The sequence below is a fragment of the Pantoea sp. USHLN256 genome, from assembly GCF_037149875.1.
GTDB lineage: Bacteria > Pseudomonadota > Gammaproteobacteria > Enterobacterales > Enterobacteriaceae > Pantoea > Pantoea nemavictus.
On sequence record NZ_JBBCQO010000004.1, the window covers coordinates 402,888 to 460,558 of the forward strand.

At 55.9% G+C, this 57,671-nt stretch carries 52 protein-coding genes and 2 pseudogenes (1 of these 54 only partly in view); 23 read left to right on the forward strand and 31 right to left on the reverse strand.

All coding sequences use genetic code 11. From position 1 onward, the window contains the following. Nucleotides 1-452 precede the first annotated feature (452 nt). The 3 genes and pseudogenes from WFL93_RS13595 to WFL93_RS13605 all read left to right on the forward strand — a co-directional run. Nucleotides 453-740, forward strand: a pseudogene (locus WFL93_RS13595) (helix-turn-helix domain-containing protein); the annotation flags it as partial. A gap of 344 nt (nt 741-1,084) precedes the next feature. Further along, complete coding sequence (locus WFL93_RS13600; RefSeq protein WP_049853489.1) at nt 1,085-1,567, forward strand: MarR family winged helix-turn-helix transcriptional regulator; 483 nt, start codon at nt 1,085-1,087, stop codon at nt 1,565-1,567. Between the two features lie 88 nt (nt 1,568-1,655). Next, nucleotides 1,656-1,856: a hypothetical protein gene (locus WFL93_RS13605; protein WP_007888372.1), complete on the forward strand. Its 201-nt coding sequence runs from the start codon at nt 1,656-1,658 to the stop codon at nt 1,854-1,856. Between the two features lie 125 nt (nt 1,857-1,981). On the opposite strand, the gene WFL93_RS13610 is transcribed toward WFL93_RS13605, so the two are convergent. From WFL93_RS13610 to WFL93_RS13620, 3 genes and pseudogenes are all read right to left on the reverse strand, one after another. Then, nucleotides 1,982-2,263: a hypothetical protein gene (locus tag WFL93_RS13610; protein WP_049853491.1), complete on the reverse strand. Its 282-nt coding sequence runs from the start codon at nt 2,261-2,263 to the stop codon at nt 1,982-1,984. A gap of 170 nt (nt 2,264-2,433) precedes the next feature. Then, a pseudogene (locus WFL93_RS13615) lies at nt 2,434-3,333 on the reverse strand (nucleotidyl transferase AbiEii/AbiGii toxin family protein). Then, nucleotides 3,330-4,100 (reverse strand): type IV toxin-antitoxin system AbiEi family antitoxin, encoded by a 771-nt coding sequence (locus WFL93_RS13620; protein WP_336778352.1) that lies wholly within the window; start codon nt 4,098-4,100, stop codon nt 3,330-3,332. The pseudogene WFL93_RS13615 and the gene WFL93_RS13620 overlap by 4 nt, the downstream one beginning before the upstream one ends. A 245-nt stretch (nt 4,101-4,345) precedes the next feature. On the opposite strand from WFL93_RS13620, the gene WFL93_RS13625 reads away from it, so the two are divergent. Next, nucleotides 4,346-5,005, forward strand: coding sequence for a DUF1345 domain-containing protein (locus tag WFL93_RS13625; RefSeq protein WP_049853494.1), 660 nt, complete (start codon nt 4,346-4,348; stop codon nt 5,003-5,005). Nucleotides 5,006-5,023: 18 nt separating this feature from the next. Here WFL93_RS13625 and WFL93_RS13630 read toward each other — a convergent pair whose 3' ends face one another. After that, entirely contained in the window at nt 5,024-5,332 is a 309-nt protein-coding gene (locus WFL93_RS13630) for a hypothetical protein (RefSeq protein ID WP_336778353.1), read from the reverse strand. 136 nt (nt 5,333-5,468) lie between these two features. Between WFL93_RS13630 and WFL93_RS13635 the strand changes: the two genes are divergently transcribed. The 3 genes from WFL93_RS13635 (at nt 5,469) to WFL93_RS13645 (ending at nt 7,993) form a co-directional block, all read left to right on the forward strand. Beyond that, nucleotides 5,469-5,750 (forward strand): VF530 family protein, encoded by a 282-nt coding sequence (locus WFL93_RS13635; protein WP_336778354.1) that lies wholly within the window; start codon nt 5,469-5,471, stop codon nt 5,748-5,750. Nucleotides 5,751-6,039: 289 nt separating this feature from the next. After that, nucleotides 6,040-7,470 carry a purine-cytosine permease family protein gene (locus tag WFL93_RS13640; protein ID WP_336778355.1) on the forward strand — a complete coding sequence of 477 codons (1,431 nt, stop codon included), beginning with the start codon at nt 6,040-6,042 and terminating at the stop codon, nt 7,468-7,470. A gap of 118 nt (nt 7,471-7,588) precedes the next feature. Next, nucleotides 7,589-7,993 carry a cupin domain-containing protein gene (locus tag WFL93_RS13645; RefSeq protein ID WP_049853497.1) on the forward strand — a complete coding sequence of 135 codons (405 nt, stop codon included), beginning with the start codon at nt 7,589-7,591 and terminating at the stop codon, nt 7,991-7,993. Nucleotides 7,994-8,049: 56 nt separating this feature from the next. Here WFL93_RS13645 and WFL93_RS13650 read toward each other — a convergent pair whose 3' ends face one another. The 5 genes from WFL93_RS13650 to WFL93_RS13670 all read right to left on the reverse strand — a co-directional run bounded on the left by WFL93_RS13650 (nt 8,050) and on the right by WFL93_RS13670 (nt 13,526). Further along, nucleotides 8,050-9,168: a lactonase family protein gene (locus WFL93_RS13650; RefSeq protein ID WP_336778356.1), complete on the reverse strand. Its 1,119-nt coding sequence runs from the start codon at nt 9,166-9,168 to the stop codon at nt 8,050-8,052. 9 nt (nt 9,169-9,177) lie between these two features. Beyond that, nucleotides 9,178-10,521, reverse strand: coding sequence for an enolase C-terminal domain-like protein (locus WFL93_RS13655; protein WP_336778357.1), 1,344 nt, complete (start codon nt 10,519-10,521; stop codon nt 9,178-9,180). Further along, nucleotides 10,499-11,851, reverse strand: a complete 1,353-nt coding sequence (locus WFL93_RS13660; protein WP_180823606.1) for an MFS transporter — start codon at nt 11,849-11,851, stop codon at nt 10,499-10,501. Before WFL93_RS13660 ends, WFL93_RS13655 begins: the two co-directional genes overlap by 23 nt. A gap of 198 nt (nt 11,852-12,049) precedes the next feature. Continuing rightward, nucleotides 12,050-13,285, reverse strand: coding sequence for a type II toxin-antitoxin system HipA family toxin (locus WFL93_RS13665; protein WP_336778358.1), 1,236 nt, complete (start codon nt 13,283-13,285; stop codon nt 12,050-12,052). Next, complete coding sequence (locus tag WFL93_RS13670) at nt 13,275-13,526, reverse strand: helix-turn-helix domain-containing protein (RefSeq protein ID WP_336778359.1); 252 nt, start codon at nt 13,524-13,526, stop codon at nt 13,275-13,277. Before WFL93_RS13670 ends, WFL93_RS13665 begins: the two co-directional genes overlap by 11 nt. Before the next feature lie 147 nt (nt 13,527-13,673). Here WFL93_RS13670 and WFL93_RS13675 point away from each other — a divergent pair, with 147 nt between their 5' ends. Then, the gene (locus WFL93_RS13675; RefSeq protein WP_336778360.1) at nt 13,674-14,702 is read left to right on the forward strand and encodes an NADP-dependent oxidoreductase; all 1,029 of its coding nucleotides are present in this window, start codon (nt 13,674-13,676) and stop codon (nt 14,700-14,702) included. A 235-nt stretch (nt 14,703-14,937) separates the two neighbouring features. Here the strand turns inward: WFL93_RS13675 and WFL93_RS13680 are convergent, their stop codons facing one another. From WFL93_RS13680 to WFL93_RS13715, 8 genes are all read right to left on the reverse strand, one after another. After that, nucleotides 14,938-16,305 (reverse strand): LLM class flavin-dependent oxidoreductase, encoded by a 1,368-nt coding sequence (locus tag WFL93_RS13680; protein WP_336778361.1) that lies wholly within the window; start codon nt 16,303-16,305, stop codon nt 14,938-14,940. Nucleotides 16,306-16,317: 12 nt separating this feature from the next. Continuing rightward, nucleotides 16,318-17,304: an ABC transporter permease gene (locus WFL93_RS13685; RefSeq protein WP_336778362.1), complete on the reverse strand. Its 987-nt coding sequence runs from the start codon at nt 17,302-17,304 to the stop codon at nt 16,318-16,320. Continuing rightward, a complete protein-coding gene (locus tag WFL93_RS13690; protein WP_336778363.1) occupies nt 17,297-18,310 on the reverse strand; it encodes an ABC transporter permease in 1,014 nt (337 codons plus the stop codon). Before WFL93_RS13690 ends, WFL93_RS13685 begins: the two co-directional genes overlap by 8 nt. Beyond that, nucleotides 18,307-19,830: a sugar ABC transporter ATP-binding protein gene (locus tag WFL93_RS13695; RefSeq protein WP_336778364.1), complete on the reverse strand. Its 1,524-nt coding sequence runs from the start codon at nt 19,828-19,830 to the stop codon at nt 18,307-18,309. Before WFL93_RS13695 ends, WFL93_RS13690 begins: the two co-directional genes overlap by 4 nt. Beyond that, nucleotides 19,820-20,797, reverse strand: coding sequence for a sugar ABC transporter substrate-binding protein (locus tag WFL93_RS13700; RefSeq protein ID WP_049853505.1), 978 nt, complete (start codon nt 20,795-20,797; stop codon nt 19,820-19,822). The genes WFL93_RS13695 and WFL93_RS13700 overlap by 11 nt, the downstream gene beginning before the upstream one ends. A gap of 158 nt (nt 20,798-20,955) precedes the next feature. Then, nucleotides 20,956-22,671: an ABC transporter ATP-binding protein gene (locus WFL93_RS13705; RefSeq protein WP_336778388.1), complete on the reverse strand. Its 1,716-nt coding sequence runs from the start codon at nt 22,669-22,671 to the stop codon at nt 20,956-20,958. Then, nucleotides 22,671-23,543 carry an ABC transporter permease gene (locus tag WFL93_RS13710; RefSeq protein ID WP_336778365.1) on the reverse strand — a complete coding sequence of 291 codons (873 nt, stop codon included), beginning with the start codon at nt 23,541-23,543 and terminating at the stop codon, nt 22,671-22,673. The genes WFL93_RS13705 and WFL93_RS13710 overlap by 1 nt, the downstream gene beginning before the upstream one ends. Beyond that, nucleotides 23,544-24,533: an ABC transporter permease gene (locus tag WFL93_RS13715; protein ID WP_152929157.1), complete on the reverse strand. Its 990-nt coding sequence runs from the start codon at nt 24,531-24,533 to the stop codon at nt 23,544-23,546. It abuts the gene before it with no gap. Between the two features lie 227 nt (nt 24,534-24,760). On the opposite strand from WFL93_RS13715, the gene WFL93_RS13720 reads away from it, so the two are divergent. The 5 genes from WFL93_RS13720 to WFL93_RS13740 all read left to right on the forward strand — a co-directional run bounded on the left by WFL93_RS13720 (nt 24,761) and on the right by WFL93_RS13740 (nt 31,939). Further along, a complete protein-coding gene (locus tag WFL93_RS13720; protein WP_336778366.1) occupies nt 24,761-26,863 on the forward strand; it encodes a hydantoinase/oxoprolinase family protein in 2,103 nt (700 codons plus the stop codon). Continuing rightward, entirely contained in the window at nt 26,853-28,526 is a 1,674-nt protein-coding gene (locus WFL93_RS13725; RefSeq protein WP_049853509.1) for a hydantoinase B/oxoprolinase family protein, read from the forward strand. The genes WFL93_RS13720 and WFL93_RS13725 overlap by 11 nt, the downstream gene beginning before the upstream one ends. 4 nt (nt 28,527-28,530) lie before the next feature. Then, nucleotides 28,531-30,117, forward strand: coding sequence for an ABC transporter substrate-binding protein (locus WFL93_RS13730; RefSeq protein ID WP_336778367.1), 1,587 nt, complete (start codon nt 28,531-28,533; stop codon nt 30,115-30,117). A gap of 175 nt (nt 30,118-30,292) precedes the next feature. Next, entirely contained in the window at nt 30,293-31,057 is a 765-nt protein-coding gene (locus WFL93_RS13735) for a hypothetical protein (RefSeq protein ID WP_336778368.1), read from the forward strand. Between the two features lie 141 nt (nt 31,058-31,198). Next, nucleotides 31,199-31,939 carry a nitroreductase family protein gene (locus WFL93_RS13740; protein ID WP_007888344.1) on the forward strand — a complete coding sequence of 247 codons (741 nt, stop codon included), beginning with the start codon at nt 31,199-31,201 and terminating at the stop codon, nt 31,937-31,939. Nucleotides 31,940-31,977: 38 nt separating this feature from the next. On the opposite strand, the gene rluF is transcribed toward WFL93_RS13740, so the two are convergent. Further along, nucleotides 31,978-32,859, reverse strand: a complete 882-nt coding sequence (gene rluF / locus WFL93_RS13745; protein ID WP_336778369.1) for a 23S rRNA pseudouridine(2604) synthase RluF — start codon at nt 32,857-32,859, stop codon at nt 31,978-31,980. A 179-nt stretch (nt 32,860-33,038) separates the two neighbouring features. Between rluF and WFL93_RS13750 the strand changes: the two genes are divergently transcribed. Next, nucleotides 33,039-33,764: an HPP family protein gene (locus WFL93_RS13750; RefSeq protein WP_336778370.1), complete on the forward strand. Its 726-nt coding sequence runs from the start codon at nt 33,039-33,041 to the stop codon at nt 33,762-33,764. Nucleotides 33,765-33,842: 78 nt separating this feature from the next. Here WFL93_RS13750 and WFL93_RS13755 read toward each other — a convergent pair whose 3' ends face one another. The 6 genes from WFL93_RS13755 to WFL93_RS13780 all read right to left on the reverse strand — a co-directional run bounded on the left by WFL93_RS13755 (nt 33,843) and on the right by WFL93_RS13780 (nt 39,726). After that, a complete protein-coding gene (locus WFL93_RS13755; RefSeq protein WP_336778371.1) occupies nt 33,843-34,751 on the reverse strand; it encodes a metallophosphoesterase in 909 nt (302 codons plus the stop codon). Nucleotides 34,752-34,763: 12 nt separating this feature from the next. Beyond that, nucleotides 34,764-35,582 (reverse strand): carbohydrate ABC transporter permease, encoded by an 819-nt coding sequence (locus WFL93_RS13760; protein WP_336778372.1) that lies wholly within the window; start codon nt 35,580-35,582, stop codon nt 34,764-34,766. Beyond that, nucleotides 35,579-36,490: a carbohydrate ABC transporter permease gene (locus tag WFL93_RS13765; RefSeq protein WP_336778373.1), complete on the reverse strand. Its 912-nt coding sequence runs from the start codon at nt 36,488-36,490 to the stop codon at nt 35,579-35,581. Before WFL93_RS13765 ends, WFL93_RS13760 begins: the two co-directional genes overlap by 4 nt. A gap of 2 nt (nt 36,491-36,492) precedes the next feature. Beyond that, entirely contained in the window at nt 36,493-37,770 is a 1,278-nt protein-coding gene (locus tag WFL93_RS13770; protein ID WP_180823594.1) for an ABC transporter substrate-binding protein, read from the reverse strand. A gap of 27 nt (nt 37,771-37,797) precedes the next feature. Next, on the reverse strand, nt 37,798-38,898 hold the full coding sequence (locus tag WFL93_RS13775) for an ABC transporter ATP-binding protein (protein ID WP_336778374.1): 1,101 nt from the start codon (nt 38,896-38,898) through the stop codon (nt 37,798-37,800). Between the two features lie 165 nt (nt 38,899-39,063). Continuing rightward, nucleotides 39,064-39,726 (reverse strand): GntR family transcriptional regulator, encoded by a 663-nt coding sequence (locus tag WFL93_RS13780; protein ID WP_007888336.1) that lies wholly within the window; start codon nt 39,724-39,726, stop codon nt 39,064-39,066. A 168-nt stretch (nt 39,727-39,894) separates the two neighbouring features. On the opposite strand from WFL93_RS13780, the gene WFL93_RS13785 reads away from it, so the two are divergent. Genes WFL93_RS13785 through WFL93_RS13815 form a run of 7 tightly spaced genes read left to right on the forward strand, consistent with a single transcriptional unit; the run spans nt 39,895 to nt 47,348 of the window. Beyond that, nucleotides 39,895-41,385: an ABC transporter substrate-binding protein gene (locus WFL93_RS13785; RefSeq protein ID WP_007888335.1), complete on the forward strand. Its 1,491-nt coding sequence runs from the start codon at nt 39,895-39,897 to the stop codon at nt 41,383-41,385. After that, a complete protein-coding gene (locus WFL93_RS13790; RefSeq protein WP_007888334.1) occupies nt 41,382-42,242 on the forward strand; it encodes an ABC transporter permease in 861 nt (286 codons plus the stop codon). The genes WFL93_RS13785 and WFL93_RS13790 overlap by 4 nt, the downstream gene beginning before the upstream one ends. Nucleotide 42,243: 1 nt before the next feature. Beyond that, complete coding sequence (locus WFL93_RS13795) at nt 42,244-43,158, forward strand: ABC transporter permease (protein WP_336778375.1); 915 nt, start codon at nt 42,244-42,246, stop codon at nt 43,156-43,158. Further along, complete coding sequence (locus WFL93_RS13800) at nt 43,155-44,555, forward strand: M20 family metallopeptidase (RefSeq protein ID WP_336778376.1); 1,401 nt, start codon at nt 43,155-43,157, stop codon at nt 44,553-44,555. The genes WFL93_RS13795 and WFL93_RS13800 overlap by 4 nt, the downstream gene beginning before the upstream one ends. 3 nt (nt 44,556-44,558) lie before the next feature. Beyond that, nucleotides 44,559-45,557, forward strand: coding sequence for a 1-aminocyclopropane-1-carboxylate deaminase/D-cysteine desulfhydrase (locus WFL93_RS13805; RefSeq protein ID WP_336778377.1), 999 nt, complete (start codon nt 44,559-44,561; stop codon nt 45,555-45,557). Beyond that, complete coding sequence (locus WFL93_RS13810; RefSeq protein ID WP_007888329.1) at nt 45,557-46,540, forward strand: ornithine cyclodeaminase; 984 nt, start codon at nt 45,557-45,559, stop codon at nt 46,538-46,540. Before WFL93_RS13805 ends, WFL93_RS13810 begins: the two co-directional genes overlap by 1 nt. Beyond that, nucleotides 46,530-47,348 carry a rhodanese-like domain-containing protein gene (locus WFL93_RS13815; protein WP_336778378.1) on the forward strand — a complete coding sequence of 273 codons (819 nt, stop codon included), beginning with the start codon at nt 46,530-46,532 and terminating at the stop codon, nt 47,346-47,348. Before WFL93_RS13810 ends, WFL93_RS13815 begins: the two co-directional genes overlap by 11 nt. On the opposite strand, the gene WFL93_RS13820 is transcribed toward WFL93_RS13815, so the two are convergent. The 7 genes from WFL93_RS13820 to WFL93_RS13850 all read right to left on the reverse strand — a co-directional run bounded on the left by WFL93_RS13820 (nt 47,334) and on the right by WFL93_RS13850 (nt 55,803). After that, on the reverse strand, nt 47,334-48,941 hold the full coding sequence (locus WFL93_RS13820) for a dipeptide ABC transporter ATP-binding protein (protein WP_180823586.1): 1,608 nt from the start codon (nt 48,939-48,941) through the stop codon (nt 47,334-47,336). The two genes, WFL93_RS13815 and WFL93_RS13820, sit on opposite strands and share 15 nt — an antisense overlap. Before the next feature lie 161 nt (nt 48,942-49,102). Continuing rightward, entirely contained in the window at nt 49,103-50,068 is a 966-nt protein-coding gene (locus tag WFL93_RS13825) for a sugar-binding transcriptional regulator (protein ID WP_007888326.1), read from the reverse strand. A gap of 205 nt (nt 50,069-50,273) precedes the next feature. Continuing rightward, nucleotides 50,274-51,131 (reverse strand): phosphogluconate dehydrogenase C-terminal domain-containing protein, encoded by an 858-nt coding sequence (locus tag WFL93_RS13830; protein WP_336778379.1) that lies wholly within the window; start codon nt 51,129-51,131, stop codon nt 50,274-50,276. A gap of 4 nt (nt 51,132-51,135) precedes the next feature. After that, nucleotides 51,136-51,945 (reverse strand): sugar phosphate isomerase/epimerase family protein, encoded by an 810-nt coding sequence (locus WFL93_RS13835; protein WP_336778380.1) that lies wholly within the window; start codon nt 51,943-51,945, stop codon nt 51,136-51,138. Next, nucleotides 51,945-52,718, reverse strand: coding sequence for a triose-phosphate isomerase family protein (locus WFL93_RS13840; protein WP_007888323.1), 774 nt, complete (start codon nt 52,716-52,718; stop codon nt 51,945-51,947). The genes WFL93_RS13835 and WFL93_RS13840 overlap by 1 nt, the downstream gene beginning before the upstream one ends. 3 nt (nt 52,719-52,721) lie before the next feature. Then, nucleotides 52,722-54,467 (reverse strand): dihydroxyacetone kinase family protein, encoded by a 1,746-nt coding sequence (locus WFL93_RS13845; protein WP_336778381.1) that lies wholly within the window; start codon nt 54,465-54,467, stop codon nt 52,722-52,724. Between the two features lies 1 nt (nt 54,468). Then, nucleotides 54,469-55,803 carry an MFS transporter gene (locus WFL93_RS13850; protein ID WP_336778382.1) on the reverse strand — a complete coding sequence of 445 codons (1,335 nt, stop codon included), beginning with the start codon at nt 55,801-55,803 and terminating at the stop codon, nt 54,469-54,471. Between the two features lie 447 nt (nt 55,804-56,250). Between WFL93_RS13850 and WFL93_RS13855 the strand changes: the two genes are divergently transcribed. Together WFL93_RS13855 and tkt are read left to right on the forward strand one after the other, a co-directional pair. Continuing rightward, on the forward strand, nt 56,251-56,709 hold the full coding sequence (locus WFL93_RS13855; protein WP_008104031.1) for an RpiB/LacA/LacB family sugar-phosphate isomerase: 459 nt from the start codon (nt 56,251-56,253) through the stop codon (nt 56,707-56,709). 29 nt (nt 56,710-56,738) lie between these two features. Beyond that, on the forward strand, nt 56,739-57,671 hold part of the coding region annotated (gene tkt, locus WFL93_RS13860; protein ID WP_336778383.1) for a transketolase (this coding region is incomplete at its 3' end). Its footprint extends 630 nt past the window's final position; 933 of 1,563 annotated nt are visible.

A 57,671-nucleotide genomic window follows, 5' to 3' on the forward strand; every position in this document is an offset into this window, starting at 1 on the left:
TGCCTTTAAACATCCCCGGTTATTTTGATTACCCAAAATCCAGACTAAAAATACAAACACGCCAAATCCAACGAGATTGGCGAAGCAGGGCGCGCATCGCTGGCCGAGATTAGACGAGCGTTAACTTCTTTGTCATAAATAACACGCCAAAAATTCTGAATTGTCCTTTACCCAGCGATGGTTCGGCGTATGAAGAGTAAACACTTATCGAGCCGAATTTATTCAATCTATTTTTCAGGGCGGCGAAAGTTGGCAGGCGTCGTTAAGGGCAGGAGATAAGGTTTGTTGGGCCTGAGTGCGCATTGGCATATCTCATTTAACATAATCATGATTATGCGCACTTAGATTGTAGGTGCTATTTGATAATGTCACTTTTTAGCTAGTTCATAATGTCACCCAGATACGGCGCGTTTACTACCTTTTCTGGCAGATCTCTGCTGATGCTGGTGACCATGTCGAACAAAGAACTTCACCGTCTTTCCGTGATTCAGGCTGTTATCGAAAAACGCCTGCGTCGTTGTGATGCTGCTTCACAGTTACAGCTTACTGAACGTCAGGTTCAGTGGCTTATGAACCGCTATCGCGAGTCCGGCGCTGCCGGGCTGACGAATGCGCGTCGCGATAAACCTGGCACGCACCGGATTGCTGATGCATTGCGCTGCCAGATACTGACGCTGCTACGCGAAAATTACGTCGGTTTCGCGCCCACACTTGCCGCAAAAACGCTCCAGCCGCGTCACGGTTTTACACCGTTCCGTTTGAGACATTATGCCGCCACCAGACTCTGAACGTGGCACGCTCAACGCCATCCGGATTTTTCAGCCGGACATCCTCTCAGTCAGGCAACATGAAATTGAAGCAAACCATGTTAAATAGCTGATTAATAACCCTAATCCACGCCAAAAGCCCCATCCAATTTAAATTGACTTCAATCTAATTTATGTCAATATACTTGTCGCCAACAGGAAGGCTTTTATCGTCTTTTTTCCTTTGTGCCTGTCGTAAAAAGAGTGATACGTAATCAGAGTGCTGGGGATCTTCGTGGTTTCTACGGGAGCTGCCCCGGTCGAGAATTAGTGGTGATATGAAAGAGTTAAACGATGAAGTGTGCTGTACAGGCCCAGAAAATGAAGCACCGGTTACCGTCGATCAGTTTCTGTGCTTTGCACTTTATTCCGCATCCCTTGCGATGACTAAACTTTATCAATCAAGACTAAAGCCCCTTGGCCTGACATATCCCCAATATCTGGTGATGCTCGCACTGTGGGAAAAAGATAATGTCACGGTTTCAGATTTAGGCGCACGCGTTCAGCTCGATTCAGGAACACTCAGCCAATTGTTAAAACGGCTTGAGCAGAGCGGCGTGATCTGCAGAACGCGAGATGTGGGACGCGATGAGCGCAGAGTACTGATTTCTGTTACCGCGCAGGGTCAACAATTGAAAATTGAGGCTGCCGGCGTTCCCGCCGACATGGTGTCAGTGATGGATACACCTTATGAGGAACTGGCGGATTTGACCGTGAGAGTTGCCGAGTTGCGTAAAAAACTTATTAGGGCACTCCCCTGACGGGCTTTGAGCATAGGGAAGTCATTCATTCACCTAACTATTTTGGAACAGGCTGTAATTTTATCAGCTAATGAACTCAGGAGTTTTTATGTCATTTGATAAATCAGAAAATATGGATGACATTCATGCGGTAATTGGTCATGCAGTCTCATGCTTGCTTAAATCCGATCAACCTTTGCAAATTGACCTGATCACCGCGCTTTTGAAACAACATGAAGAACAAGCGCCGATTCAGCTCAAAAGAGGTTATGTTGACGCCATGGGCAAAATCGCGGAAAAGATGAGCTAATAAAAGGCGTTGAGCAATGCGTCGATACCTCACGAGGTGTGCCCTTTGCCCTATTCCTGCTGTTCACTGAATTGGTATTACAATTAACAAAAGCGTTGGCATATTAGTTAAAGCAGAGCCTTAAATCAGTGCTTTTTATCATCCCGAGCATAGTTTTGATGACTAAACGTAGCATCTCCGAAATCCCGCTCAATACTCAACTTGTTTGTCCTGACGCTATGGCTTCTTATCTCCGTCAACGCGTATTGACAGGCCGCCTTCTTGTAACTTTCTTCTTCTGTTTCCGCCATAAACTCGAGTTTTGCAATGAGTGCCACAGGCGATATCGCAATGCCATCTTCTAAAAGCGCCAGAAGAGCCTCGCCAATCATTCTGTCTTTCATCAGTTCATCGTAACTTCTATTCATCAAGATCTCTGTATTGTCACTGTTTCCCAGGCATGAGCGCGTTAGCAATGGTGTTGTTCTGTCTCGCAAAATCAACATGCGTTGGTCAGGTTAAGAGAAAAATATTGTTTTGTAAAACTGAATCCGTTGCGACGTGCGGCGGTTGCAGCCTGGTGCAGGAAATACGCTATTTACAGCCTGAATGCCACTTCCAGTTTATCGATATGAGCCTGCCATTCTGCCGGTTTTTTCTTCTGGAAAGTTTCCAGGTTAAACAGTTTCCATTTCACTGATGGGAAATCCTGGAAGTTATAAAGCGTCCAGTCAGGTTCCAAGCGATTGAAACGCAGAAGAAATGATTTGTCTTCAGGTGTCAGACTCTTGCGTATTATCCTGATGAGCTCGTCTCTCGTATGTTCATAATCTACATAGCTAAATGGAATATTACTCATGCCTATAAACTGGTTTTCAAAGGCACTGCGTTGATCCTGCAAATGAGGATCCAACATTTCATGCATTGGTCGCGTGCTGCTGGCCAAGCCATAAATAAGACCGCGTTTTATCTCATCATTGAAGCCTTCGCTTTCAAGCATCAGTTTTACGTCAAATAAATCGCGCGGATGCTGTCTATCGAGTGCCGCACAGAGCTTACCGCCGTAAAGCTGGGATTTTGATACCACCCGGATCGAACAGAAAGCGTCAAATGTCTCCTGTGCCAGTTCGCACAATGGCATTTTCACTGGCTCGGCGATCAGCCCCCTGCCAACCATGTTGACCTCAAGTTTGATCAGCACATCATTTTCTGTCACCTGCAATTTGCAGACATCTGCCCGGTGCTGAACTTGTATGCTGCCTTTCAGTACCTGAATGTTTCTCTGTACGCGTTGCAATGCCTGATTTATACCTGCCAGACTTTCAGCACGTTCGACAATAGGTACTTAGGTAAGGTCGATATCAACCGAAAGCCTTGGCATGTCACGGTAGAACAAATTGATCGCGGTGCCGCCATGCATCGCAAAGCACGCTTCTTTAGCGACTTCCGGCAGCACATCCAGCAGCAGCTGGACTTGTTTTCTGTAGGTATCCTTCATTGGCCTGACTCCAGTTCCCTTGGAATGGTTATCTGATATTTATTACTCAAACTACCGCCTGGAACGATGACTCTTTTACCACTTCCCAGGTTAATATTTTCGGTTTTTAGAAAACTGAACCAGTCATGACCGGCTTTCTCTGCCATGTAGAGGAAGAGCCTTTTTACTTTTATCGACGTGCAGCTTTCAAGCAGCTTTTGCACGGTGAGTGGCCGCAAATTATTTAAGCCCTCCATCAGCTCGAAGACTTCCATCAACGGCTGGTGATCGGGTGCCAGATAAAGGCATTCCATAATGGCTCGAGCCGGGCTCGATACCTTTACTTTGAATGACTTATGCTCCATCTCAATCAGTCCGAGGCTCGGAGGTAGAAAACCCGACGACTTGCAGTCTATTTGCATACTCCAGTCATAACTCTCATACCATTTGGGCAGCTTCTCCCCAGGCGGACCGAAAAGCATCACGCGATTTTCATTCAGGCCCAGATAATGTGATTTGCCCTGGAGAGCAAGTGCCGTTTTGGCAGCAGGATGGATTGCCATTCCCAGCTGTGACTGTAGAGCATAGAGTCCGCCAAGGTAGTCAACTCTGTCGCCCTTGCGTATCACCGCGCCCGTTCCAATTGACTGAAACCACTGGCTTTTACGGTACTGCTTCTGCAACTCCAGGCTGTATCCCTGCTCTATCAGCCACGCGGAGGTAAGCACCACTCCAGCAGGAATGGTGCTCAACAGATGGTTTAATTTTGATGGTTTTAGGGTAGTCATAATGCTTTTATAGATTATTTTTCAAACCATAGCAAACTTTTGGTTTGAAAATATAATTATTAAGGTATTAAAGGTACCCTTTAGAAAATTTATTTAAACTATTCATTGGGAATTGGTTTGTGGTAAGGCTAGGTTTGGCATATAGCGCTGGAGCGCCGTCATTCATTTAAATCTCGCCCGCCACTCCCTAAGGTGCGCCTTCAGCTACAGTTAACATCATCAACCATTTCAGAACGATGACCTGCATGAGCGCTTCATTAACCACTCACCTGTTCGCCCGTTTGCGGCTACTGATTTCAATTATTGCTGGCGTCATTTGTTATTACGCACTTCCGGCGCAGTTAGGCGTGATGCAGCGCATGTTAATTGGCTGGAATGCTTTGGCGTGGTTATATCTGTTTTTTATCTGGTTTCGCATGTTGCGCACCGAGGGGAAAGATATTCAGCGCATTGCCAAAATACAGGACCAAAGCGCCGCTTTGGTGTTAGGCATGGTGATTTTTGCTTGTATGATCAGTATCGTCGCGATTCTGAGTGAGCTTTCATCTCTGCACACTCTCACGGGAACGCCGCGCGCGCTGCATTTACTGCTGACGGCGATGACGCTGATTGTGTCGTGGGCATTACTGCCCAGTTCCTTTGCAATGCACTATGCCCACCATCACTATCTGCACCGCAGCAAAGACGTCACGCCGATGATCTTCCCGGAAAAGCCTGACGATCCCGACTACTGGGATTTTATCTACTTCGCCTTCACCATCGCCGTCGCGTCGCAAACAGCGGATGTTGCCACCGGCACCACGGAAATGCGTAAAATTACGCTGTTGCAATCGGTCATCTCGTTTATCTTCAATCTGGCGATATTGGGGTTATCGGTAAACGTGGGTGCCGGATTGCTGAGTTGAGCCAGCAACAGCAGCGGATTAACGGCGACCTTTAATCACTGACGCTTTCCAGTTGAAATCGCTGACTTCGCTCTCTTTCAACGATTCCGGTTTCTTGCGGCGGGTCGGCGTTTTTTTGGCTTTTTCCGCGATGGCTTTCTCTTTTGCCAGTTTCGTGGTCATAACCTGTTGCCGGGCTTCTGCCGTGAACTCTTTCTCTTTTTTGGCGTCCGGCTCTTTGCCGGTGCGCTGGCGATACTTGTCTACCAATCCGCGCATCACCTCTTCTACCGCCACGCGTTCATTGAGATTGAATTGATCGATGGAAATCATTTTCTTGTCGTTCATAGCGTATCGTCCATTAGTGAATTCGCAGCCACAAGTGTACAGCATTGAGGTGGAATTACCGGCAATGAAGATCGCCCCATTGCCGCTAGCCTGGCTTTCTTGTAACCTTCCCCGTCACCATTTTTAAGGAATTTCTATGAACGATCATCGCTCTAAAGACCCGTTGCACGGCGTAACGCTTGAGATGCAAATCAATGCGCTGGTCGCTCATTATGGCTGGGCTGCACTGGCTAAGCTGATTAATATCAACTGCTTTAAAAGCGATCCCAGTGTTAAATCAAGCCTGAAATTTTTGCGCCGCACGCCGTGGGCACGCGCTGAAGTGGAAGCGCTGTACCTGGATTCACTGGACGATTTCGCCGCTAATAAAAGCGATGATGCCGAACCCAATCCCTGGACGATGGGTCGCGCCAAGTAATTTCAGGCGACAATCCCGCCAACGCTACGTGAAATCTTAGTAATAATCCCCCTGCGCTTTTTCCAGAATTCACGTAGCAGCGTCATTAAACTCACGCACTTTCCCTGCGCGTAATACCACGCAAAACTTCATAACCTTGCCCGCGTCATCACATTTTCCAATGGCTGAGCATATTGTAAGTTTCCATTCTGCATGCCAGTATCGATACATGTATATACATGTATCACCAAGAGATCTCACATCCTACTAACAATAATTCGCCACTCTTAGACGCTTCAGCGAGGAAACTATGTCAGCCGAATCACCTGCAGCAGATTACGCGGGCGCGGATAAACAGCGCCTGTCAGAAACGCGGTCCATTGATTACATTCCACCAGGCGAACGTCACGGCCATCCGTTCAGCCAGTTCACCCTGTGGTTTGGCGGTAACTTGCAAATCACCGCCATTGTGACGGGCGCGCTGGCCGTGGTGTTGGGCGGCGATGTGGTGTGGTCGATTATTGGTTTACTGGTTGGGCAGATTGTCGGTGCAGCGATCATGTCACTGCACGCCATCCAGGGGCCGCGCCTGGGATTACCGCAAATGATCACCAGCCGCATGCAGTTTGGCGTTTATGGTGCGGTGATTCCGTTAGTGCTGGTTTGTATTATGTACGTCGGATTTTCTGCCAGCGGCACGGTGCTGGCCGGCCAGGCGCTGGCTAAACTGATCAATACCAGCAATGCGGCTGGCATGATGCTGTTCAGTGCCATCATTGTGGTGATTGCGGTGCTGGGGTATCGCGTCATTCATAAGCTCGGTAAAGTGGCCAGCGTGATTGGCGTCCTCGCCTTTATTTATCTGTTCATCACGCTACTCTCCAGTCATGACTTATCAGCGGTATGGCAAAACCAGCATTTCACTGTCGCCAATTTCTTACTGGCCGTATCGCTCTCCTCCTCATGGCAGATTGCATTTTGCCCGTACGTCTCTGACTATTCGCGCTATTTACCCGAAAATGTCTCAGCGAAGCAACTGTTCAGCAGCGTGTTCTTCGGCACGGTTTTAGGCACTCAGGCTTCAATGACCTTAGGTGTGATCGTCGCAGCCATTGCGGGTAAGGCTTTTTCAGGGAATGAAGTCGGCTATATCGTCAGTTTAGGCAGCAGCGCGACCATGGCGATGGTGATCTATTTCGCGATCTGTTTTGGCAAGATCACCTTTACTACCCTGAACGCCTACGGCAGCTTTATGTCGCTCACCACCATCGTCTCAGGATTTCGGCAGAAAACCTCGCTCAGCCGCGCGGGTCGTATCCTGTTTGTGGTACTGATGGTGACGATCTCTTGCGTCATTGCGTTGATTAGCGAACCGGCATTTCTTAAATCTTTTACCCATTTCCTGCTGTTTTTGCTGGCCTTTTTCGTACCGTGGAGCGCGATTAGCCTGACGGATTTCTATTTGATCACCAAAGGAAAGGTCGATGTCCCGGCGCTTTCTCAGCCGCACGGTCGCTACGGCCGCTGGAACTGGGCGGGCATTATTGTCTACTTCTGCGGCGTGCTGGTACAGCTGCCGTTTATTGATAACCCGCTGCATCACGGATCATTAACCTGGATCTTCGCGGGGAATGATGTGTCATGGATTATTGGCTGGTTTGTTACTGCACTGCTGTGGCTCATCGCCAGCAAGTTCGATCGTCGCGGCCGACTGATGCAATCTGTTTACCCCAATCAGTGACGTTGTCACCGAAATTGCATTAATGAATGGCGCTCACAAGTGTATTCTGCTGTGAGCGCATTATCATTCCATCGCCCCGCCGCTACACTTTATCCACGCTGCATTTATGGAGAAAAAGATGAACGAGCAATTTGACGGCAATGGTATTTTCCCGAAAGGGCCAAAAAACGACGCATTGGCACAGTATTTTACCGGTACCAGCTATCTAAACATGCTGACAACCGAAGGCGTCACGATCGGTAATGTGGTGTTTGAACCGGGTTGCCGTAACAACTGGCATATCCATCATGGGGGTGGCCAGATCTTGCTGGTGACCGGCGGACGCGGTTGGTATCAGGCCTGGAACCAACCGGCGCGTCAGTTAGTGGCTGGCGACGTGGTTAACATTCCTGCTGGATTGAAGCACTGGCATGGCGCCGCAGCGGACAGCTGGTTCGCCCACATTGCCATCGCGGTGCCGGCCGAAGGCGCCTCTAACGAGTGGCTGGAACCTGTCTCTGACGAGCATTATCAGCAGCTTTGATGGGTTAATGATGCGAACCTGGTCGCCATCAATGCCGACCAGGTTGGCATGAACGGCTATTTGTAACTGACTATCGTCACCCAATTCGCATCGCGTCCGGCAGGTGCTTCGCTCACTCGCTTCAGCGCCCCACTTTCTGCATCAATTTCATAGCTACCGATGACCTTACTCTTCTCGCCGCTGGCAATTAACCAGCGTCCATCAGCGGTGATGGCCATGCTGCGCGGCTGCTTCTCCACTTGCCAGCTAGCAATCAGCGTCAGTTTGCCATCGGCGCTATTGACCCGATAGCCGGTAATGGTGCTGCTGGTTCGCTCGCTAACATAGAGAAAACGTCCGTCCGGCGTCAGGCCAATATCGGCCGACCAGATGCGTGGCGTGGTGTCGCTATAACCCGGCGGACGCTCACGGCCATGTTCGAGTTTATATTGCGCGGCGACGGCATTCGGCGTCTCCGCCACTTTTACCAGCTCTCCGCTGGCTTCGCGGCGGAATTGCGTGATAATGCCGCCCATCTCGCCGATGTTGTAAAGATAGCGATTGTCAGGTGAAAGCACTGAATGGCGCGGACCATTTTCCGCAGCCGTTTTGACGTAACCGTTACCCAACGCAGTTAATTCACCCTGCGCGCTTAGCGTTAGCTGCAGCACGCGATCGGTGCCGAGATTGCCGACATAAGCAGAATTGCCGCTCGCATCCACAATCACTGAATGTGCCGCATGGCCGGTTTTGAAGCTGCCAACCGGCGGCGCAATCACCTTGCCATCGCTGTTAAGCTTATAAACATGCACCACGTCACCGTCGTAAGAGGCGCCGAGCAAAAAGCGGCCCTGTTTATCCGTGCTGATATAAGGATAACTGGCTGCAGCGGTGACGGCGCTGGTTTGGCTCAGATCGCCGGTTTTACTGTCGATGTTCCAGCTCACCAGTTGCAAAGGCTTGCTGCGGATCGCCGCATAAAGGTGTCGATGATCGGCACTCAACGCCATCGGCATCACTTTGCCGCCGGCATGGGTACGACCCAGTAATTGCAGCGCACCGGTTTGCTCATTGAGCGCGTAGCGGGCGATGGTGCCGTCATCCGCTTCCGAAACATAAACAAAGATTTGTGCCAGTAAAGGCGCACTCGCCATCATTGACGCTATTAGCGTCACCGTAGGTAATAAGGTCTTCATCCTGCTCCTTTAGCGTACCAATGACGGACGTTTGGCGTCGTAGCGCCAGTTATCAATCAAAAACTGCATACCCAGCGCATCGTTACGATTCTTGTCCGGCAACGCCTGATAAAGCGCGTGCGCCTGTTCGAGGCGCTCCATATCCAGCTCAATGCCCAAGCCTGGCCCAGGCGGTAATTCCAGATAACCATCGCGGATTTGCGGCGGTTGGCGCGTCAGCTGCTGGCCATCCTGCCATATCCAGTGCGTATCGAAAGCCGTCTGACGATCGCCCGGCGCGGCGGCACCCAGATGCGCCACCATCGCCAGCGAAATATCAAAGTGATTATTGGAGTGACAGCCGGTGGTCAGCCCCCATTCGTTGCACAGCTGTGCCACTACGTTGGCGTTACGCATCGTCCAGAAGTGCGGATCGGCCAGCGGAATATCAATAGCATTAAGCTGTAGCGCGTGATGCAGCTGGCGCCAGTCGTTGGCGATCATGTTGGTGGCGACCGGCACGCCGGTGGCGCGGCGAAACTCAGCCAGCGTTTCCCGCCCGGAATAGCCCTGTTCCGCGCCGCAAGGATCTTCCAGATATGGCACTTTACCCGCCAGCTGTTTGCCAAAGCGGATCGCGTCCTCTAATGACCAGCTGGCATTGGGATCCACCGTCACGCGCGCATCGGGAAAGCGTGCCAACAGCGCTTCTACCGTTTCAACTTCCACTTCACCGGCCTGCACGCCGCCTTTTAGTTTGAAGTCGCGGAAGCCGTATTGCTCAACCGCGGCTTCGGCTAAACGCACCAGCGCTGCGCTATCCATCGCCGCTTGATGACGCAGGCGGAACCAGCCCTCTTGCTCATCGTCTCCCGCGCGATAATTCATCGTGGTGCGCTTGCGATCGGCGATGTAGAACAAATACCCCAGCACCGGAATGCGATCGCGCTGTTTGCCGCTGGCGAGCAGATCCGCCACCGGCAGATTAAACAGTTTGCCTTGCAGATCGAGCAGCGCCGCTTCTATCGCTGCGGCAGCATTATAGAACTTCTCCGGATTCATCTGCGGGATATGGATATCGTTGGTATGCGAGGTTTGTTGCAGACGCGCTTCACTGCTGAATAGCTGGCTCAGCGTGGCATTGAGGCGCAGCAGCGAACTGCCCTCAATCAGCGGACGGAACTGCTCCAGCAGTTGCAAGGTCGACGCATGACACGGCGTTTCGCCCACGCCGGTATGCCCGGCAGAATCGGTCAATATCACGATAATGCGCGTGAAGTAGCAATTATGGGCGCCGCCGATGTTCAGTAGCATGCTGTCGTAACCGGCAACCGGCACGATGCGCATCGATTTAATGACTGGACTGTCTAACATGGTTTCTCTCCGTGTGACCGAATGCGGGGGGAACGGGTTTGCGACGCAGCAGCAGCCACAGGCCGGTAATCACTGACACGCTGGTCAGGGCGTAGAGGCCGCCGGTGGTGCTGCCGGTGTGCATTTCCAGGTAGCCGAATACCGTGGGCGCAAAGAAGCCGCCGAGGTTGCCAATCGAATTGATGAGCGCAATGCCGGGTGCGGCAATCGACGCGGGCAATTCACTTTGCGGCATCGGCCAGAAGAAGGCCGCGCTCACCTTGGAACCAATGCAAGCCACAATCATCGCCACAAAACCAAACCACGGCGTGCCAAGCGTAGCCATAAAGGTGCCGCATGCGGCAATCAGCATGGCGATGCCGAGCCCTCTATCTAGCTTATCGCGATAGCGATCGGTGGCTTTACCCAGCAGAAACAGCGCAACGATGGCGAACAGCCAGGGAATGGCGGTCAGCAGCCCGGTTTCGAAACTGTTGAAGCCCTGAATGCGTTGAATGATTTGCGGCAACCAGAACACCAGTGTGTAACCGGTCATGGTCATCGTGAAGAAGATCAGGCAGTAGGTGAGCAAACTGCGGTCGGCGATCAATCCCCAGCGACCGTGGCTAACAGCATGCTCTTCGCGGGCATCATCCTCAAGCGCCAACTGCTGCGCCAGCGCCTGTTTTTCCGCTTCGCTGAGCCATTTTGCCCCTTGCGGTTTTGATACCAGCACAAAGGCGGCCAGCAAACCGATCACTATCGATCCGCCGCCTTCCATAAACATTACCCATTTCCAACCGGCGATCCCGCCGACATCATGCATCATCAGGATCGCGCCGGTAAGCGGACCGGAAAACAGAAAGGCGCTGGCCGTGGCGCTCAGCACCATCGCCGTGGCGCGGCCTCGCCAGGCGTTGGGCACCCATTGACGAAAATAGAACAGCACGCCGGGAAAGAAGCCGGCTTCCGCCACGCCCAGCAGAAAACGCAGCAGATAGAAATGCAGCGGCGTACTAACGAAACCGGTCAGCACCACCACCATGCCCCATGTAATCATGATGCGCGTCAGCCACACGCGTGCGCCGAGCTTCTTCAGCATCATATTGCTCGGCACTTCAAACAGCGCATAGCCGATGAAGAACAGCCCGGCACCTAAGCCGAAAGCCGCAGCACTGATGCCCGCATCGGTTTGCAGTTCAGCTTTCACAAAACCGATATTGGCGCGGTCGATCTGGTTAACGATCAGCATCAGCGCCAGCATCGGAATGATGCGGCGGAAAAACTTGCCGATGGCGGAGGCGATAAGCGCCTGATGATCGGGGGATAATGGATATTGTTGTTGTGTCATGCGTCACCTGTAGGGATTAAAACACCGTATAGGTATACGCAGCAGAGTTAACGCACGGGTATGGTATATTGCCCGAGACCGCTTAGGCAAATGCCCTATGACTGTTAAAATTCATAGGGTTATGTTAATTTCCAACGTAAAGTTTTGTCGCGCTTTGTGCGCTGGCTCACTTCGATTTCTTCACTTGAAATCTGCCTGTCAAAGCAAGGAATCCGTTTTGCGCCTTTTGGCGCGCTTTACATCGGTTTTCAAAAACAGATTATTAGTCGCTACGCTACGTGTCAGCGAATGACCGATAGCTTCCTTCATCTCCGGAAAATCGGAGTATATTTCATTCTTATTCAGGTCTTCATTAATGACATCTGCAAACTGTTCCATCACTAATGCAGGTTTGATAATCTTTAATTCTCGGCCAAATTTAAGCAGACTATCTCTATCGGGAAACTTTTTGCTTTTATTTAACTTTAAAGCCAACTCTCTATCGGTAGTTGGATATATATTTGTATTAACCACATCATATAATGGCGATAATTTTACCGTGCTATTTTCCGTTGCCGAATATAATAATGAGAAGTTTTTTAGATGCGCATCCCCATTTCCCACCATGCAACTAAACAATACATAACGCCAGTAAAGCTCTACTTGAGACTGGTCTCGGGTGAATAAAGTGACGATTTTAGCCCCGGTCTCATACGAACCACTATATTTATGATCCGACGTTTTTCCAGAGAGCACGCAAAAATCTTCCATCGCTATGCGTGTATCATTTTGAATATCAAAGCGCTCCATAATAAACAGCTCTTTGCTATCAGATAGCCAAAAATCAGCTACGGGCAATCCACATGCCTTCGCTAACGACATACAGATAAACTCATTTTCTGCAAGGCGCGGATACTCCTCATCCCCCGTTTTGGCTATCAAATTTGGATAAAGAACGGTGCCGCGATTTTCTGTACTGATCATAACTTTCGGTTGAACACCCGATATCGAGGTTTGCAATAAATACTTATTCAGTAGATATTGAAACGCACTCTCCTTATGATCCCAATGAAGCAAGTCATCTAATTTTTCCGGCGCAGGACGTGGTAAAGCGATATCACTTTTGTAGGACAACGCACCTATACCGGTATCCTGCTGTAAAGCCAGGAACAGCATGTCGCTAACATTACCTACATAACGGCGTAAACGCTCCGCAATATGATAACGTACGTAGCCTTCTGGAATATTCATTTCAAAAATATTAAATAAACGACTACCATTATAACTCAAGCGATTTGCGGGTTGCATGGTCATCGAAGCGGCACGAGCAACAGAACTCGCGTAGCTAAAATTATAACTACCATGTTCATGCAGCAATCTGCCACTTAATTCTCCACCGTTATATACGTCAATATGACGAATCGGGCGAGAAAGCTGGCTAAAGTCAGTCATCATCGAATAGCGTCTCCAATTCATCCATCTGCGGTAATCCAGCGGACTGTACAGCCAGCATGAGTTCAAGCGCATTGAGATACAACGTGAGTGCTTTCAGTGAACCTGAATACACGCCATTCTCAATGAGTGAAATAACCGTTCGATGGATACCAGCGCGTGTTGCAGCGTCAGTTTGAGTCCAGCCCTTCGCTTTTCGTCTTTGCTGGCACTTCACGCCAATTGCTTGCATACCAGGCAACATACAACCTCGAATGTTGGTATATAATAACAATTATTCAATAATGGCTTATTTGTTATTATATAGCAACATTAGGTCGCTACCACTCCCACAAACTCTCCTCTTCCTGGACTACACTTGCCTCACGTGAAAACGTTAATAGAGGTAAAAATGTCGCAATCCAATCAACGTAACCAGGCCTGGCTTTTAGCCTCACGCCCTGAAGGCGAACCGGTAAAAGAGAATTTTCGCCTGGTTGATCAGCCGATTCCTGAACTGAAGGATGGCGAGATCCTGCTGCGCACGCTGTACTTATCGCTTGATCCGTACATGCGTGGGCGCATGGATGACAGCAAATCCTACGCCGCACCGGCTGAGCTTGATCAGCCCATGGTAGGCGGCACGGTAAGCGAAGTTGCTGCATCCAAACATGCCGATTTTAAGCAAGGCGATCGGGTTCTCGCGCAAAGCGGCTGGCAAAGCTATGCGGTCTCAGACGGCACTGGCGTCGCGAAACTGGGCGATCTGCCCCATCCTTCCTGGGCGCTGGGTATTCTCGGCATGCCGGGCTTCACCGCCTATATGGGATTGATGGATATCGGCCAGCCGAAAGAAGGCGAAACCCTGGTGGTCGCGGCGGCCACCGGACCGGTGGGAGCAACCGTTGGTCAGTTGGGTAAACTCAAGGGCTGTCATGTCGTGGGCGTCGCGGGTGGTGAAGAGAAGTGTCGCTACGCCATTGAGAAGCTCGGTTTTTCCGCCTGCATCGATCATCATCGTGACGATTTTGCACAACAGCTGGCGGCGGCCTGCCCGGACGGTATCGATATCTACTTCGAGAATGTCGGCGGCAAAGTGTTTGATGCGGTATTCCCGCTGCTGAATACCGCCGCGCGCGTGCCGGTGTGCGGCCTGGTTTCTGGCTACAGCAGTCGCGAATTGCCGCCGGGCCCGGATCGCACGCCGCAAATTATGGGCGGCATTCTTAAGCGTCGTATTCGCATGCAGGGCTTTATCATCTTCCAGGATTACGGCGATCGTTATCCGGAATTCCTCAAGGCGATGACACCGCTGGTGGAGCAGCAAAAAATCCACTATCGCGAACATATGATCGACGGATTAGAAAATGCGCCGCAGGCATTTTTCGACATGTTGCAAGGCAAAAACTTCGGTAAAACCGTGGTGAAAGTCGCACAGTAACGCGTTGTGTAAACGCCATTTTTCACTTTGCATAGCGGCAATTGAGATATGGCGGTTGCTGAGCGCATGAGAAGATATTTTCCCTATATCGCCATTATTGGGAGTTCTCATGTCGCTCAGTCAAACCCCGCTCCTGAAAGTCAATTCCCAGCAGGCCGAAGCGCCAGTTCCGGAAGTATTACCACGTCGGCAATTATTACCTTAATGGCACCCCACCGCCGCGTCATGCCTGGAGCTAACGGCGGCGAAAGCGCGCCGCTGGATGGTCAGCCTTGAGTCGCGGCTGGCCAAACAGGCGCTCGCGCAGCGTTACCGCCTGGGGTGGCGTAACACGCACCCGTCCCCGGCTGCGCAGCACCGGCATCACATGCTGGATAAAATCCTCAAAGCTACCGGGACTGATCGCCCAGGCAAGATTAAATCCATCCACACCCGACTCCACGGCAAACTGCTCCAGCTGATCGGCGATGCTTGCCGGGCCGCCAATCAGCAGCGGATGTAAACCGCCAATGCCGATGTAGCGCGCTGCATCACGTAGCGTCCAGCGTTTCTGATCGTCAATGCGCGTCAAACTGGCTAAGGCGGAACGGCAGGCATCGGTTTCACGAAACGCCAACGGAGTGTCCAAATCTTCTAACGACCAGTCGATGCCGGTCCAGGCGGAGAACAGCGCTAACGCCGCCTCTTCGCTGATGTAGTGCTGATAATCACGATACTTCGCGTGCGCGGCCTCATCACTCTCCGCGGTGATGACCGTAATGGCCGTAACAAAGCGCAGCGATGCCGCTTCACGCCCTTCAGCCGCGGCTAACTGGCGGATGCGTTGGATATCCTGCGCGATCGCCTGTGGCGTGATGCCACCGAGAAAGATCACCTCCGCATTACGAGCGGCGAACTGTGCTCCACGAGTTGAGGTTCCGGCCTGAAACAGCACCGGCGTGCGCTGCGGGCTCGGTTCACTCAGGTGCGCATCCGACACCTGGTACCAGCGGCCAGTATGTTGAATGGCATGCACTTTGGCCGGATCGCTATAAACACTGTTTTGTTTATCGCGCCGTACCGCATCCTCCTCCCATGATCCTTCCCAGAGTTTGCCGGTGACATCGAGAAACTCCTGCGCACGATCGTAGCGTTCATCGTGCGGAATCTGCTGCGTCAGTCCCAGATTGCGCGCCGCTGAATCGAGCATGGAGGTCACCACATTCCAGGCGATACGCCCGTTGCTCAGATGATCGAGCGTGGTGAACTTACGCGCCAGCAGGTATGGCTGTTCATAAGTGGTGGAGACGGTGATGCCAAAGCCCAGATGCTGCGTCACTGCCGCCATGGCTGAAACCAGCAACAGCGGATCGTTCACCGGCATTTGCGTCGCCAGACGCAGCGCCGCGTCCGGTTTGTGTTGCCAAACATCAAGTTGGCCGAGGGCATCAGCAATAAACAGTGCATCAAATCCGGCGCGATCCAGCTGCTGGGCAATGTCCGTCCAGTAACCTAGCTCAGTGTATCGATGGGCCTGATCCTGCGGATGTCGCCACAGGCCAGCGCTGAGGTGGCCCGGCACGTTCATCATAAAACCAAATAGCAAAAACGGCGCGCCGCTCATTGCCTTCTCCTCTCAGGCATGACGCCGAGCGCGTAATGCCCCGACCGCCAACACAATGAAAATTAAGCCGCCGGTGGCAACCTGTTGCCAGTAGAAGTTCCAGCCGATCAGCAGCAATCCGTTGGCGATAAAACTCAGCAGCACCACGCCAAGTAGCGTTCCCACCACGTTGGGACGGCGGGATGGCGCGAAGGTGGCACCAATAAAACTGGCGCCAATGGCGTTAAGCAGATAGGCATTGCCCGACAGCGGCACCCAGGCTTTGACGTTTGCGGCGAGGATTAAGCCGACGATACCGGCAATCAGCGCTGCAGCAATAAAAGCCATGGCGGTAAGCCGTTTAACCGGCACCCCCGAATACTGCGCCACACTGTACTGCTCGCCCATCACCCGTAACGATCGGCCGGTGGCACTGCGGTGCAGCAGCTGATAGAGCGCGAGCGCCACCCATAGTAGCAGCCAAAGCGGCACAGGAATGCCGAGCAGCGCGCCGTGACCGATGGCCGAAAAGCCGTCGGGCAGTATTTGGCTCAGCAGATAGACCGGCTGTCCGCCGTTTGATGACAGTTGCTGCACGCTTTGCCCGATAAACAGCGTGCCGAGCGTGGCGAGAAACGGCTCCACGCCCAGTTGGGTAACCAGAAAGGCGTTAAACACGCCAACCAGCAGCGCGGCGAACAGCGCCGCAATCAGCGCGACGGGCAGACTGACCTGATGCAGCACCAGTGTCACCAAAACCAGACAGGCGATATCGATCGATGTCCCAACCGAAAGATCAATCGCGCCAATGCGGGTAACCAGCGTCATCGCCAGCGCAACAATCGCCAGCGGCGCAACGTTATTTAGCAACACGCTGCGAATATTGGAGACAGTGGCAAAACCGGGCGCCGCGACAATAAATAACAGCAGCAGCGCCACAAAGGTCAGCACCACCACCGCACGCAATAAGCCGGCCTGACGCGGACGATGAGCGCCTGCGGATAACAGAGAGTCAGACACCTTGAGTCCTCCTTGACTGACGACGACGTAACAGCGCCGTTAACGCCACCACTAACAGGATCAACACGCCTTCGACGCCATTGATCCAGTAACTTGAGACGTTGATGAGCTGGAAACCGTTGGCAAGCAGACTCAGGAACAGCGCACTGATCAGCGCGCCAGCGAGTGTCGGTACCAGACGACGGGAAAACACCACACCCAACAGCGCGGCGGCAATCACCATCAGCAGATTGTCGTTCGCGCCGGGCGAACTGCCGCTTAACAGCGACACTGAAGCCACCGCCGCGATGGCGGCGCTAACGCCGCATAATACGTAGCTCAAGCCCTGATAGCGTTTGACGCCAATTCCCGCGGCATTGGCGGCCTGCGGATGGCTGCCTACCGCCTGCAACCGCAGGCCAAATGCGGTAAGACGACTTAAGGCGATCGCCGCAAACGCCAGCAGTAAAAATGACCAGCCCAGCCACGACACCGCTAACGGACCGTTACTTAACAGCAGATTTTGCAGGTCGCTGCTGGCCGACACCGATGCATTGCTGGTCAGCACCATCTCCAGTCCGATCGCGATATTCATGCTGGTAAGCGTCGCCAGCAGCGGCAAGATTCCCAGCCAGACAATCGCCAGCGCATTAAATAATCCCACCGCCGCGCCGGTTAATAGCGTTAACAGCAGTGCAATAGCGAGCGGCTGCCCGACGCTGAGCTGGCTGGCAAACACCGCCGCACTTAGGCCGAGATTAGCCGCAATCGATAAATCAATGCCGCCAGTGATGCCTTGCAAACCGCCACCGCTTAGTACCAGCGTTAAGCCGAGCGCCAGCGTCCCCACCACCGCGGTTTGTTGTAGCACGTTGCCGAGATTCATCACCGTGAGAAAAATCGGCGACAGCCAGGCAAACACCGCTAAAACCAGCACGATAATCAACAGCGATACGTGTTGCAGCCACTGCTGGCCGTGAGTACGCCGTGGCTGTTCACCGGCTGCTGCTTGGGTGACCTCACTCATGATGCACGCTCCGTTAATGCGCCGGTGCCGGAAGCCCAGGAGAGAATCTCCTGATGGCTGGTCTGCTGTGCCGCCAGCGTGGCGACATGTTCGCCGCGCGCCAGCACCATAATGCGATCGGCCAGGGTTTGCAGTTCGAGTAAATCGGTAGAGAACACCAGGATCAGCGCCCCCTCATCGGCCAACTGCTGCAACGTGTGGTAAATCGCCGCCTTGGCCGCAATATCAACGCCCACCGTCGGCTCATCCAGCAGATACATACGAGCGCCGGTATTTAGCCATTTTGCCAGCACCGCTTTTTGTTGATTACCGCCAGAGAGCTGGCGCAGCGGCGCCAGTTGCCCTGGGGTGCGGATGGCCAATTGCTCAATATTCTTCGCCACCAACTCGCTTTCGGCCTGACGTGACACGCCGCCCCAGCGCAGTAAACGTCGTACCGTGGTTAAGGTGACGTTGTCACGCAAACTCATGTCCAGCGCGATGCCGTTGGCGCGCCGATCCTCCGGGACAAAGGCGATACCGCGTTTCACCGCCGCATGCGGTGAAGCCGGGATGCCCGCTACCTCGCCCAGTATCATTTTACCGCTCACGGTATTCTCCAGCCCAAACAGCGCGCGTATCAGGGTTTTTCCGCCCGAACCTAGCAAACCGGTAATACCGATGATCTCGCCCTGACGACCCGTGAATGACAGCTTGTGGAAACTCCCGGGGGCGCTCAAGGCATCAACCTGCAATAGCAGCTCACCCACAGGACGTGGCTGACGCGGCATAAGCTCGTGGCGCGCATCGCCCACCATGGCACTAATCAAGGCTGACGGCGACAGCTGTTCCGCGCTGAACTGCGCCACATCTTTGCCATCCCGCAGCACCGTGACGCGTTGGCACAGCTGCTGGATCTCATCGAGATAATGCGAGACATAAATCAGCGCGATACCCTGCTGGCGCATACGATCAATCACCCGAAACAGCGCATGCACTTCGTGGCGCGCCAGCGCGGCGGTGGGTTCATCCAGCACCACCACGCGCGGCGCGTTTTGTAGCACGCGGCAGATTTGCACCAACTGCTGCTCTGCCACGCTTAAGGTGGCGATCAATGCGTTGGGATCGAGCTGTAAACCGAAGTGCTGCTGCAGCTGCTGCTGAGCCTGCTGGCGCATGCGGCGACGCAGGATAAAGGGGGTCGCGGCGGCGCGCGGTTCGTTGCCAAGCCACAACGCTTCCGCCACCGTCAGCGAGCTGGGCAGCAAGCGTTCCTGATGCACGATGGCGATGCCCTGTCGCTGCGCCTGTGCTGGCGTGCTGAGCGTGAGCGGCTGTCCATCCAGCTCAATACTGCCGCTATCGGCGGCATGAATGCCGCCTAATACTTTAATCAGCGTCGATTTACCGGCCCCGTTGTGACCAATCAGGCCATGCACTTCACCGGCATGCACGCTGAGCGACACCGATTGCAGCGCAGGTACGCCATCAAAGGCTTTACTGATGTGGTGCAGCTGCAGCAGCGGCGTATTATTTGCCATCCGTCTGGCCCAGGGTTTTCTGCGCCTCGCCGGCATTATCTTTGGTTACCAGAATCGCCGGAACATAGGTCGCTGGCGGCAATGAACGATCGCCCGCGAGATATTTCGCCACGTTCTGCACCGCCGTTTGCCCAATCACATACGGCTGCTGCGCCACCACTGCCGCCGCGCTGGATTTGGCATCTTTAACCAGCGACACCACATCCGGGCTGCCGTCGACTGCATAGGTTTTGATCTCGTTGCGCCCCGCGGCATCCACCGCCTGGGTAGCGCCAATTTGTGGCACATCCCACGCGGCCCAAATCGCCTGAACCGATCCTTTCGGATATTTATTCAGTAACTGACTGATTTGCGCATACGCGTCTTGCACGGTATTCGGGATAACATCGCGCAGTTCTGGCTGAATTATTTTAATTTTTGGATACCATTTCAGTACGGCTTTTAACTGGTCATAGCGCATTGCAACCACGGGCACGCCATAGAAACCGTTAAATACCAGAATATTGCCTTCGCCACGTAAATCATTGACCAGCTTTAACGCGAGCTGCTCGCCAATATAAAAGTTATCTGACGTTGTGACGTTAATACTGGATGGGCTAGCCGTGTCGACAGTAAATAACGGGATGCCCGCCTCGCGGATTTTTTTCAGCCACGGCTCCAGCACCGACGCGGTGCCGAGTGTTTCAATGATTGCATCGGGTTTCTGCGCGATAAGCGTCTGAATTTGGGCAATTTGCTGCGACTCTTTACGGCCGCCGTCTAGCGCAATCGGCGTACCGCCAAGGCGTTTCACCTCGTCGATTTGTCCCTGATAAGCCTTGAGATCCCAATAGTGATCGGTGCCGGCAACGGTAATACCAATGCGTTTACCCGCCAAAGACGGAATCGGATGATCTTCGGCGTGCGCCATTGCGGATAATAGTGATACAGAAGCCAGCAACAGGCCTGCCAGACGATGCTTTTTCATGCTTAATATCCCTGGAAATAATAATATAATGTTGTATGACGCCTGCTAGCTGGCGCGTGAAATAAAAATTATCACAGCCATTTTTTATCCATAATGCTATTTTCACCTTAGACTAGCTGGCAATTGATAATAGCCAGCCAGCCGCGTTAATTAGCAGGCTAAAGGGTTAACGCGGCATCGAATTTAAGCGGCTGAGTGCGGGCTGAATGCTCCTGCTGCGTACTGGCGTGCGTGACAGCGGCAAGCAATTGCCGCGTATAGGGATGCACCGGACGATGCCAGATTTGCTCTACCTCCCCGGCTTCGACAATATCGCCCTGATTCATTACCAGCACGCGATCCGCCATGTAACGCACCACGGCCAGATTGTGCGAAATAAACAGATAGCTCAAACCAAACTCCTGCTTCATCTCCAGCAGCAGATTGAGGATTTGTGCCTGCACCGACACATCCAGCGCCGATACCGCTTCATCGCAAATGACCAACTTTGGCTTAACAATAAGCGCCCGAGCGATGCCAATTCGCTGGCGCTGGCCGCCGGAAAATTCATGGGCATAACGCGCTAGCGCCTGTCGTGGTAAGCCGACACGGTCCAGCATCTGATGAATACGCGTCAGGCGCTGCGCCGCTGGTGCCGGATCGTGCAGCCGCAACACCGAATCAAGAATGGTGAAAATGGTGTGCCGCGGATTGAGTGAGGCGTAAGGATCCTGAAAGATCATCTGCACGCTGCGGCGTAAATCGCGCAGAGCGGATTCCGGCAGCTGTGCGATATCCTTGCCCTGAAGGCGAATCTCACCGCTGTCGGGGGTTAGCAGGCGCAATAGGGTGCGCGACAGCGTCGATTTGCCGCAGCCCGATTCCCCCACCAATCCCAACGTTTCTCCCTGCTGTAAATCAAAGCTGATGTCGCGAATAGCAGGCACGCGCCGGTTGCCGTGACCGTAACTGACCTGCAGATGACGCAGCGCCAGCAGCGGCGCGGCGGTTTCACGCCCATCAGGCGCAGCAAAGTTCAGCGTCGCTGGCTGGTGCAGGTTGAAACGGCCTTCGGCATCATGACGAATCTCGGTCAGCATACGCTGGCGATAATGCACGTCTTGTTCACCCAGCAGCGATGCCGCCAGTAAGCCTTTGGTGTAGTCATGCTGCGGCTGCGCAAACAGGGCTGGCGTCTGGTTATATTCGACAATGCTGCCGTTGTGCATCACCGCGACGTTATCGGCCCACTGGCTGACCAGACCCAGATCGTGGGAGATCATCAACACGCTCAGCGACAAGGTTTTGCGCAGGCGATCGATCAGCGCCATGATGTTGGCCTGCACCGTGACATCCAGCGCAGTGGTGGGTTCATCGGCAATCAGCAGCTTCGGCTCACACGCCACCGCCATGGCGATCATCACGCGCTGTCGCTGGCCACCGGAGAGCTGATGCGGGAAATCATCCACCCGGCGCGCCGGGTCGGGAATATTGACCAGCTCCAGCAGCTCAATCGCCCTCGCCCGCGCCTGCTGTCGCGACAGCTTTTGATGAGCCATCATCGACTCCGCAATCTGCGCCCCGATGCTATACACCGGATTGAGCGAAGTCATCGGCTCCTGAAAAATCATTGAGATCTGGTTGCCACGCAGCGCGCGCAGCTGACGCGGCGGCAGGCTGAGCACATCGTCGCCAGCAAAAATAATCCGTCCGGCGGTGCGCGCCTGCGGCGCCAGTAAGCCCATAATTGCCAGCGCCGTCGCAGACTTACCGCTGCCCGACTCACCGACCAGCGCCAGCATTTCGCCCTGCGCCAGCGTAAAGCTGATGTCGTTGACTGCCGGATGCGCGCCAAACTGAATCTGCAAATTCTCTACGGAAAGCATCGGTTTCATCATTGCTCACTCAGTCGCGGGTTAAAGGCATCATTAAGCGCATCGCCCAACAGATTCAGCCCCAGCAAGGTGATCACCAGCGCCACGCCTGGCTCGGCGGTGAGATACCACGCGGTGCGCAGCATTTCGCGACCGCTGCCTATTAAAAAGCCCCAGCTCACCACGTTAGGATCGCCTAAGCCAAGAAATGACAGCGCAGCCTCCATTAAGATCGCGGACGCCACCATCACCGACGACGTGACGATGATGGCCGGCAGCGCGTTCGGCAACATTTCGCGCCAAATGATGTAGAGCGGCGAAAATCCCTGACAGCGTGCGGCCAGTACAAAGTCCGATTCACGTAGGCTGCGAAACTCCGCGCGCACCAGGCGGGCAATCGTTGGCCAGGTTGTCAGGCCAATGCTGAGGGTGATAAGCGTAACCGTCGGCGTGGCGACGGCCAGCACAATAATCACTAACAGAAACGCCGGCATGGTTTGAAACAGCGTGGTGATGCGCATCAAAATATTATCCAGCACGCCACCGTAATAGCCGCTCAGGCTGCCGATTAAGGTGCCCGCCAGCAGGCCCAGCAAGGTTGCGCCCACTCCAATCAGCAACGACACGCGCGCGCCGTGAAAAATGCCGGCGGCCAGATCGCGCCCCATCGCGTCGCTACCCAAAGGCCAGGCGGCATCGGCGCCCGGCAGTAATAGCGGTGTGGCGATCATATCCAGCGGATCGCCGGGATAGAGCCAGGGCGCCGCCAGCGCCATCGCCAGCACCAACAGCAGAATAATGATGCCCGCCAGCCCGGCGGGATTGCGCAGCAGCTGACGCAGCGCGCGATGCTTGCCGCGCGGGGTAACAGGAAGCGTAGTAAACGTGGTCATCTAATTTCTCACGATGCGGGGATCGAGCCAGGCGTGCAGCAGGTCGACAATAAAGTTAGCCAGCAGAACCAGCAGCGAAGAAAACAGCAGAATGCCGAGCAGAATATTGACGTCGCGCGCCATCACCGCATCCAGCGCCAGCCGTCCCAGGCCCGGCCAGGAGAACACGGTTTCCACTACCGCCGCGCCGCTCAGCAAGGTGGCGATATGCATGCCGCTCACCGTCACCACAGGAATCAGTGCGCAACGCAGCACGTGCACCACCGTTACGCGTAGCGGAGAGATACCCTTCGCATGCGCGGTGCGCACGAAGTCCTGATGGGCGATCTCCAGCATCGCCGCGCGGGTTAAACGCGCATAAATCGCGAGGAAAAAACTCGCCAGTGAAAATACCGGTAATAACGCATGGCTGAGGAGATCCTTGAACTTATCCCAGCCGTGATAATTTGCGCCAATGGTCATATTCCCGCTGCTGGGTAACCAGCCGAGATGCACCGAAAATAAAACCAGCAGCATCAAACCAATCCAGAATCCCGGCAGTGAATAGAGCAGTAAAGAAAACAGCGATAACCCACGATCGGGCCAGCGGCCAACAAATAGCGCCATAATGACACCGCAAATAATGCCGCCTATCAGGGCCAGCGCCTGCGCTGCCAGCATTAATAATAAGGTGGCGGGTAAACGCGAGAGAATTAAGGTCGTTACTGGCGTATTAAAACGCGGAGAGAAGCCGAGATTGCCTTGCGCAATATGACTGATCCAGTGAATAAACTGCTGCCATGCCGGAAGATTGAGACCATATTGCTCGCGCATCAGCGCCATGCTGGCCGCGCTGGCCCCGCCGGACTCACCGGCCATTACATCCACCGCATCGCCCGGAATCGCTTTCAGAATAATAAACATGATCAGCAATATACCGATGAGCGTCGGTAACAGCTGCAGCGTGGTTTTGATGAAAAAGGAGAGTAGCCAATGGCGTTCTCGCGGCATAGCCAACATCCTTGAAACGGAGTCATGCGGAAAAGGGAAAACTAACAGCCGCGGTTTTGGCGACTTAATAATTTATATGGCTTAGCTTTGCCGAATTAAGGCTATCCAGGATTAATCGCGCTATTTCCGTTTTAAGCATGTGTAAACCCGAAATACTCAGTAGTCAGCGCCTTTTTGATACCGGTAAATAACGCCCTGAACTTATTATCAAATATAAAGGCGGCGGTATGTCGGATAGACAAAAACAACCGGGGAATCGCGTGGCGGTGGATGTGGGCGGCACCTTCACAGACATCGTGATGCTGCAAAATGAAACGCAATATTCGGCCAAAGTGCTGACCAGCGCCGAGGCGCCAGAGCGCGCGGTGATTGCCGGTATTAACGATGTACTGCAGCAGGCACAACTGCAGTTTTCAGACATCGACTCGTTGATTCTGGGTACCACCTTAGCCACCAACGCGCTGATTGAGCGCAAAGGCGCACGCACCGCGCTGATCACCACCGCAGGCTTTCGCGATCTGGTGGAGATTGGTCAGGAAGACCGTTTTGCCCAATACGATGTGTTTCTGCAAAAGCCGCGTCCGCTGGTGGAGCGTCACTGGCGCTTCACGGTGGAAGAGCGCATCGACGCGCAAGGTCAAGTGCGCATTCCCCTCAACGAAGCGCAGGTGCACGCGCTGGCTAAAGAGATTGCCGCGCAGGGCATTGAGAGTATCGCCATCGGCTTTTTACAAAGCTTTGTTAACCCAGAACATGAGCAGCGCACTGCGCAGATCCTGCATGAGCTGTTGCCCGAGGTGACATTGTCACTCTCCAGCGATATTTGCCCCGAAATTCGTGAGTATGAGCGTCTCTCCACCGTCTCGGCGAATGCCTACGTGCAGCCGCTGGTTGCCGGTTACCTGCGCCGCCTGCAGCAACAGCTCAGCCAACACGGTTTGCGCGTACCGCCCTTTTTGATGACCTCGGGTGGCGGTATCACTACGCTGGATAACGGCATCAGCGAGCCGGTGCGCCTGGTTGAATCGGGCCCGGCGGGCGGCGCGATCCTCGCCAGCAATATTGCGCAGCAGCTGGATCTGAAAAAAGTGCTGTCGTTTGATATGGGCGGCACCACCGCCAAAATCTGTTTTATCGATAACTTCCAGCCACAGATTTCCCGCAGCTTCGAGTTTGGCCGCGTGCATCGTCATCAAAAAGGTTCCGGGCTGCCGATTCGTATCCCGGTGATTGATCTGGTGGAGATTGGTGCCGGTGGTGGATCGATTGCGCGCATCGATAATCTCGGACGATTACAGGTCGGTCCGGATAGCGCCGGCTCTGCGCCCGGTCCGGTGAGCTATAACCTCGGCGGCGAGTGGGTGACCATTACCGATGCCAACGCGCAGCTCGGCCTGCTGGATCCGGCCAGTTTTGCCGGTGGCAAAGTAGAGCTCAATGTCGATTTGGCGCAGCATGCTCTTGCCGCGCAGGTCGGCGAACCGCTAAAGCTGCAGCCCGATGATGCCGCGCTGGCGGTGACCGAAATCATCGCCGAAAACATGGCCAACGCCGCCCGCGTCCACGCCAGTGAATCGGGTAAAACCGTCGATAACTATACGCTCGTCGCCTTTGGTGGCGCCGCCCCGCTGCACGCCGCACGGCTGGCCACCAAGCTCGGTATCGACCGGGTGATCATTCCGCACGCCGCTGGCGTCGGCTCAGCGCTGGGTTTCCTGTGGGCGCCAGTGTCCTATCAGGCGGTGCGCAGCTTCTATCAACGACTGGATAATCTCGATTTTAATGCAGTGAATGCGCTGCTGGATGCGCTGAGCGATCAGGCGCGTCAGGTGGTGCAACAGGCGGATCGCCAGGCGCCGATTAACGTGCAGCGCAGCGTCTACCTGCGCTATGCCGGTCAGGGCCATGAGGTGCCGATTGACCTCGAAGGCGACACGCTGAATGCGCAACAGCTCGCCGCCCTGCATCAGCGCTTTACCCTTACCTATCAGCAACTGTATGGCCGCAGCCTCGATCACGTGGCGGTTGAAGCGATCAGCTGGACCGTCACCGCCTCTACGCCGGTTTCAGTGGTGACGCCACACAGTGCGCTTAGCACGCTGCCGGATGTCGCGCCGCAGCGTGAACTTTACTCTTTCCTGCAGCAGCAGCGTATTCAGGTGCCGGTCCAACAGCGCGTCGAGCTGACCAACGTTACCGACGGTCCCCTGTTAGTGGTGGATGCAGAAACCACCACCTGGGTTGATGAACAGTTCAGCGTGCAGCGCACCGCCGCCGGACATCTGTTGCTGCAACGTCTTTCTTCCGTGGGAGCCCAGCATGAGCAATAACGTGATTCAACATCAGGTGATCTGGAATCGCCTGATTTCAGTGGTGGAGGAGCAAGCGCAGGCGCTCATCCGCACCGCTTTCGGTACTGCAACCCGTGAAGCGGGCGATCTCTCTGCTGGCGTGTTTCTGCCCGATGGTCGTATGGTGGCGCAGGCGGTAACGGGAACGCCGGGCCACGTCAACTCGATGGCAGAGTCGGTTAAACATTTCCTCAAGGTGTTTCCCATTGCGACGCTGCAGCCCGGCGACGTGCTGCTGACTAACGATCCGTGGAAAGGCACTGGCCATCTTTATGACATCACCATGGTGACGCCGGTGTTTTACCGCGATCGCCCGGTGGCGCTGTTCGCCTCTACGCTGCATGTGATTGATATTGGCGGTCTTGGCCCCGGCCCGGACGGCCAGCAAATCTGGCATGAGGGATTATTCCTGCCGATCATCAAATTCATTCACGCTGGGCAGCTCGACCAAACGGTGCTCAACATCGTCAAAGCCAACGTGCGTGAACCGGCGCAGGTGGAAGGCGATTTCCTCGCGCTGGTGGCCTGTAATGATGTCGGCGCGCGTCGCCTGCTGAGCGTGCTGGATGAGTTTGATCTGCCCGATTTGCTGGAAGTCGGCGAATACATTCTGCAGCGTTCACGCCAGGCGATGCTCGATGCGGTGCGTAGCTGGCCGGCTGGCAGCTGGCACAGTGAATTGTGGGTTGATGGCTACGATGAGCCGCTGAAGCTGCAGGCCAAACTCACGCTGAGCGAACAAGGCATCCACGTGGACTTTGCCGGCAGCGCCGGGTTTGTTGCGCGCGGCATTAATGTGGTGAAAGCCTATACCGACGCCTACACCTCGTTTGGTATCCGCTGCCTGATTGGCGCGGATATTCCCAACAATGCCGGCTCGCTCGGGGTGATCACCATTGATGCGCCGGAAGGCTCGATCCTCAATGCGCCCTATCCTGCAGCCGTCACCTCGCGGCATATCATCGGCCAGATGCTGCCGGATGTGGTGTTTAACTGCCTGCGCCAGGCACGTCCCGGTGAAGTCCCCGCCGAAGGTGCCTCCTGCCTGTGGAACATTCAGCTATCGGGCGGCCATATTTTGCCGCAGTACGAAGCCAACAGCAGCCTGAAGCAGCCGCGTTTTTCCATTACCAGCTTCTCCACCGGCGGTACCGGCGCGCGCCCGGCGCTGGATGGCCTCTCAACCACCTCTTTCCCCAGCGGCGTGCGCAACGTCTCGCTGGAGATCCTTGAATCGATCAGTCCGGTGGTGTTCTGGCGCAAAGAGTATCGCCAGGATTCCGGCGGCGCGGGCGCGCAGCGTGGCGGACTGGGCCAGATAATCGAGCTGTCGCACGGGCAGGATTTGCCAATGGAGCTCGGCGCGGCCTGGGATCGCATTCACTTCCCGGCGCAGGGTGCCGAAGGCGGTCAGGCCGGTGCGCCCGGTCGCGTCACGCTCTCCACCGGCGAAACGCTGTCGGGTAAAGGACGTCAGGTGATCCCGCCGGGCAGCCATCTGATTGTCGAAACGCCAGGCGGCGGCGGTTTAGGTCACAGCTCGCAACGTGACGCGCAGCGCTTGCAGCACGACGTGGTGAATCAACTCATCACGCCGGCTGCCGCAGCGGAACTGTATGGCTATCACCCTAAAACGGAGTAACACCATGTTATTAAATTTTCACCGCTCACTGCTGGCGCTTACGCTGGGAATGACGTTAACCGCAACGGCGCACGCCGCCGATCCGCAATCGGGTGGTACCTTAAATCTGGTGCTCAACTACGAACCGCCGGCGCTGATTGCGCTGACCACGGTGGCCACCCCGGCGCTCAGCGTCAGTGCCAAAGTCACCGAAGGCCTGCTGAGCTATGATTTTGACCTCAAACCGCAGCCGCAGCTGGCGACCCGCTGGGAGATCAGCCCTGACGGCACGCGCTACACCTTCCACTTGCGTCCCGGCGTGAAATGGCACGACGGCCAGGATTTCACCTCCGCCGATGTCGCCTATTCGATTGAGCTGCTGAAGAAGGTTCATCCGCGTGCATCCAGCACCTTTGCCAACGTCACCGCCATCGAAACGCCCGATACGCTGACGGCGGTGATCGTGCTGTCGAAACCAGCACCCTATCTGATTAAGGCATTTGCCGCCGCGGAATCGCCGATTATTCCGAAGCATATCTATGACGGCACCGATGCGCTGACCAACCCGCATAACAACGCGCCGATCGGCACCGGTCCTTATATCTTCGATAAATGGGTGCGTGGCAGCTATATCCTCTACAAGCGTAATCCCAACTATTGGGATAAAAATCGCCCGTATCTCGATCAGCTGGTGGTGAAGTTCATTCCCGATCCCGCTGCCCGCTCGGTGGCCTTCGAAACCGGTGAAGCGGATTTAGGTTATCGCACGCCGGTGGCAATGAACGATGTGGCGCGCTTGAAAGCCTTGCCACAACTCGGTTTTGAAACCAAAGGCAACAGCTACTCCTATAACGTCAGCTCGATTCAGTTCAATCTCGACGATGCGCATTTTAAAGATCTGCGCGTGCGTCAGGCGGTGGCACATGCGCTTAATCGCAATGTGATTTTGCAGGTTGCCTATTTCGGTCTGGGACAGGTGACAGCGTCACCGATTGCGCCCGGCATCAAAGAATATAACGACCCGTCGCCTTCGCCATATGCCTTCGATATCAATAAAGCCAATGCGCTGCTCGACGCCGCCGGTTTCCCCAAAGGCAGCGATGGCACGCGCTTTAGCGTAACGCTGGATTACAATCCGATAGCGGAGGATTTGCGCAAAACGGCGGAGTACACCCGCTCGGCGCTGGCGAAGATTGGCATCAAAGTGACGCTGCGCGCGCAGGACCTCTCCAGCTTTGTACGCCGCATTTATACCGATCGTGACTTCTCGTTTACCGTGAACGGTCACAGCAATCTGTATGATCCGACCGTTGGCGTGCAGCGCATCTACTGGTCGAAAAACTTCCGCAAAGGCGTGCCGTTCTCCAATGCCTCGGATTATCACAATCCAGAAGTGGACCACCTGCTGGAAGCGGCGCAAACCGAAAATGATCCGCAGCAACGCGTGGCTGAGTTCCGCCAGTTCCAGAAAATCGTCGAGCAGGATTTGCCGGACATTAATCTGATCTCGCCGCAATTCATCACCATTTATAACCGCAAAGTGCACGATCACTCCGTTACCGCTGACGGAATTGAAGGCAATTTGTCACAGGTTTGGCTGGATAAAAAATAAGCTCAGCCGGAAGCCTTGTACCGCATGGCTTCCGGCGCTGTTTCACGCTTCGCTTGTTCGAATATTGTTAAGATCTGCTTAAAGATTACTGGTAATCCATACAGATAAGGTTCAGGATGGTTGCTCATCCTGGGTTAACGCCCACGGCAATTCACCCTCAATCTGAGGGCTCGTTATGTACTTTTATTCAACTGAAACCGTATGCGCCATTACCGGTGCTAATCGCGCGAATTTGCGTCGCTGGTTACGCTGTGGATTAATTTCTGAAAACCACGTCAATCAGGACTGGAGCCGTCATCAGGTTGATGAAGTTCTGGCCATGATGGCGTTAACCGCCGGTGGTGCCACGCTGTGGCAGATCTATCAGGGACGCCATTGCGGACTGGAATACACCTCCTCAGCCTGGATGGCGCGTCGCGGTGATGTATTACGCCAGCTGGAAATCGGCTCCGACCGTGAACTGGCGCGCACCGTGCGCAATCTGGCGGGCGATTACAGCAGCGACGATTTTATCGAGGTGTTGATGAAACCGCTGAACCGCTGGCTGCGCGATGATACCCGTCGCGGCGCATCCCGGCGTCTGGCGCGCTTTCATGATGCCATCCTGCATCACAGCGATTGTGTGAAACGCGCGTCATCACGGCAGCAAAATATGCCACTGCTGCTGGAAGTGGTGAGTAAAGGCGATGAAACCGAGATTTGGCTGGAAGCGATTCGCCTGACCGGACAAGGATTCTGTGTTGATGTGGACCAGGCATCACCGCCGATTCGCTACGGTTCGGAAAGTCGTCATAATCATCACCTGCTGTGGTGCGGAGCCGGCATTAGCGAAGAGCGAATGAGCCAGTTCCAGCGTGGATTACGTTCAGGTAAAACCGTGATGCTGAGCGGACCTGACCGTAGTATTCATTCGGCGGTTGTGGCTGCGCAAGTCGCTTAGCCGGTGCTACATGCACCGGCTCTATTTTTTAATCCTATCCGCACTTTGCTTATGCAAAATAAGTAGTTAGCCACGGCAACAACGGTTAAATCTACTCACACCGACTTCTGTTACGCTCTCGCCTCCCAATCTGGAGGATCAATGAGTTCATTAATCGATATTTTCACCACCCACAAAAGCGACCGCAGTTTCACCGATCAATCCGTTGAGGATGCGGTGCTGGATCGCATCATTTCGGCCGCTTATCACGCGCCTACTTCGGTGAACTCGCAGCAAGTCTCATTGGTGGTCACACGTGATGCCGCGAAACGCGCGCAGATTTCACAAATTGCCGGCGGTCAGCCGTGGATTGCCAAAGCACCGGTATTTATTACCCTGGTGCTGGATATGCATAAATCTCGTCTGGCGATGCAGGCCATCGATCGCGAACAAATTGCGCAGCAGAGTATCGAAAGCATTGTCTCGGGCTCGACCGATATTGGTATTGCGCTGGGTTCAATTATGGCGGCGGCGCGTGCGGAAGGTCTGGGTATTGTGCCAATTGGCGGCATTCGTCGCGATCCGCAGGCGTTAATTAGCCTACTCGATCTGCCGCAATACACCTTCCCGGTGGCTGGCGTGGTGATTGGCCATGTGGATCAACCTGCACATCAGAAACCGCGTCTGCCGTTAGCCACTTTCCGTCATGAAGAGCAGTATCAGCCTGCCGGGCTGGAGCAACATATCGACGCTTACAATCAGCAGATGGTGCAGCACTGGAAGAACATCGGACGCGATGATGGTGAGAGTTGGAGCGAAAGCGTCAGCGGCTATTATCACAAGATCTACTTCCCGCACGTGCTGGACGCGCTGAAAAAGCAGGGATTTGGCAACGACAAGTAAGGGTGTTTCCCCGCGCCGGGTGCGCGGGGAATGAAGAATTAACGCCCTTTCTTTTTACGTCCTGGCTGGGCGAACCGCTGGCGATTAGCCGGTTTCGCGCCCGCTTTCTCACCGGATTTCGCCGCGCTGACGGCCGGTTTTTTCCCCGCTGCGGCCGGTTTCTTCTTCGCCTGCGTCTTCTGCGTTTTTTGATCTTCGGATGATGAGTCCTCAATCAGTTTGAACAGATCGATCAGTTCGTCATCGGTCAAATCCCGCCATTCGCCGAGCGGAATGCCTTTCAGGCTGACGTTCATGATGCGCGTGCGCTCAAGCTTGGTGACTTCAAAACCGAAGTGCTTGGTCATCCGACGAATCTGACGATTCAGCCCCTGAACCAGGATGATGCGAAACACAAAGGTCGACTCTTTCTTAACTTTGCACTTCTTCGTCACGGTGCCGAGCATCGGTACGCCTGCGCCCATTCCGGCAATAAATTCATCGGTGATCGGCTTATCAACGGTAACCACATACTCTTTTTCGTGGTTATTACCGGCACGCAGGATCTTATTCACCAGATCGCCGTGATTGGTGAGGAAGATCAGCCCCTGCGAATCTTTATCCAGGCGACCAATCGGGAACACGCGTTTGCTGTGATTGACGAAATCGCCGATGTTATCGCGCTCACCCTCTTCCATGGTGGTGATGATGCCAACCGGTTTGTTCAGCGCAATCAGCACCAAATCTTCTTCGTCACGCGGTTCAATCAACTGCCCATTCACTTTCACTTCATCCTCAGCAAATACCTGCGCACCGACGGCCGCGCGTTTGCCGTTAATGAAAACGTTGCCTTGTTCGATATAACGATCGGCATCGCGGCGTGAGCAGATACCGCTCTCGCTGATGTATTTATTCAGGCGGGTTGATGAGTTAGGCAGCATGGTTCCTCCGAAAAAAAACGGACTATACAGCAACCTTAGGCGTTGGTTAAGCGTCGCGACAATCATCAGCATTTCTCTCACCTTAAGATAACAGCACACTAACAATGTGGTTGTTCCTATAGGATCGATCGGCGACAATTCGCCTCCATCGTTTTTTCTTATGACAGAGTGACCCCCGCATGACACATCAGCCATCGGTGACATGGATTGCATCCGTGCGCACGTTTCTGGCCCGCCTTTGGCCACACCCTTTACCGGTGGGCAAAAAGCAGCGGGTCATCGCCAGTATTGGCGCAGGATTGGGATTAATGATTACCAGCCTTACCAGTCACTGGCTGCTGGGCGAAGTGAATCTGTGGTTTGTCGCGCCGATGGGCGCTTCTGCGGTGTTGCTGTTCGGCCTGCCCAATAGTCCGCTGGCACAGCCGTGGTCGATTGTTGGTGGCAATCTGGTAGCGGGCGTCATCGGTGTAACCACCGCGCTGTATATTCCCCATCCTGCGCTGGCATGCGGCGTGGCGGCTTGTTTGACGATTGCCGTGATGTTTCAGCTACGATGCCTGCACCCGCCTAGCGGCGCGGTGGCGCTTACCGCTATTCTTGGCGGCAACGGCGTGCAGCAGTTGGGTTACCACTTTATTCTTACGCCGGTGCTGTTGAATTCAGTGTGTCTGGCACTGCTGGCGTTGGTGTTTAATAATCTGGCCGGACGCCGCTACCCGCATACGCTGGCGGCGACGGAAGCCAAAGCACCGCCCGTCGTGATTGATGTGCCGATTACGCGCGACGACCTGCATCAGGCGCTGAAAAGTGGCGAGCTGCTGGATATCGATGAAGATGATTTGCAGCAGCTGCTGCAACGTGCCGAAGAGATCGCCATTCGTCGGCAGCGGCTAGCATCATAGTGATGTGGCGTAATGCCGAGAAGTTAAGCGCTGAGCGAGTTTCGTTCGCCATCGCTGTCATGCCTGTGGGGTCGCCATTCATGGCGACCAGCTAACTTCACCGCCATAACCTTTCACGCGAACCGATTCACCCTCAATCTCCACCACGGCAAACGGCACATCCTCTGCCCCATCCAGCATGCCTTTCTGGGTATAAAAGCCTGTTTGACCGATGCGCGCAAAGCCGCCGCGATGGTCATGTCCGGAAAAACAGCAAAGTATGTTGTAACTAGAAAGCAGTTCTGCCAGCTCACTACCGTTGAGTAAGTTGTGGCTGTTGTGTGGTGCCAGCGGATAGTGACCAAATACCACCACTTTTTCTCCCTGCTGCGCGGCTTGCAGCAGCTGCTGCTCAATCCACGTCAGCTGCTGCGATCCTACCGCGCCATTCCACGGTTTCGCCTGCGGCTGTTGTCGCGCGCTGAAATCCACCAGCATCGCCTCCGCCTGCGCACGGTCGTCACCGTTCAGCGTGTTGCAATACAGACTGACATCGTTGCCGTCGTAAACAATAAAGCGCCAGCCCGGCAGACCAAAGGCGTAATAGCTTTTGGGCAGCGCGGCGGCCTCATTGAGATGCTGCGTGATGGTCTGCGCATCGTGATTGCCCAGCACCACCGCATGCGGATGTTCGAGGCGATCGTAAAGCGGCAGTATCGCCGCATAGCTGTGCCAGTGGCGATCGACAAGGTCACCGAGCGTGACGACAAAATCCAGCGGCTGCTGATTCAGCGCCTCAATGGCCTGCGGCAGCTTGTGCAACGCCTGCCGATAGTAGAGATTTTTCGCAACATCGGCGTCGATGTCGGCATATTGCGGATCGGCAATCAAACCAAAGCGCAGCGTGCCATTCAGCGGCGCGGCACGCAGATGAGGCAGCGCATATAACTCGGCGACATCGCCGAGCAACTCACGCTGCAAGGCGGTCAGCGGATGCGGATAAGACACGAAAATCACTCCTTAGCGAATACCGGCACGCATAAACGACTGAATAAACTGACGCTGAAAAATCAGGAACAGCACCAGTAGCGGCAAGGTGGTCATCAACGTGGCGGCACCAATCAACGCCCACTGCACGCCCTGCTCCGGCGCGGAGAACAGCTGCAGGCCGACAGTCAGCGGCCGCACGTTAACCGAATCGGTGATCACCAGCGGCCAGAGGAAATCATTCCAGTGGAAGCTGATCGACACCAGTGCAAAGGCCACGTAAATCGGCTTCGCCAGCGGAATATAAATTTTGCGCAGAATATAGAATCGGCTGGCGCCTTCCACAATCGCCGCCTCTTCCAGCACCAGCGGAATACTTTTGAAGGTTTGCCGCAGCAGAAAGATGGCAAACGCCGAGGAGAAATACGGCAGCGCGATGCCGGTCAGCGTATCGCGTAAACCCAGCGCACCGATGGTTTTGTAGTTATTCAGAATCAGCACATCGGGGCTGATCATCAGCTGCAGCAGAATCAGCGCAAAGATCACGCCGGAGAATTTGAGCCGGAAACGCACCAGCGCATAGGCAGCCATGGTCGCCAGAATCAGCTGCACCACCACAATCATCAGCACCAGCAGTGTAGTGTTGAGAAAATAGCGGCCAAACGGCGCGGCGTGCCAGGCATTGACGAAGTTTTGCAGCGTCAGCGGCGACAGCAGCGCGAAGCTAGCCTGATCCGATGCCGGATGAATCGCTACCCACAGCGCCACCAGAATTGGCAAAAACCACAGTAGCGCCGCCAGCCCAATCGCGCTGTTCAGGCACAGGCGGCCAACAGAAAGTTTTGGCTTCATTGGTAATGGGCTCGCTTGTCCAGCAGGTTGAATTTGATCAGCGCAATAGCGGCGAGGATCACCAACAGCACCACCGTCATCGCCGCAGCAGCCGGCATGTCCCAGAAGCTAAAGGCGGTGCGATAGATATAAAACAGCAGCAGGCTGCTACTGTTATTCGGTCCGCCGTTGGTCATCGCAATCACCTGATCGACAATGCGAAAAGCATTCATCGACGCGTTGATCAGTACAAACAGCGTGGTGGGCATCAACAGCGGCCACTGCACGCGGCGGAAGAAATAGCGGCGCGACGCCCCCTCTATCTGCGCGGCTTCGCTCAGGCGTGGATCGATCTGCTGTAATGCGGCGAGATAGAAAATCATGAAAAAGCCCGCTTCGCGCCACACTGACACCGCCATCAGACAATAGAGCGCACTTTCCGGTTCGCCGAGCCAGTTGATCGCTGGCAGGGAAAAGAGCGCCAGCAGCTTATTCAGCAAACCGAGCTGCGGCGTATAGAAAAACAGCCATAAATTGGCGATGGCGATCATCGGCAGCAGCGATGGAATAAAGAATGCGCTACGCACCAGCGCATTGGCGCGCATATGTCGATTGACTGCCAGCGCCATTAGCAACGCCAGCGTCACCGCCAGCGGGATGGTGATCGCCGCATACAGCAGGTTGTTCCACAGCGACTGAATAAAGATGTCGTCATCCAGCAGCGCAACATAGTTATCCGGCCCAACAAAATGGGCGGGATGTCCGTTACGTGCCGCGCTAAACAGACTCTCCCACACCGTCGCCACTGCCGGATAGTGCGTAAACAGCAGCAAAAAGCTCAGCGCTGGCAAAATCAACAGATAACCATACAGCTGCATCGACCATAACCGGGGACGACGAACCGGTGCGACGGCGAGGAGTGTGCTCATGATTATTGGTAGGACTTGAGCAGACGGTCGGCCTGCTTCTGCGCGCCTTCCAGCGCTTCAGCCGGCGTTTTCGCCTGGGTGACCGCCGCTTCAACCGCGTGATTCAACGCATCCTGAATCTGCACGCTATTATAGGTTGAAAGCTCGGGCTGGGCATATTTCAACTGCTCACGCGCCACCAGCGCCTGCGGTACCTGTTTAACGTAATCCTTCATCACCGTGGTGTCCCAGGCAGCTGGCGAGGTGGCCACATAACCGGTGGCGATACTCCAGCGCGCGGCTTGCTCAGGCGATGTCACCCAGCGAATAAATTCCATCGCCGCCTTCTGCTGTTGCGCTGAAGCGTTTTTGAATACATACAGGTTACCGCCGCCGGTTGGGCTGCCGCGTTGGGTTTTCTCGGGCAGCATCGCCACGCCAAACGGGAATTTAGCATTATCACGCACGTTGGTCAGGTTACCGGTGGTGGTCACCATCATGGCAGTTTTACCGCTAATAAAGTCCTGCGGTGTGGTGCCCCACGCAATCGCGCCTTTCGGCGATACCTGTTCTTTCTGGCCGAGATCGGTCAGCCACTGCAGGGTTTCTACGTTGCCCGGCGTGTTGAAGTTCACTGCGGTGCCTTTGCCGTTATCCAGACGGCCGCCGTTGGTGGCGGATAAGCCCTGGAAGTTCCAGTAGCCGTTTGGCGTAGACGGAATTTCGATGCCCCATTGGCTGACGCCGTTAGCATCTTTAATCGTCAGTTTCTTACTGAACTCCACCACCTGCTGCCAGTTAGCCGGCGGCGTATCGGCGTTCAAACCGGCTTTCTCAAACGCCTGTTTGTTCCAGTACATCACTACGGTTGAGCGCTGGAACGGCACGCCCCACACTTTGCCGTCAATGTGGCGCAGAAAAGCTGGATAGAAACCATCGATCCACTTTTTACCCTCGTCGCCGCTCGCCAGATCGCTGGCGGCAACAATCGCCCCGGCATCTATCAATGAATAGGCTTCGATATCGCCGATCACCGCCATTTGCGGAGCGTTACCACCGCGAAATGCGGTCAGCGCTTTGGTTACGGTGGTGGCATAGTCACCGGTATACACCGGCTGGATACTCACCTCCGGGTGCTGTTTTTGGAAATCAGCCACCAGCGCATCCACGGTGTGGCTGACTTTGCCGCCTACCGCGATGGGATAATACATTTGCAGCTTGACCGGATCGGCGGCGAAGGCCGAAGCAGCAACCGCTAGCATTAAAGCAGAGGCAACGCGTGAGTAACGAATCGCAGACATGATTTTCCCTTCAGCAAATGACAATGGTTAAACGGCGTATTTTTTCTGTGCAGTAAACAACTGTTGTTCAGCGGCGAGGCAGCGCTTACCGCTCTCGCTGTGGAACAGATATTGTCGAGCGGCGGACCACTGCAATCCCACTTCGCTGCCGTCGCTGAAGCGCTGCATTCCCGGCACTTTAACCGTCAACGGCGGCTCAATGCCCGGCAGCACGCACACCAGCAAGGTATCGGCACCCATATATTCAGCGCTGATCACCCGTGCAGTCAGTGCCGCCTGTTGCGGCGCCATCAGCTGAATATCCTCAGCGCGTAATCCCAGGCTCAGCGTCGCTTCGCGGTATTCCACCACCGGTGCGGTGAGATGCATCAGGTAGTGATGAGATCCGTTGCGTTGCAGCGGCAGAATATTCATGGGCGGCGCGCCGATAAACTGCGCGGCGAAAATAGTGGCGGGTTGGTTATAGAGTTGGTCCGGCGTGCCGTGCTGTTCAATGCGGCCATCATTGAGCAGGATAATGCTATCGGCCATGCTCATCGCTTCGGTCTGGTCGTGCGTGACGTACAGCAAGGTTAAACCGAGCTTCTTCTGCAGCGCGCGGATTTCACGGCGCATGCTTTGCCGCAGCTTGGCATCAAGATTCGATAGCGGCTCATCCATTAAGCACAGCGTGTTATTGGCGATGACCGCTCTACCCAACGCCACGCGTTGCTGCTGTCCGCCGGAGAGCTGCGACGGCAAGCGCGCCAGCAGTTGATCCAACTCCATCAGCTTGCTCACCTCATCCAGACGCGCGGCATAGGTCTGCTTGTCCTCCCCCCGCGCTTTCAAGCCAAACAGCAGGTTCTCGCGCACGTTGAGGTGCGGAAACAGCGCGTAGGATTGAAAGACCATGGAGAGCTTGCGCTGCGACGGCGGCAGATGCGTGATGTCAGTATGGTTGAAGTGGATCGCGCCCTCATCGGCGGTTTCCAGTCCAGCAATGGTGCGTAGCAGCGTCGACTTACCGCAACCCGATGGACCCAGCAGCGCCACAAAGCTGCCTTCTGCCGCCGCAAAACTAATATCATCCAGGGCGATTTTCTCGCCCCAGGCTTTGGTGATGTGATGAAGCGAAAGGTGGCTCATGCATGCGCAATCCAAAAATCAGAATGGCGGTAAGCTAGCGGAAGGAAATGAAGGATTTATGTCATTGCGGTGACTGCGCGGTTAAACAGATGCGCAATCAATTGCGCCGCTACAACGATCTGCACGCCTTGGTAGCGGCGCGAGTCATCGCGCTCTTGGGATTTTTTACGGGTTAAAATAGTGCTGCTTGAGTATCTCGGCGCCATCATCAATCGCTTTCAGCAGGATCTTTTCGCTGGTAACAGCGTCGCCTGCCTGTAGCGCGTCCAGTAAACGATCATAGTTGTGATGCCCGTTCACGACTTCGGTGGGCTGGGGATAGAGATAGTTAAAGCACGGCCCAATTTGCACCCACAGCTGTTCGATGAGCGCCTCCAGCGTCGGCATTTGCGCGTAGCTGTACAAGGTAAACCGAAACGCACGATTGGCTTCTAACGCCGCTTCCGCATCACCGCTCTGCTTGGCCTGCATAAAGCGCGCACAGAGTTTTTTCAGCTCGGTAATCTGTTTTTTCCCCACAAATGGCGTGGCGGCCTTCACCGCTAAACCTTCAAGCTGCTTACGGATTAGCGTAATTTCATCATAACGCTGGCGTGACATTTCTGGCACCAGAAAGGCCGCGGCGGGCGTGGCATCCAGCGCACCGGCAGAAACCAATCGCAATAACGCTTCACGAACCGGCGTGATACTGGTGCCGAGTTGGGCAGCCAGATCGCGCGTCACCAGCCGTGCGCCAGGTTTGAGCTTGCCGACAATCAGCGCGCTACGCAGCGACGATTCCACCTGCGCGGTCAAACTCATCCGCTGCGCTTTATCCATTTCGATCATAGGTTAAGAGCCTTTTACTGGAATCCGCAAATGGTAAGTTATTTTTAATGTTTTATTGCCAACATCACAGATTATAGGATATATCATGTATTACAAATAAGCACAGTCTTGATTCTGGCAGTATCCACTCTTTTCACTACCTTGCCGTTGGCAATTTTGGGAAACGTTATGAGACTACCTGCAGTGAAGTTTGCCACCACCGCGTTGCTATTTGCTCTGATGCCAGCCGTACAGGCAGCAGAACTGACCATTGGCCAACCTACGTCCGCCACGGCGATGGATCCCGGCTTTCTCAAAGAATCTGCCACGCTGGTAGACAATATTTTCGATACCTTAGTGCGCCGCGCTGATGACATGTCATTACAGCCGGGCTTAGCCACTGAGTGGAAAGCAATCAACGACACCACCTGGCAATTTACCCTGCGCCAGGGCGTGAAATTTACCGATGGCGAGCCGGTCAACGCCGAAGCCGTAAAATTCTCCATTGAGCGTATTTTAGACCCTGCCAATCACGCCCCTACCATCTCTTATATCCGCACCATCAAATCGGTTGAGGTGATCAACGATTATCAGCTGCAGATCCACACCAACGGTCCGGATCCGCTGCTGCCGACGCGTATGAGCCGCTATCCGGCCTACATCGTGCCGCCTGCGTATGTGAAAAAAGTGGGTGCCAGCGAGTTCGCGCGCAAACCGATTGGTAGCGGCGCGTATAAGCTCGATAGCTTCATCCCGGACGAAAAAGTGGTGATGGTCGCCAATGAAACCTACTGGCGCGGCAAACCGGCCATCGATCGCGTCACCTGGCGCCCGATTCCTGAAGCCACTGCGCGTCTCACCGCGCTGCTGACCGGCGAAGTGCAGCTGATTGAAAGCGTACCGGCCGATTTAGTGCCCGCGCTGAAAAACCGCCCTAACGTCGAGCTGGAGCAGGTGAAAGGTGGCGGGTTAACCATTTACCTCGGCCTTAAAGATGATGAGAAACCGCTGAGTGATGTGCGCGTGCGTCAGGCATTGTCGCTGGCGTTGAACCGCCAGGCGTATACCCAACAGCTGCTGCACGGTTTCGGCACGCCAACCGGCACCATGGCCGGCGCCAATGATTTTGGTTACCTGGCAGTACCAGCCAGCGCGCAGGATGTGGCTAAAGCCAAATCGCTGCTGGCAGCCGCCGGTTACGCTAACGGCTTCACCCTGCGCTTCCAGGCACCGCGCCGCTACATTGCCAGCGCTGATGTAGCGCAAGCCATCGTGCAGGATTTAAGTGCCATCGGCGTGAAAGCCGAGCTGGAAGTGCCGGAGTGGTCGGTTTATACCCAGCAGGTGGCGTCGCAAAAACAGGCACCGATGTACATGCTGGCGTGGGGCTCAACCCAGACGCTGGATGCCGATGCGGCGCTGTTCCCGATTCTGCGCAGCGGCGAGCCCTATTCCACCGTGCATGATGCCGAACTCGACAAGTTGCTCGATCGCAGCCGTCAGATTGTCGATCCCGCTGAACGCAAAAAAGTGTTAGAGCAGATTCAGCAACGCGTGGCGGAGCAACAGCCGCTGCTGCCGCTGTATCGTGAAGATACCTTGTATGCGCACAGCACCTCGCTCAATTTCAAAGGCCGCGTCGATGCCCGCATCCCGCTGTTTGATCTGAGGCTGAAATGATCTCGCCGGGCACCGTGCTGCAGCGCCGTCCGCGCCGCCTGATTTACGGCGATGCGCTGATTGGCTCTCTTTTGCTGATGGTGGTGATTGTCGCGGCGCTAATCTCTCCCTGGCTGCCGTTGCCCGATGCATTAAGCAATAACCTGAATGAGATGTTCTTGCCGCCGGGCAGTTCCGGCGCGCAAGCCACTCACTGGCTCGGTACCGACCAACTTGGCCGTGACCTGTTATCGCGTATTCTCTCTGGCACCCGATTGTCGCTGCTGGTGGTATTAGTCGCCGCCGCGATTGGCGCGGTGATTGGCGTGGCGCTGGGGATGATTGCAGGCTATGCCGGCGGTTGGGTTGATGCGCTGATCATGCGCTTGATCGACATCCAGCTGGCGGTGCCGTTTATTCTGTTAATTCTGTTGGTGATTGCGCTGATGGGCGCATCGCTCACCAACATCATTGTGATTATGGGCTGCACCAGCTGGGCGATTTATGCCCGCGTGGCGCGCGCCAAAACCTTAGAAATTCGCGAGCTCGAGTACATCCAGGCGGTGCGCGCCATGGGCTTCTCGCCGCTGCGCGTGCTGCTGCGCCATATCCTGCCCAATCTGCTGACGCCGCTGGTGGTGTTGCTGACGCTGGATATCCCGCGCCTGATTGTGCTGGAAGCGTCGGTGGGCTTTCTTGGCATGGGTATTCAGCCGCCGACGCCGACGCTGGGTAATCTGATCGGCGAAGGCCGCTCGTATATGCTGTTGTCGCAGTGGCTGGTGCTCTATCCCGGCCTGGTGATTGCTGCGCTGGTGATTGGCTGCAACCTGCTCGGCGATGCGCTGTTACGCCGTACGCACACAAGGCTGGATTAAGATGCTGAACATTCTGCTCAATCGCCTTGGTCAATCGGTGTTAGTGCTGCTCGGCGTTTCGCTGCTGATTTTCTTTAGCCTGCATATGACGGGCGATCCGGCGGCGCTGATGATGCCGCCCGGCTCTAGCCAGCAGGAGATTGATACCTTTCGCCACAGCATGGGCTTTGATCGTCCGCTGATTTGGCAGTACAGCCACTATCTCGGCGGCGTGCTGCACGGCGACTTTGGTGAATCGCTGCGTTACAGCCAGCCGGTGCTGGCTTTGATTGCCGAACGCTTACCTGCCACCGCGCTACTGGCGGTGAGTGCGCTGGCATGGAGTTCACTGCTGGGTTTACTGCTGGGAATTATCAGCGCCCTGCGCCCGCACAGCCTGTGGGATTTGGTCTGCCGCCTGCTCGCATTTTCCGGCCAGGCGATTCCGGTGTTTTGGCTGGGATTGCTGCTGATTTTGCTGTTTAGCCTGAAATTACAGTGGCTGCCCTCCAGCGGTTACGGCACCTTCGCCGCGCTGGTGATGCCCGCGCTGAGCCTTGGCGCCTTTTACATGAGCGCCGTGGCTCGCCTGACGCGCGCCAGCCTGCTGGACGTATTGCAACAGGATTATATCCGCACCGCGCGCGCCAAAGGGCTCAGCGCCTGGCGCATCGTGGTGCGACATGGTTTACGCAACGCGCTGATTCCGGTGATCACCGTGCAAGGCATGTATTTCGCCTCGCTGCTCGGCGGTGCGTTGGTGACAGAAATTATTTTTGCCTGGCCGGGCATTGGTCGTCTGGCGATTCAGGCGATTCAAAACCGCGACTTCCCGCTGGTGCAGGCCATCGTGTTACTCGCCGCGGTGGTGTTTGTGGCGATTAACCTGCTGATCGACCTGCTCTATTTGGTGCTAAACCCGAGGATTCGTTTATGAGTCGCCTTGCTGCCACCTTAGATCTGCTGAGTGAACTGACGCGCTGGCCGAGCGTGGCCGGTCAGCTCGCCGCACAGCGCGGCTTAGCCGCCTGGCTGGAACAGTGGATGGTGGAGCAGTTGCACGCCACGATCGTTTATCCGGTGGCGTCGCAAAACGACGACGCTCCACCGCTGGTGCATGTACGCATCGATAACGGCAGCGACAAAACCGTGGTGCTGTACAACATGTACGACGTGATGCCTGCGGATGATGCCGGTTGGGATGTGTCACCGTTTGTCGGCGGCGTTTGTCACTGGGATGACCTCGGCGCGGTGTTTGTCGGGCGCGGCGCCGAGAACAATAAAGGTCCGGTTGCCGCGCTGCTGATCCTGCTGCGTGAGCTGCAGCAGAATCAGCAACTCGATTTCAACATCGAAATCCTGCTTGAGGGTGAAGAAGAGATAGGCAGCGGCGCGCTACGGCGTTATCTGGCGCAGCAGCCTTGCCCGATCGCCCCCGCCGAAGCGGTGCTGTTCCCGTCACTGTGCGAATACGGCGGCGGCGCACCGCGGGTTTACCTCGGCTTTACCGGACTGGCTTCCGGGCGTCTGAGCGTAACCGGCGGCGACTGGGGCGGACCGTCTTCAGCGATTCATGCCAGCAATGCCGGCTGGATCGCCAATCCCGCGTGGCGCCTGGTGCAGGCATTGCAGGCCATCGCACCGGCCGAACACAGCGGCGTGCTGGCGTGCAGCACGCCCGATGATGAAGCGAATCCGCTGCTGGCGAGCTTAGCCGAGCGGTTCAGCATCCATGACGAACTGCGTTTTCGTCGCAGCCAGCGCCTGATGATCGAAGGCGACACCCTGAGCTGCCTGCAAACGCTACTCGGCAGCGCGGTATTGACGCTGGCCGAATTGCACAGCGATCCGCCAGGCGGACGCGGTGTGATTCCGTTTCGCGCCAGCGCCGAATTAGCTTTTCGCATTCCGCCGGGCTTCGATCAGGACGCGATGCTCGCTACCGCTCAGCAGCGCCTGGCGCAGCCGGATTTAGCCGGTAGCGAACTGCAGCTGTTCGACCGCTACCCCGGCATGCGTTTTAGCCGCCACGCCAGCGGCGTGGATGCACTGATCGCCAGCTATCAAACGCTGGGTGCCGCTCCGCAAATCTGGCCGTGGGCACCGGGCTGCGCGCCCGCCTATGCCTTCGCCGCCGTCGCGCCCGCCTTTCTGATCGGCGGATTAGGCCACGGTGGCAACGCACATGCCGTCAATGAGTTTGTTACGCTGGCAGGACTGGAACGCTTCCAGCAATCCATGAGCCTATGGCTCACCGCATTCAATGATTCGGCCATTGGCCGGGTCGCGCCACACCAGGGAAACACCGCAGTACATAAAAATACAAGGCTATAAAAAATGAAATCAGTTGAAGAGTTTGAACGCGTTCCGCTCGGCTTCTTCCCCACGCCTCACGAGCCGCTGCCGCGGCTCAGTGAGGCACTTGGGATTACGCTGACGATCAAACGCGATGACTACAGTGGCTTCGGCGGCGGCGGCAATAAAGTCCGCAAGCTGGAGTACCTGATGGCGGAGGCCTGCAAAACAGGCGTCAATGTGGTGATCACCACCGGCGGGCATCAGTCGAACCACGCCCGCATGGTGGCCGCCGCGGCGCGCAAGTTTGGCATGCGTCCGGTGCTGGTGCTGCGGGGCAATCCGCCCGCCAGCTGGCAAGGTAATTTGCTATTGGACAAGCTGTTTGGGGCCGAGGTGCAGTTCCTCGACCCCGACGGCTACTTCACGCAGATTGAAGGTGCGATGCAGGCGCATGCTGATGCGGCGATCGCCCAGGGTGAAACCCCAATGATTATTCCGCTGGGTGGCGCTACGCCACTCGGCGCGTTGGGTTATGTGCGGGCAGTGGAAGAGATGGCGGCGCAGCTGGCACCGAGCCAGACGCCCGCGCCCGACTTCATCGTCGCTCCTACCGGTTCCGGCGGCACGCTGGCGGGACTGCATGTCGGTACGCGCAACTATTGGCCTGAGACCCAAGTGATTGGTGTAAGCGTCAGCGCCAAAGCCGACTGGTTCCAGCCGCGCATCGCCAGCATGGCGCAGGATTGTGCCGATCTGCTGCAGTGGCCGCAACGGTGGCAGCCGGACGACATCTGGATTGAAGATAGCTACGTGGGTCAGGCGTACGGCGTGCCGTCGGACGGCGGTATCGACGCTATCTACAAACTTGCTCAGCTGGAAGGCGTATTGCTGGACCCGGTGTATACCGGTAAAGCCATGCACGGCCTGTTCTCGCTGGTGGAACTTGGGCGCATCCCACAAGGATCGCGCGTCACCTTCGTGCACTGTGGCGGTTCTCCGGCGCTCTATCCGTTCGCCGACCGTCTGCTGGAGCAGTAATGGACGCCATGTTGCGGGTGCTGGATGAAGCCACCGTTGCACAACTGGGTGGCGACGATGTTGCGCTGGCGCTGGACGATGTCAAAGCGGTGGTTCGCCTGATGCGCCTTGGCGAGGCGCAGATGCCCGCCGAAAATCACATCGACCTCGGTACGCCGTTGGGTAAAGCCTATGCCTTACCGGCGCGCGTCGGCGGCAGCTACAACGCTGCGGGCGTAAAGTGGACAGCACATCGTCCACAGCGACCGGATGCACTGCCTGCGGCGCTGGCCTTAACGTTAATCAACGATGCGCACAGCGGCATTCCGCGGGGTCTGCTGGCCAGCGGTGCGTTAACCGCCGCGCGTACGGCGGCGGTGAGCGCGCTGGCGCTCCAGCTCGCGGCACCGCGTCCGGTGAAACGCGTGCTGGTGCTCGGTGCCGGTCTGCATGCGCAGGCCCATCTGCGCATGTTGCAACAGCTGTTTCCGCAGCTGGAGCAAATTGGCGTGTGGAATCGATCGCCTTATAAACTCAGCGCATTTCGCGAAGTGCAAATCGAAACCGATCTGCCGCTCGCCTTAGCGCAGCCTTATGATGCGGTGCTGACCTGTACCAGCGCCGCGCAGCCGATTGTCGATGCGGCGGCGGTACGCCCCGGCAGGATTATTGTGCAGGTGGGCTACCACGAAGTCAGTTTCGCCGCGATCAAAGCCAGCAGCAAAGTGGTGGTCGATGCCTGGGGCGACTTCGCCCAGCGCAGCGCTAAAAGTCTGTTTCAGATGTTCCGCGCTGGAGAGTTCCGTGAGCAGGAGGTGGCGGCTGACCTCGCTGCACTGCTACTCGATAACTGGCGTCCGGAGAGGGATGACAGCGTCTATTTCTCCTCCTTTGGCCTGAACGTATTTGATATCGCCCTCGCCGCCCGCGTGTTACAGGCCGCCGAACACGATGAGCTGGGATCGCTGCAGTCACTGTTCTCGGGAGTTCTGCATGATCATTGATGTGCACACCCTCCAGCAGCGCCAGGCGCGCGGCGAAGCGTTTCTGCTGATCGACGTGCGCGAGTTTGCCGACTGGCAACGCGCCACCTTGCCCGACGCGCAGCACTGTAACGTCTACGACTATTTTATTGAGGATTGCAGCGCGCAAGGGTTAGCAGTGATGGCAGCCGAAGCCGCCACCGCGCTGCAACCGATGTTTACCGCCTGGCCCGGCGCCACGCCGGTATTTTTTGAACAGCAGGTGGGCATGCGATCGCCGCGCGGGGCGTGGTTTGCGTGGCTGCTGCAGCGCGACGATGCGCTAATTCTGGATGGCGGCGTGGATGCGTGGACAGCGGCGGGATTCGAGCTTCATCCAGGCCTGGGTTTGAGTCGTTCGGTGGCCCATCCTCCCGCAGCCCAGGTGCTGGCGTGGAATGCCGAGATGGTGTGTAGCCGGGAAGCGGTGTTAGCCGCCGATGGCGTGACGGTGATCAACGTCGATGCCCGTCGCCCCAGCGAATTTGATGGCAGTTTTGTCCACGCCTGCTGTCAGCGCGCCGGACGCATTCCTCACTCTGCCCTGTTGTTTTGGGAGGATGTCATTGCTAACGGCCATTTCTTACCCGCAGCGGACATTGCCGCACGTGCCGCAGCGGCAGGACTGAGTAAAAGTGCCAAACTGCAGGTTTATTGCCATCGCGGTGCCCGCGCCGCCACGGTGTTGGCAGCATTGAAACTGGCGGGCTATCCGCATGTTTCGATCTACGTCGGTTCCTGGCACGAATGGGCCGAACACCACGAACTGCCGCTGTTACACGGCAGCTGAACGTTGCGCTAACGCTTGCTGAATGTCAGGCGCGGCGGCAAGCAGTTGGCGGGTATAGTTGTCCTGCGGATGGTTAATCACGCTGGCCGTGGCGCCTGACTCAACAATCTTGCCGTGATACATCACCACCACGCGATCGCACAGTTGTCGCACCGCGCTGAGATCGTGGCTGATAAACAGCACCGATAATCCCAGCTTGTGGCGCAACGTATTAAACAGCGCCAAAATCTGCCCACGCACCGACAAATCCAGTGCGGCCACTGCTTCATCGGCCACCAGCAGCTTTGGCTCCATTGCCAGCGCGCGCGCAATCGCAATACGCTGACGCTGACCGCCGGAGAATGCGCCCGGTAAACGTCCGGCATGTTCCGCTTTCAATCCCACTAACGCCAGCAGCTCTTTTACCCGCTCATCCACCGCAGCGCCTTTGCGCAGCTGCCAAACGCGCAGCGGTTCGGCAATCTGCTCGCCGACCGTGATCTTAGGATTGAGGCTGGCGTAGGGATCCTGAAAAATGATCTGCGTGTGACGCCTTAAGGTGTGCAGCTGACGGCCTTGCAGATGGCGACCTTCGAAATGCACCTCGCCGCCGTCTGCCGCAATCAGGCCTATCGCCGCGCTGCCCAGCGTGGTTTTGCCAGAGCCGGATTCGCCAATCAGCCCGACAATTTCTCCCTGCGCAATCGACAGATTGGCCGGATGCAACACGGTTTGGCGTTTGGCCGGCCACAACGGCAGACGGCGCGGTAGCGGATAACTTTTGCAGATATCGCGTAATACCAGCAGCGGCGGCTGTTCCTGCGGTTTGATGGCGTCCGGAATGTGCACCGCCGAGGCAGCAATCAATTTGCGTGTGTAAGCATGGGTCGGTGCGCCCAGCGTGCTGAGCACCGCGCCCTGCTCAACCAGTTGCCCTTGCTGCATCACGCATACGCGATCGGCGTAGCGCGCCACCACCGAAAGATCGTGGGTGATCAACAGGATCCCCATGCCCATCTCCTGCTGTAGCTCCTGCAACAGCGCCAGAATCTGCGCCTGAATCGTGACATCCAGCGCGGTGGTCGGCTCATCGGCAATCAACAATTGCGGCTGACCGCTGATGGCGCTGGCAATCATCACGCGTTGCCGCATCCCGCCCGACAGCTGATGAATATACTGGCGCGCACGCTGCGCCGGATTGACGATACCAACGCGATCCAACAGCGCAATCGCTTCCTGCTGCGCCTGTTTCCAGCTGAACTGGCGATGGCGCACCAGCACTTCGGCGATCTGCTCACCGATGCGCAGCGTAGGATTCATGCTGGTCATCGGCTCCTGAAACACCGTAGCGATGCGGCAACCGCGCAGTGCCTGGGTTTTACGTGCGTCGAGCGGCTCGCCATTGAACACCACGCGACCGGCACTCTGCTCCACGCCGGCAGGCAGTAAGTTCATCAGGGCCAGCGAGGTTAAGGTTTTACCGGAACCCGACTCACCGACCAACGCCAGGATCTCCTGCCGATCGAGATGGAAAGAGACGTTGTCCACCAGCAGGCGCTGATCGTGAGTGTGCAGCGAGAGATGTTCAACCGACAGTAAGCGGACGTTATTCATCAGGCAGGGATTCTCAACAGGGAAAAATACAGGATATATCCTGCACATAAGGTGAACAAGACCGTTAGGTTATGACACTGCGCGTTGCGGAATAAGCCTGTTTGCTGGCAGGCAAAGCGCGATGGCGCCTCACCTAAACCAAAATGAACAGAAATTTGCCGCTACTGCGACAAACTCAAAATCGTGCGGATGTTCTGCGCGGTTGTCGCAATAATATCAATCGCGCCGGTACGCAGCGCGCCGAGGATCGCCATCGCTTTGGTATTTTCGGCGGCAATCGCAATCACGCAGGGAATTTTGCGTAACTCTTCAATACTGAGGCCAATAACACGGTCGTTCATCACCGTATCGACGTGCTGCCCCTGCGAATTGAAGAAGTCATAGCCAGCGACATCGCCGGTGACGCCCTGATTGACGCTGGCATCGATGATTTCGTGCGGCGTAAACCAGCCGAGTTTAACCATGTAGCTGTTTTCGTTCATGTCGCCGATCCCCACCAGCGCCACATCCGCTTTGCGTGCGCGGTCCAGCGTCTCTTTGATGGTGCCGTTTTGCATAAAGGCATCACGCAGTGCCCGATTCTCAACATAGGCGGGCGCATACAGCGTTTCGCTGATGCCGCCAAACTTCTTCGCCATGCGGCGGCTGATGTGATCTGCGTTGATGGCATCGCCCGGACGATGGGTGCCGCCAATACCGCTGATGAACAGGCAGTTGCGCGTCGGGACCTGGCCGGGATAATCGGCGACAGCGGCGACATTACGTCCTTGCCCCACGGCGACAATCGCGTCGTCTTTTAGCGACTGCGCCAGATGTGACGACACCAGCGCGGCGACCTGACGTCGCTGCTCGTCCTGATCCGGCTGATCGAGCGCAATCAGCGCACGCTGCAGCTGCGGGAAGCGATTTTGTAGCTGTTGTTCAAGACGCGTACTGAATACCGGATGATAACGCACGTTAATTTCGACGATGCCCTCTTCACGAGCGCGCTTCAGTAATCGGCCGACTTTGATACGAGAAATCCCAAACTTACGCGCAATCTCCTCCTGGGTGATTTCGTCCTGATAATAGGCGACGGCAATTTCCGTCAGCAGCTCGGAGTCCTGAGAAAGCGTGTTTTTTTCCATCCGTAACCTGTCTTGTTTTGTGATATCTGAATGCTCAGATTTTCGATTGTGCAACCGCACATTCCGTAGCGGCGCAATTTATTGCGCGATAAATCGCGCCGCTACAGAATGTGCGTGCTGCAAGTAGACTTTGGCAGGGAGTTATATCATTGATACGACTCGCTTCGCCAGACAGCAGCGCCGCGAGTCGTAGGACGCGTCACGCTTAGCGCTTGATCGCGTCGATTTTCAGCATTCGGGCAATCACGATATCCAGCTCTTTCTGATCGAAGATTTGCTTCCAGTCTGGTTTCACAATCTTTTCGCGACCGTACTCCATGGCGATCATGCAGGCATCTGAGAACGGGTTGGTGGCGCGGAACGCCACCGCCAGCGCGATCTGAATATGGCCGTACAGCATCGCTTTGGCCGCCTCTTCCGGTACGCCGCTGTGTTTTACGGTTTCATCCAGCGCTTCTTTCATAAATGCGCCGACCATGCAGGCGACGGTCTCTACCAGCGTCGGCTCCAGATACGCCAGTTGCGTTACGGTTACCCAATGTACTTGCTCAACCGGGCCGTACATCACGCTGATCACCTTACTCAGCTCGGCTTTCTGCTCATCAGAACCGCTTTCATAAGAAGCCGCGACATGCTGAACGGCTGCAATGCCGCCGAACGCATCGGCATGCTCCTCTTTGGTGTAACGCTCAAGGAACACTGACGGATGGCAAGGATGCGCTACCGCGTATTCGATGCTATCACGATGGGCGATCAGATTAGCGTACGCCGCTGCCGGGTCCAGCGTCAGCAGAATCGCGCCCGGTTTCATCTGTGGAACCACGCCTTCAGAGACTTTGCCCAGCACGATATCAGGCACCGCCAGAATCACCACATCACTCAACGGCACCACGGAGGCGGCATCAGAGAGTTCGCGGCCCTGGGCGCTCACCTGCTCTTGTGCCTTCGGCGAGTTCTCACAGTAAAATACCTGGTAATCGCTTTTCTGGAAGTTGGCAGAAATACGCATACCCATTTTGCCGCCCGCGCCAATCACGGTGATGGTTTTCAGTTGCACGCTCATGTTATTACTCCTGATCTTGTTTACTACGTAAGAATTCAACGGTGCGGCGAGTCCATTCGGCTTCTCGCTCGCAGGTTACCGCGGCATCGTCCTGCCATGGCAACCAGTGTTCGACGATTTGGTTAATGCCTTTATCCGCCGGGCGCACGCTGGCGATCATCCGGTCGTAATCCAGCAAGCCTTCGCCCATCGGGCAGCCGGCAAACGTAAAGCCAACCCAGCCATCACGGCGCGTAAAGGCAAAGTCTTTGATGTGCAGATTGCCGACGCGCGCGGCGGTGTTGGCGATCACCTGCTCAGGTAACTCCAGTCCGGCGACACAGTTAGCGGGATCGAGACACACCGCCAGCCACGGCGACAGGAACCGGTTGATCACCGACATCATCGCGCCGCTGTTCACCTGCTCATAGGTCTCCAGACAGAGACGCACCTGCTGGCGGGCGAAATCCGGCAACACGGCGGCAATCAGTTCAGCGGCTTCATCCAGCGACGGGCGATGGTCGGCGGTATAAAACATCGAGCGCACGACCTGTGCATCAAGGATGTGCGCCATATGCAGATAACGCTGCAGATGCGCAGTGCCGAGGCCGCGCGTTCCCAGTTCCAGCGTGATGCCCAGCGCATCGGCCTGCTGCCGCAATGTCAGCAGCTGTGCGTCTGACCAGCTCTCAATCGCCGGATAGTCGCAGATTTGAAACACCGACACATCGAGATCGGCGGTCTGCTGCAGCATCTGCTCCAGCGTCAGCGGGTTGGGCACTTTTGATGACATACGCCAGAAAAAGGCGTAAGTGCTGAGTCCGATACGGCTCATTAACGGCGCTCCTGAGCCAGTTCGCTGGCTTCCTCAATGATGTGTGCCAACGCGTTAGGATCGTGGGCGAAACGGCCAAGGAACAAGCCGTTGACGTCGCTGCCAAGGCGCTGAATCAGTCCCGGCCCGGCGCTGCCGCCGTAAATGACTTTCAGGGTGATGCCCGCCGGCGTGGCCAGCTGCTGCAATCCGGCGCATACCGCGCGGATGTAGCTGTCTGGCGCCGGTTGTGGCGCGCCAATCGCCCATTGCGGTTCGTAGGCAAAGAACACCTCACCTTTTAATCCCTGCTGTGCGGCCTCGGCCAGCGCTTCAGCCAGCTGCTGTTCACACAGCGCGATCGCCTGCTGCGGTTCCGCCTGCTGCTCTTCACCAATACACAGCACCGGCGTTATGCCGTGGCGCAGCGACATCGCCACTTTGGCGGCGATCTGCACTTTGTCTTCATGAAAATGACGACGACGCTCGGCGTGACCAATCTCGGCCAGCGAACAACCTAACTCTTGCAGCATGCTGGCGCTGACTTCACCGGTCCAGGCGCCGTTCTCTGCCTGACACACATCCTGGCCGCCAAAGCGAATCGGCGTGTTGGCAAAGATCTCCGCTACGGCGGGAATCGCGGGATAAGCCGGTAACACAAACAGACCTACTTCGCCGCTTTTCACTGCCGGATGTTCCGCTACGGCAGCCACATCACGGCACCACTGCAACGTTTGCTGATAGCCGAAATACATTTTTAAACTGACGCCGAGCCAGATTTTTGGCTGAGACATGCTTCAAGCTCCTTGTTCCGAGGCACTGTGTTCTTTTAGCAGATCGCCAACGGTATTGACGATTAACGCCAGCGAAATCGCTCCGGCATCTGGCGTACCCACGCTTTTCTCTGCCAGCGGACGCGCGCGTCCCATCTTCGGCACCAGCTGCGCGGTATCCTGCGCTGCCTTGTCTGCCACCTTTGCCGCGGCTAGCCAGGCGTCGGTTAACGAAGCACCTGCGGCGACCGCTTCATTCAGGCTGTCGCTGAACGGCACCAACACATCGACCATGGTTTTATCGCCAACCCGCGCCTTGCCAAAATGCATAATGCCCTCTTTGGCTTCACGCACGCCGGTTGCCACACGCTGTGCGTCTGGCGTCTGACGATCGCCGAGCGCGGTACCGAGCGCGGTGAGCGCCACGCCCCACAACGCGCCGGAGGTGCCGCCGGCTTTATCGGCCCACGCATCTGCCGCACGGCACAGCAAACTGCCGGCACCGGCACCGCGCGCGGCGACGTCACGCGCTTTCTCAACCGCACCCAATACGCCGCGTTCCATGCCAATACCGTGATCGCCGTCACCGGCCACTGCATCAATATCGCCGAGACGCTCAGCGTTACGCTGTAACATTTCCGCCACGGATTCGAGTAACTGCAGCACGCGCTTTGCGCTCTCCTGCGACTCAACCGTTGCAGTTGGCAACGCCTCTTCACTGCTCTCTTCCAGCTCGGCGGCGCTCAGCGGCTCAGCAACCAATACGCTCCCTTTGCGATAGGCTGGCGTATTGGTTGGCGCGCGCCACAGGGTTTCCAGCTGATCGTCCAGCCACATCAGCGTCAGCGAAGCTCCAGCCATATTAAAGCTGGTGACGAACTCGCCGACATCCGGCTCAACCACCTGCAGTTTGGCTGCGTCGAGCAGCTGCGCCACGCGGCGATAGACGACAAACAGCTCTTCATATTTTACCGAGCCCAAACCGTTGAGGATCACCGCCACGCGCTGACCTTCGGCCTGCTGGATGTCGTCCGGCAGTTCATTCAGCAGACGCTCAACAAAGATCTCTGCCAGCTCATCGGCGCTTGGCATGTCTGTCTCTTTAATCCCCGGCTCGCCGTGAATGCCGAGACCGAGCGCCATGCGCCCTTTTTCCACTTCGAACAGCGGATGCGACGCGCCCGGCAGGCTGCAGCCGGAAAATGCCACGCCAAAGGTGCGGGTGCGTTGATTGGCATGCTGCGCCAATTGCAGAACCTGTGATAAATCGTGGCCCGCTTCGGCGGCGGCGCAGGCGGCTTTAAATACGCACAGATCGCCCGCCACACCGCGACGTTTCTCCAGCTCATCTTTGCCTGCGCTGGAGATATCGTCGGTCACCGCCAGCACTTCACAAGGGATACCTTCCGCGCGCAGGCGTTCGCACGCCTGGCCGAAGTGCAGCACATCACCGGCGTAGTTGCCGAACATCAGCAGCACGCCCGCGCCGTTATGCGCCGCTCGTGCCACGTTGTAAATCTGCTGCGCCGACGGTGAAGCGAATAAATTGCCCATCGCCGCGCCGTGTGCCAGACCTTGTCCAACCAACCCGGCGAAGGCCGGATAGTGGCCGGAGCCGCCGCCCACAATCACCGCGACGGTATTCGGCTCGCTGCGCGTGCTGCGCACCACGCCGCCAGCAACCTGACGGACTTTGTCAGCGTTGGCGGCGACAAAACCTTCGATGAGCTCAGCGGCAAAGGCTGAAGGTTGGTTAAACAGGTAAGTCATATTAATGCTCCTGAGCTAAAGAGGTCGGCTGAGACGGCGAGCGATGGCGGTTAAGTAACAGCATGAGGAAGGCTGACAGCAGCATGAATCCACCCACCACGAACATCGGCAAGGCGTAGCTGTTGGTGGCGTCATGCAGCGCGCCGGTAATGTAGCCCGCGGAGAAGCCCGCTACGTTTCCTAAGGTATTGATTAAGGCAATGGCTGCGGCAGCAGAGGCGCCGGTCAGGAATTGCGTCGGTAAGGTCCAGAAGTTCGGCAGTGCGGCGAAGATCGAGCTGGCGGTAATCGCAATCACCATGATGGTGGTGAACGGCGAATCCATATACAGCGCCAGCGGTACGCTGATGCCGCCTGCCAGTGCCGGAATCGCAATGTGCCAGGTTTTGCAGCCGCGACGGGTGGCATCTTTCGACCAGAAGAACATCACCACGGCGGCGATCAGGTATGGCACGCCGGTAATCAGCCCTTTTTGCATCACGTTGAAGGTGGTGCCGAACTGCTGTTGGAAGCCGGCGATGATGGTCGGCAAGAAGAACGCCAGTGCATACAGGCCATAGATAAAGCCGAAGTAAATCAGGCACAGCATCCAGACGCGGCCATTACCCATCACTGAGCGTAAGCTGTGTTTTTGATGGCCCTGCTTCTGCTGATGCTCGGCTTCAAGCTCAGCGGTCAGCCAGGTTTTCTCTTCAGCGGTTAGCCACTTGGCCTGACGCGGTGAATCCACCAGCCAGAACAGCGCGGCGATACCAATCAGAATCGCTGGAATTGAGACGCCCATAAACATCACGCGCCAGCCTTCCATGCCAAACAGACCATGCTGCTGAATCAGTGAGGCGGCTAATGGCGCACCGAACACCACCGTCAGCGGTTGGGCAAGATAGAACAGCGACAGGATTTTGCTGCGATGACGCCCCGGCACCCACATGCTGAGATAGAGAATCGCGCCAGGGAAGAAGCCGGCTTCGGCGATACCCAACAGCAAACGCAGCGTATACAGACCTTCCACACTGCTCACCCAGGTGAACAGCAGCGAGACAATGCCCCAGCTGATCATGATGCGCGCCAGCCAACGACGCGCGCCGAACTTATGCAGCGCCAGGTTGCTCGGCACTTCCAGCAGGATATAACCAATAAAGAAGATGCCCGACGCCAGGCCGAACTGCAGTGCGGTGAGGCCGAGGTCTTGCGTCATGCCGTTGGGGCCGGCAAACGAAATCGCGGTGCGATCGAGGAAGTTAATAAAGAACATCAGCGCCACGAACGGCACTAAACGCCAGGAGATTTTTCTGATGGTGGATTGCTCCACCGCCGTCATTGTTGGTTGTTTCATAACGCACCTCCACGACGTGCGTGAGTGATCATTTCTTTTGGTGGTGTTGACCAAACGCCAAAGGGGCGCTGGCTGCAGGAGTACTGAGAGGTACGGTGTAAATGACACATGTTCGAGTCCTCGATGGGTCTTCTTGTACATTGGTATAGTCATGCGAACATATGAACAGTACACGGATAAATGTGCACACCTCAACTGCAACACGTGAAAGTGTGAGCGCGCTCATGAGATTTGATTTTGGCTACATTATCGGAGTTTTACCCTGATAAGCGCGGGCAGCAGCGCGCGGACGGGGTTTTTACGCGGGATTTATCGGCGACAATCAGGGTTATTCATATGAACAGCCATTGAACATATGATTGTATTTATGGCAGTCTGTAGCTGAACATCTTCTCGCCTGCGGAACAAATGAGCAGGCGTCAATGCATACCCTGCTGGAGTACCATGATGAAAACAATCGCAATTGGCGCCGATGATGCGGCTATCGAATTGAAAAATGTGATTAAAAAGCTGCTGGAAGAGAAAGAGTATGTGGTGACGGACTACACCAATGACGCACAAAACGACCGTCCAATGTACCCGGACGTGGCATTTGCGCTGGCCACGGCCATACAGAAAAATGAGTTTGAGCGCGGCATCCTGTTGTGCGGTACCGGCATCGGCGTGGCGATTGTCGCTAACAAGGTGGAAGGCGTGCGTGCCGCGCAGTGCCACGATACCTTCTCCGCCGAGCGTGCCCGCAAGAGCAACAACGCGCAGATCATGACCATGGGCGCGCGCGTTATCGGGCCTGAACTGGCGAAGAACATTGTGAATGCCTGGCTCGCATCGGAATTCGAAGGCGGCGGTTCAACCGCCAAAGTTGAGAAAATCGGTTATTACGAGCAAGTGTCCCACGCTAAATAAGCGCCGACCTCGCCCCTCTGGAGAACCTTATGTCTACACGCCGGGAAAGAGCCAACGCCATTCGTGCGTTAAGTATGGATGGCGTACAACAAGCCAATTCGGGACATCCGGGTGCCCCGATGGGCATGGCGGATATCGCCGAAGTGCTGTGGCTCGACTTTTTGCAACACAATCCGCGTAATCCAAACTGGGCCAACCGCGACCGCTTTGTGCTGTCGAACGGTCACGGCTCAATGCTGATTTACAGCCTGCTGCACCTTAGCGGCTACGATTTGCCGCTCAGTGAATTAAAAAATTTTCGTCAGCTGCACTCGAAAACGCCAGGCCACCCGGAATACGGCTACACCGCAGGCGTGGAAACCACCACCGGCCCGCTGGGCCAGGGCATCGCTAACGCCGTTGGCTTCGCCATTGCCGAGCGCACGCTGGCGGCGCAGTTCAACCGTCCGGGCCATGACATCGTAGACCATAACACCTACGTGTTTATGGGCGACGGCTGCATGATGGAAGGTATTTCACACGAAGTGTGCTCCATCGCCGGCACCCTGAAGCTGGGCAAACTGGTCGCCTTCTATGACGACAACGGCATCTCCATCGACGGTCACGTCGACGGCTGGTTCACCGACGACACCGCCAAACGTTTCGAAGCCTACGGCTGGCACGTGGTGCGCGGCGTGGACGGTCACGATGCGGACGCCATCAGGAAAGCCGTTGAAGAAGCCAAAGCGGTTTCCGACAAGCCTTCGCTGCTGATGTGCAAAACCGTGATTGGCTTCGGCTCGCCGAACAAAGCCGGCACGCACGACTCGCACGGCGCGCCGCTGGGCGCCGACGAAATCGCGCTGACCCGCAAATCACTGAATTGGAACCACGGTCCGTTTGAAATCCCCTCAGACATCTACGCGCAGTGGGACGCCAAAGAAGCCGGCCAGGCGAAGGAGTCCGCGTGGGACAAAAAGTTT

Coding starts and splice junctions, on each gene's coding strand:
- WFL93_RS13835 (WP_336778380.1), bottom strand. CDS start 51,945: ATGAGCCGTATCGGACTCAGCACTTACGCCTTTTTCTGGCGTATGTCA.
- WFL93_RS13645 (WP_049853497.1), top strand. CDS start 7,589: ATGAACGAGCAATTTGACGGCAATGGTATTTTCCCGAAAGGGCCAAAA.
- WFL93_RS13600 (WP_049853489.1), top strand. CDS start 1,085: ATGAAAGAGTTAAACGATGAAGTGTGCTGTACAGGCCCAGAAAATGAA.
- WFL93_RS13770 (WP_180823594.1), bottom strand. CDS start 37,770: ATGTCTGCGATTCGTTACTCACGCGTTGCCTCTGCTTTAATGCTAGCG.
- WFL93_RS13620 (WP_336778352.1), bottom strand. CDS start 4,100: ATGACTACCCTAAAACCATCAAAATTAAACCATCTGTTGAGCACCATT.
- WFL93_RS13800 (WP_336778376.1), top strand. CDS start 43,155: ATGAGTCGCCTTGCTGCCACCTTAGATCTGCTGAGTGAACTGACGCGC.
- WFL93_RS13785 (WP_007888335.1), top strand. CDS start 39,895: ATGAGACTACCTGCAGTGAAGTTTGCCACCACCGCGTTGCTATTTGCT.
- WFL93_RS13710 (WP_336778365.1), bottom strand. CDS start 23,543: ATGACCACGTTTACTACGCTTCCTGTTACCCCGCGCGGCAAGCATCGC.
- WFL93_RS13695 (WP_336778364.1), bottom strand. CDS start 19,830: ATGGCAAATAATACGCCGCTGCTGCAGCTGCACCACATCAGTAAAGCC.
- WFL93_RS13765 (WP_336778373.1), bottom strand. CDS start 36,490: ATGAGCACACTCCTCGCCGTCGCACCGGTTCGTCGTCCCCGGTTATGG.
- WFL93_RS13790 (WP_007888334.1), top strand. CDS start 41,382: ATGATCTCGCCGGGCACCGTGCTGCAGCGCCGTCCGCGCCGCCTGATT.
- WFL93_RS13650 (WP_336778356.1), bottom strand. CDS start 9,168: ATGAAGACCTTATTACCTACGGTGACGCTAATAGCGTCAATGATGGCG.
- WFL93_RS13750 (WP_336778370.1), top strand. CDS start 33,039: ATGACACATCAGCCATCGGTGACATGGATTGCATCCGTGCGCACGTTT.
- WFL93_RS13635 (WP_336778354.1), top strand. CDS start 5,469: ATGAACGATCATCGCTCTAAAGACCCGTTGCACGGCGTAACGCTTGAG.
- WFL93_RS13690 (WP_336778363.1), bottom strand. CDS start 18,310: ATGAGTGAGGTCACCCAAGCAGCAGCCGGTGAACAGCCACGGCGTACT.
- WFL93_RS13705 (WP_336778388.1), bottom strand. CDS start 22,671: ATGAAACCGATGCTTTCCGTAGAGAATTTGCAGATTCAGTTTGGCGCG.
- WFL93_RS13820 (WP_180823586.1), bottom strand. CDS start 48,941: ATGAATAACGTCCGCTTACTGTCGGTTGAACATCTCTCGCTGCACACT.
- WFL93_RS13845 (WP_336778381.1), bottom strand. CDS start 54,467: ATGACTTACCTGTTTAACCAACCTTCAGCCTTTGCCGCTGAGCTCATC.
- rluF (WP_336778369.1), bottom strand. CDS start 32,859: ATGCTGCCTAACTCATCAACCCGCCTGAATAAATACATCAGCGAGAGC.
- WFL93_RS13625 (WP_049853494.1), top strand. CDS start 4,346: ATGAGCGCTTCATTAACCACTCACCTGTTCGCCCGTTTGCGGCTACTG.
- WFL93_RS13840 (WP_007888323.1), bottom strand. CDS start 52,718: ATGTCTCAGCCAAAAATCTGGCTCGGCGTCAGTTTAAAAATGTATTTC.
- WFL93_RS13660 (WP_180823606.1), bottom strand. CDS start 11,851: ATGACACAACAACAATATCCATTATCCCCCGATCATCAGGCGCTTATC.
- WFL93_RS13700 (WP_049853505.1), bottom strand. CDS start 20,797: ATGAAAAAGCATCGTCTGGCAGGCCTGTTGCTGGCTTCTGTATCACTA.
- WFL93_RS13665 (WP_336778358.1), bottom strand. CDS start 13,285: ATGATGACTGACTTTAGCCAGCTTTCTCGCCCGATTCGTCATATTGAC.
- WFL93_RS13760 (WP_336778372.1), bottom strand. CDS start 35,582: ATGAAGCCAAAACTTTCTGTTGGCCGCCTGTGCCTGAACAGCGCGATT.
- WFL93_RS13630 (WP_336778353.1), bottom strand. CDS start 5,332: ATGAACGACAAGAAAATGATTTCCATCGATCAATTCAATCTCAATGAA.
- WFL93_RS13805 (WP_336778377.1), top strand. CDS start 44,559: ATGAAATCAGTTGAAGAGTTTGAACGCGTTCCGCTCGGCTTCTTCCCC.
- WFL93_RS13730 (WP_336778367.1), top strand. CDS start 28,531: ATGTTATTAAATTTTCACCGCTCACTGCTGGCGCTTACGCTGGGAATG.
- WFL93_RS13680 (WP_336778361.1), bottom strand. CDS start 16,305: ATGAGCGGCGCGCCGTTTTTGCTATTTGGTTTTATGATGAACGTGCCG.
- WFL93_RS13815 (WP_336778378.1), top strand. CDS start 46,530: ATGATCATTGATGTGCACACCCTCCAGCAGCGCCAGGCGCGCGGCGAA.
- WFL93_RS13740 (WP_007888344.1), top strand. CDS start 31,199: ATGAGTTCATTAATCGATATTTTCACCACCCACAAAAGCGACCGCAGT.
- WFL93_RS13855 (WP_008104031.1), top strand. CDS start 56,251: ATGAAAACAATCGCAATTGGCGCCGATGATGCGGCTATCGAATTGAAA.
- WFL93_RS13715 (WP_152929157.1), bottom strand. CDS start 24,533: ATGCCGCGAGAACGCCATTGGCTACTCTCCTTTTTCATCAAAACCACG.
- WFL93_RS13810 (WP_007888329.1), top strand. CDS start 45,557: ATGGACGCCATGTTGCGGGTGCTGGATGAAGCCACCGTTGCACAACTG.
- WFL93_RS13725 (WP_049853509.1), top strand. CDS start 26,853: ATGAGCAATAACGTGATTCAACATCAGGTGATCTGGAATCGCCTGATT.
- WFL93_RS13780 (WP_007888336.1), bottom strand. CDS start 39,726: ATGATCGAAATGGATAAAGCGCAGCGGATGAGTTTGACCGCGCAGGTG.
- WFL93_RS13655 (WP_336778357.1), bottom strand. CDS start 10,521: ATGTTAGACAGTCCAGTCATTAAATCGATGCGCATCGTGCCGGTTGCC.
- WFL93_RS13610 (WP_049853491.1), bottom strand. CDS start 2,263: ATGAATAGAAGTTACGATGAACTGATGAAAGACAGAATGATTGGCGAG.
- WFL93_RS13850 (WP_336778382.1), bottom strand. CDS start 55,803: ATGAAACAACCAACAATGACGGCGGTGGAGCAATCCACCATCAGAAAA.
- WFL93_RS13640 (WP_336778355.1), top strand. CDS start 6,040: ATGTCAGCCGAATCACCTGCAGCAGATTACGCGGGCGCGGATAAACAG.
- WFL93_RS13675 (WP_336778360.1), top strand. CDS start 13,674: ATGTCGCAATCCAATCAACGTAACCAGGCCTGGCTTTTAGCCTCACGC.
- WFL93_RS13825 (WP_007888326.1), bottom strand. CDS start 50,068: ATGGAAAAAAACACGCTTTCTCAGGACTCCGAGCTGCTGACGGAAATT.
- WFL93_RS13830 (WP_336778379.1), bottom strand. CDS start 51,131: ATGAGCGTGCAACTGAAAACCATCACCGTGATTGGCGCGGGCGGCAAA.
- WFL93_RS13720 (WP_336778366.1), top strand. CDS start 24,761: ATGTCGGATAGACAAAAACAACCGGGGAATCGCGTGGCGGTGGATGTG.
- WFL93_RS13775 (WP_336778374.1), bottom strand. CDS start 38,898: ATGAGCCACCTTTCGCTTCATCACATCACCAAAGCCTGGGGCGAGAAA.
- WFL93_RS13735 (WP_336778368.1), top strand. CDS start 30,293: ATGTACTTTTATTCAACTGAAACCGTATGCGCCATTACCGGTGCTAAT.
- WFL93_RS13795 (WP_336778375.1), top strand. CDS start 42,244: ATGCTGAACATTCTGCTCAATCGCCTTGGTCAATCGGTGTTAGTGCTG.
- WFL93_RS13670 (WP_336778359.1), bottom strand. CDS start 13,526: ATGTTGCCTGGTATGCAAGCAATTGGCGTGAAGTGCCAGCAAAGACGA.
- WFL93_RS13605 (WP_007888372.1), top strand. CDS start 1,656: ATGTCATTTGATAAATCAGAAAATATGGATGACATTCATGCGGTAATT.